Raw genomic sequence first — 40,562 nt, forward strand, 5'->3', positions numbered from 1 at the left:
TCGAAACTTTGCCGAATGCAATGTTTAAAGTCGAACTAGAAAATGGACACCAAGTTCTTGCTACTGTTTCAGGTAAAATCCGTATGCACTACATCCGTATCTTACCTGGTGACAAAGTAACAGTTGAATTATCACCGTATGATTTAACGCGTGGCCGTATTACTTATCGCTTTAAATAATTGTACTCCGTAAAACCACAGGAGGTATTATCATGAAAGTAAGACCATCAGTAAAACCAATGTGTGAACATTGTAAAGTAATTCGCCGTAAAGGACGTGTTATGGTTATTTGCCCAGCAAATCCAAAACATAAACAACGTCAAGGATAATTAGGAGGTGTAACGAATAATGGCTCGTATTGCAGGAGTAGACATCCCTCGTGACAAACGTGTAGTAGTTTCTCTTACTTACATTTATGGTATTGGTAACACTACAGCTAAAAAAGTTTTAGCAAACGTTGGCGTATCTGAAGATGTTCGTGTACGTGATTTAACAAACGAACAAACAGATGCGATTCGTGCGGAAATTGATAAGTTAAAAGTTGAAGGGGATCTTCGTCGTGAAGTGAACTTAAACATCAAACGCTTGATGGAAATCGGTTCATACCGTGGAATCCGTCACCGTCGTGGATTACCAACTCGTGGACAAAACACGAAAAATAATGCACGTACTCGTAAAGGCCCTACTAAAACAGTAGCAGGCAAGAAAAAATAATTCCTAAGTGAAGGAGGTTAGAACTTCATGGCAGCAAAAAAAGTTAGTCGTAAACGCCGTGTCAAAAAGAATATAGAATCAGGTGTAGCACATATCCATTCTACATTCAACAATACAATCGTAATGATTACTGATACACATGGTAATGCATTAGCATGGTCATCAGCAGGATCATTAGGCTTTAAAGGAAGCAAAAAATCAACTCCTTTTGCCGCTCAAATGGCTGCAGAAGCCGCAACTAAAGTGGCAATGGAACATGGACTTAAAACTGTAGACGTAACAGTTAAAGGACCTGGTTCTGGACGTGAAGCAGCAATTCGTTCATTACAAGCAACAGGTTTAGAAGTGACTGCAATTCGTGACGTGACTCCAGTTCCTCATAATGGATGCCGCCCTCCAAAACGCCGTCGTGTTTAATGAGCGCCACTCATTCTGAGTTTGAATTAGGAACGTCATTGAACAAGACACTTTTCGTTTTGAAAGGGGTATAGATAAGAATGATTGAATTTGAAAAACCAAGAATCGAAAAAATTGATGAAAATAGAGATTATGGTAAGTTCGTCGTTGAACCATTAGAACGCGGTTACGGAACTACTTTAGGTAACTCTCTACGTCGTATTTTATTGTCTTCTTTACCAGGAGCTGCAATTACGAATATTCAAATCGATGGTGTTTTACACGAATTCTCAACCATTCCAGGTGTACGAGAAGACGTAACACAAATTATTTTGAATATTAAAGGCTTAGCATTGAAATTATATGCTGAAGAAGAGAAAACCCTTGAGATCGATATTACAGGACCCGCTACCGTGACTGCCGGCGATATTATCGTGGACAGTGATGTTGAGATCCTAAATAAAGATTTAGTTATCTGTAGTGTTGCTGAAGGAGCTACTTTCCATGCTCGCTTAACAGTGAAACCTGGTCGTGGCTATGTTCAAGCAGACGAAAACAAAAAAGAAGATATGCCAATCGGTGTACTTCCAGTTGATTCCATCTACACACCCGTTCGTCGTGTTAACTACCAAGTAGAAAATACACGTGTTGGTCGTCGTGATGATTTCGACAAATTAACAATGGAAATATGGACAGATGGTTCAATCATTCCTCAAGAAGCACTAAGTTTAGCTGCGAAAATCATGACTGAGCATTTAGATATCTTTGTAAACCTTACTGACGAAGCGAAAAACGCTGAAATCATGGTGGAAAAAGAAGAAACTCAAAAAGAGAAAATGCTAGAAATGACGATTGAAGAACTTGATTTATCAGTTCGTTCATATAACTGTTTAAAACGTGCAGGCATTAATACTGTACAAGAACTTACAAACAAATCTGAACCAGAAATGATCAAAGTACGTAATTTAGGTCGTAAATCTCTTGAAGAAGTAAAACTTAAATTGCATGATCTAGGATTAGGATTACGTAAGGACGATTAAGACTTTTACGAAGTTTCCAGTCCTGCTTAACAGCAGTGGCTCGTGAGAACAGAAACGAAGGAGGGAACCCAACGTGAGTTACCGTAAATTAGGACGCACATCAAGCCAACGTAAAGCTATGCTACGTGATATTACAACTGATTTAATCATCAACGAACGCATCGTAACTACTGAAGCTCGTGCGAAAGAAGTACGTTCAACTGTAGAAAAAATGATTACTTTAGGTAAACGTGGAGATCTTCATGCACGTCGTCAAGCAGCTACTTTCGTTCGTAATGAAGTTGCTAGTGTTCGTGAAGAAGATGAGTCTATCGTTGTTGAATCAGCTTTACAAAAGCTATTTAACGATTTAGGACCTCGTTTCGCGGAACGCCAAGGTGGTTACACTCGTATCTTGAAGACAGAACCAAGACGCGGCGATGCAGCACCAATGGTAGTTATCGAATTTGTTAAATAATTAATAAACCGATCACTTTATAGATGTTTCTTTTAGAGTGTTATGATGTTGGAGGCGACTCCGAGTCTAGCTCTGCTTTCCCTGTTAAAGATGGCTTTAGCAGGGGAGCACTCATCATATAAAGGTGATTTTTTTTTGCTTTGGGAAAACGCTGTTTTCTCAAAGCTTTTTTGTTTCTTAAAAGCATTGCAGAAGCTTTTCCGGTTTGTTATACTGGTTATTAATTGGAATTTTCAGATAATTAAACATCTGAGTTAGTAGAAGGGGGAATTATATGTCGCAAATGTTTGCTTTTTCGTTGCTGATGGTTATTTTATACATTGGTGATGTAGTTTCTATCAAAACAAAAGCTTGGATTCCATCCGTTTTTGTTTGTGGTGTTTTATTTATTCTTGGTTATTGGACTATTTTTCCACAAAATATTGTGGAAGTGGCAGGGATTCCTACAGTGGTTGCCACTTTATTAATGTATCTGTTGATTACTAATATGGGTACTCTGCTCTCTGTTAAAGAATTGGTTAATCAATGGAAAACGATTGTGATTGCTTTGTCAGGTATTCTGGGCATTATTGCCTTGTTGTTAGCTGTAGGGACTTTTGTTTTTGACTTAAAAACAGTTTTAGTTGCAATCCCGCCGTTAGTAGGAGGTTTAGTTTCTTCATTAGTAATGTCAGAAGCGGCTCAATCAGCTGGTTTAGCCTCACTTTCGGTTTTGGCAATTTTAATTTATGTCATTCAAGGGTTTGCAGGTTATCCCTTAACTTCAATTGTTCTAAAAAAAGAAGGAAAGCGGAAGCTTCAAGAATATCGAGCAGGGACATGGCAGCCGGTTCATGAACAAGAGGGGCAAGAAACAGGAGCAGAACCAGATGTGCCTAAACTATTTGAAAAAGTACCCAAACGATATCATACAGATTATTCACGAATTTTACGTTTAGCCTTAGTTGCCACACTTGCTTATTATGTTTCTGTGTGGACGGCACCGTTTGTGACGATTAGTCCTTTTGTGCTGTGTTTATGTTTTGGCGTGATTGCAACGTCTTTAGGCTTTTTAGAAAAGCAACCATTACAGAAAGCAAATAGCTTTGGTTTTGCGATTTTAGGGTTAATGCTTTTTGTCTTTGATGGCTTAAAGCAAGCCACACCTGAAATGTTGATGGATTTATTTTTACCAATGATTGGGATTATTGTGATTGGTGTTATCGGGATGTACATCTTTTCAGCAATTGTTGGTCGTGTATTAGGTGTGAGTAAAGAGATGGCATTCGCTGTTTCGTTGACAGCTTTATATGGCTTTCCAGCCGATTATATTATTACTAATGAAGTGATTCAATCATTGACAGAAGATGAACAAGAACAGGCGGCTTTAACGAGCCATTTAATGCCACCGATGTTAGTGGCAGGTTTCGTAACAGTCACCATTGTTTCGGTTATTTTAGCGGGTATTTTTTCAAGTATTTTATTAAGTTTGTAGAAACGGGGCGTAAGTATGAAAAAAATCAAAGCACTAATCATGCAGCATGCACAAGAAATGATTGCTTTTCGACGGGATTTACACCAACATCCAGAATTACAATTTGAAGAATTTCGAACGACAGAAAAAGTCGCGGCAGTTCTTGATCAATTAGGAATTACTTATCGCAAAACAGAACCGACGGGTTTAATTGCTGAAATTGTGGGCGGCAAACCAGGCCGAGTGGTTGCGCTGCGGGCGGATATGGATGCCTTACCTGTACAGGAATTAAATGAAGATTTAGCTTATAAATCTTTAGAAGCTGGCAAGATGCATGCATGTGGGCATGATTCCCATACCGCGATGTTAGTAACAGCAGCTAAAGTATTAAAAGAAATCCAAGAAGAACTTCAGGGAACAGTAAGGTTAATTTTTCAACCATCTGAAGAAAATGCGCAAGGTGCTAAAGCAATGGTTGCGCAAGGCGCAATGACCGGTGTTGATGATGTATTTGGCTTACATATCTGGTCACAAATGCCTGTAGGAACCGCTTCGTGTCGAGTGGGCTCAAGTTTCGCATCCGCAGATATTTTTTCTGTTGATTTTAAAGGCCGTGGTGGCCATGGTGCCATGCCAAACGCTTGTATTGATGCGGCAGTCATAGCTTCTTCTTTCGTGATGAATCTGCAAACGATTGTTTCTCGGGAGACAGATCCTTTAGATCCAGTAGTTGTCACGATTGGACGGATGGATGTGGGGACCCGTTTTAATGTGATTGCTGAGAATGCACGTTTAGAAGGAACGGTTCGTTGCTTTAGTGTAGCAACGCGTAAGCGAGTAGAACAGGCGCTACAACGCTATGCGGAACAAACAGCCGCTATTTACGGTGGGACGGCTTCGTTAGATTATCAATATGGAACGTTGCCAGTGATTAATGATGAGCAAGATGCCTTGTTTGCTCAAACACTAATTAAGGAAAATTTTGGTGAAGCGGCCTTAAGACAAGAAGAGCCGACAACCGGTGGCGAAGACTTCAGTTATTATACTGAACATGCTTCTGGTTGTTTTGCCTTAGTGGGAAGTGGTAATCCGGAGAAAGATACGGAATGGGCACATCACCATGGTCGTTTCAATATTGATGAAGATGCGATGGCAATGGGTGCTGAGTTATATGCCCAATATGCGTTTGAATATTTGAAGACACATTTTTAAAAGAAAATCAGTAACTTCTTGTTTTATGAGAACAAGAAGTTATTTTTATGAAAAATAGACCTGTCAAGACAGATAAGAGCTCCCATAATGACCGTTCTTTTGGTATAATAAAAAATAGTGTGAAGAATCAGAACAGATGATTGAAAAAACGCTACTTTTTTGGTAGTGTTAGAAAGAATAAATAGATTGAGGGAGTACGCGATGCAACCAATCATTGAACTAAATAATATCCAATTTAATTATCAACCAGAAGATGCTTCTCCCGCTTTAAAAGATGTGTCTTTTTCCATTCAACAAGGCGAATGGGTCGCTATTATTGGCCATAATGGTTCTGGTAAATCAACGTTAGCCAAAACGATCAATGGTCTGTTACTGCCAGCTGCTGGGACTATCAAAGTTGGCGGCAAAGAATTAAATGAAGCAAACGTCTGGGATATCCGGCGTATGGTAGGAATGGTTTTTCAAAATCCAGATAACCAATTTGTCGGTTCAACAGTCGAAGACGATGTGGCTTTTGGTTTAGAAAATCAAGGTATTCCGCGTGATGAAATGGTCGAACGTGTTCACGATGCATTAGAACGGGTTCGTATGTTAGATTTTGCCAAGCGAGAACCTGCTCGGCTATCTGGCGGCCAAAAACAACGAGTAGCTATCGCTGGTGTGGTTGCTTTGCGACCAGATATTATTATTTTAGACGAAGCGACAAGTATGTTAGATCCAGAAGGTCGTGCAGAAGTAATTGCTACCATTCAAAAGATTAAAGAAGAAAGCAATTTAACAGTTATTTCTATTACCCACGATATTGATGAAGCGGCTAATGCGAATCGTATTTTAGTGATGCGCCAAGGACAATTGACAAACGAGGGAACACCAGAAAAGATTTTTTCTGCAGGAGAAGCGCTTGTTGAAATGGGCTTGGATTTACCGTTTCCTGAAAAATTAAAAGTAGCTTTGAAAGAGCGTGGCGTTGTTGTGCCAACGAATTATTTAACAGAAGAAGGGATGGTGGATTGGTTATGGACATCCGTTTTAAACAAGTAGATTTTACTTACCAACCCAATACTCCTTTTGAGCAACGGGCATTATTCGATATTAATTTAACGATTCAAGACGGCTCTTATACAGCGATTGTCGGTCATACTGGCAGTGGCAAATCAACGCTATTGCAACATTTAAATGCTTTGGTGAAACCAACTAAAGGCCAAGTGACAATTGGAGAGCGTGTAATTACGCCAGAAACTGATAATAAGAATTTAAAACCAATTCGTAAAAAAGTTGGGATCGTTTTTCAATTTCCAGAAGCACAATTGTTTGAAGAAACAGTGGAGCGAGACATCGCTTTCGGACCGAAAAACTTTGGTGTTTCAGACGAAGAAGCGAAAAAATTAGCTAAGAAAATGCTTGATTTAGTCGGCTTAGATGAAAAATACTTACAACATTCTCCGTTTGAGTTATCAGGTGGTCAAATGCGCCGTGTCGCAATTGCTGGTGTGCTAGCGATGGAACCAGAAGTCTTAGTATTAGATGAACCGACTGCTGGTTTGGATCCTAAGGGTCGTAAAGAAATGATGGAGATGTTTAGCCGTCTGCATAAGGAACATAATATGACCATCGTTTTAGTGACACATTTGATGGATGACGTGGCTAATTACGCAGATCATGTGATTGTTTTAGAAAAAGGACAAATCGTCCGAGCGGGAGCACCACAAGAAGTGTTTCAAGAGACACAATGGCTGAAAGAAAAACAATTAGGCGTGCCAACTGCAGCCGAATTTGCTGAAAAATTAGTGGCAAAAGGCTTTTCTTTTGAGCAATTACCATTAACGGCCGATCAATTAGCCGATCAGCTTCTGAAAAAAATGCAGGAAGCAGGTGAGGCAAAATGATGAATAAATTGATTTTTGGGCGTTATATTCCAGGCGATTCTTTTATCCATCGTTTAGATCCGCGTGCAAAATTATTAGCTAGTTTTTATTTTATTGGAATTATCTTTTTAGCAAATAATTGGCAGAGTTATGTTTTAATAGCAGCCTTTACTGCTTTTGCTATTTCATTATCAAAAATCAGCGCCCGCTTCTTTATCCGCGGTGTTCGGCCATTATTATGGCTAATTCTGTTTACTGTGGCTCTTCAAACCTTGTTTACACAAGGGGGGGAAGTGTACTTTCAGTGGGGAATTATTTCCATTACCCAGTTTGGTGTGACGAATGGGCTATTTATTTTCTGTCGTTTTGTTTTAATTATTTTCATGTCAACGTTATTAACTTTAACGACGGCACCATTAGAGTTATCAGATGCGATTGAATATTTGTTACGCCCACTTCGTGTGGTGAAATTTCCAGTTCATGAAGTTTCATTGATGTTATCAATTGCCTTACGTTTTGTCCCAACATTAATGGATGAAACGGAAAAGATTATGAATGCCCAACGTGCCCGTGGTGTTGATTTTGGTGAAGGAAACTTACTTCAAAAAATGAAAGCTATTGTTCCACTTTTGATTCCGCTTTTCGTAAGTAGTTTTAATCGTGCGGAAGACTTAGCGACTGCCATGGAAGCAAGAGGTTATCAAGGCGGTGAAGGACGGACGAAATACCGCATTCTTCATTGGCACCTACGAGATACAATAGTAATGTTTGGCTTTGTCTTGTTAACCATTGGCTTATTTGTATTAAGAACTTAGAAAAGGTGAAGAAAAATTATGCCCCGCTATAAAGCAATCATTGCCTATGATGGCACTCATTTTCATGGCTTTCAAAAGCAGCCTAATGAGCGTACCGTTCAAGAAGAAATAGAAAAAACGTTAGCACGCATGAATAACGGACGCTCCGTGACGGTTTTTGGTTCAGGACGAACAGATGCAGGTGTTCATGCAATGGGCCAAGTGATTCACTTTGATTATCCGCAGGAACGTCCGTTGGAAAAAATGCGCTTTGCGTTAGACACACAAACACCCGAAGACATTGCTGTGCGAAGCGTGGAACGTGTTTCAGAAGACTTTCATGCACGTTATCACGTGATCGAAAAAACCTATCAATTTAAAGTGGATATTGGCAAACCGCGAAGTCCATTTCGACGTTTTTATGCCAGTTATTTTCCGTATCCCATTGATCTCGAAAAAATCCAACAAGCTTTACCTGATTTATTAGGTACCCATGATTTTACCTCTTTCTGTGCCTCAGGAAGTTCAGTAGAAGATAAAGTCCGAACTATTCATGAAGCCAGTGTTCATGTCAATGAAACGGGGGATGAATTAACATTCACTTTTCGGGGCGATGGTTTCTTGTACAAAATGATTCGGATTTTAGTTGGTACGCTATTGAAAATCGGCAATGGGCGGCTGGAACCAACCGCGATTCCAGCAATTATCGCAGCCAAAGATCGAAATTTAGCAGGTCCGACTGCTCATCCAGAAGGATTGTATTTAGCAGAAGTGAAATATGAAAACTAAAAAGACGTAGACCTTACAAGAAAAGGTCTACGTCTTTTTAGTTGCAAAATTTAGATGTATTTAACAGCTGTTCCGTAAGCCACGACAGATTGCATGTCTGTGCCAATTGTGCCAGAATCAAAACGCATCATCACAACGGCATCTGCACCTAATTTAGAGGCTTCTGCTTTTAAACGTTCGATTGCTTGGTCGCGTGCTTCTCGTTGCATATCAGTGTAACCTTTGATTTCACCGCCAACTACGCTTTTTAGTCCAGCACCTAAATCTTTAAACATATTTTTAGAACGTGTGGTTAACCCGAAAACTTCTCCAATAATTTCATATTCTTGACCGCTAATTCTCTCGGTTGTTGTAACTAACATGGGCAATTTCCTCCAGTACTTGTTGGTAACTTCAATTTACCATAGTCAAGAGTTTGGTACAACGAATATACATAAAAACGACACTAGAAAAGATGCGCTTCCGCATTTTTTCTAGTGTCGTTTTGGTAAGAATTAATCAAGAATAGGATCTTTTTTAGAAATCATGACCCAAACCCAACTAATTAGAAAAGCAACCGTTGCTGGAACGACCCAGCCCATGCCAATAGTGAACAATGGTAAGTATTGGCCGGCTTTTTCTAAAAGCGTTGTTACAAACGCCGTATCTTTGATAAAGGCAGGCGCGCTATTTAATGCATCTAAAACAGCAGCAATCAATGTGATATAGGTCGTTGCTTGATAGACTTCCCGTCGATGTTTGAAAATAGGACTGATGATTACCAAAAGCATTAAAGTAATCGCCAATGGATAAAGGAACATCAAGACTGGAACGGCAAATTGAATGATGTTGGTTAAGCCGACATTTGCAAAAATAGCTGGTAAAATAACAACAATTGCCAAGAATTTTTGATAGGAAACTTTCGGAAACATTTCTTCAAAAGTCTCAGAAAAGGCTGTGCTTAAGCCGATACCGGTTTTTAAACAAGCAAGAACTACGATAAAAGCCAGTAAAATACTCCCTGGTAGGCCTAAATAGTAATTGGCAATTTGGGCTAAGGCAATCCCGCCGTTTTCACTGATTGGAAAAGCCCCGATACTCATTGTTCCCATATAAGCAAGTAAGGTATAGATAACCCCCATCAATACAACACTGAAAGCACCTGATTTAATCATTCCTTTAGCGATATCTCCTGGTTTTTCGACGCCCATATTTCGTAAAGTGGAAACGACAACAATCCCAAAAGCTAATGAAGCTAAAGCATCCAGCGTATTATAACCTTCTGTAAATCCTTTAAAGAAAGGACTTGAAATATAATTTTCACCAACAGCGGCACTGGCCACATGACCTAATGGTTTTACAAAGGCTAAAACAATCAAAATTCCTAGCAATGCTAAAAATAACGGATTTAAAAATTTACCCACATAATCTAAGATTTTACTTGGCTTTCTAGAGAAGAGCCAAACAGCTAAGAAAAATAATGCGGAAAAACCAGCAAGAACCAGCCATTGCAAGTCTTTAGGAACAAATGGTGCAAGACCAATCTCAAAAGAAGTAGTTGCTAACCTTGGTAAAGCAAAGAAAGGACCAATCGTTAAATATAATAGTAAGGTAAAAATAAGAGCATAACGACGATTAATCCGAGAAGCTAAGTCAAAAACACCTGAACTTTTAGAAACACCCATAGCAATGACACCAAGAAAAGGTAAGCCAATTCCAGTGGCTAAGAAGCCCAAGTTTGCTAAAAAGACGGAAGCCCCCGCTTCTTGTCCCATATGTACAGGGAAAATTAAATTTCCAGCACCGAAAAACAAACCGAATAACATTGAACCAACGTATAGATAATCACGCCAAACTAACTTTTTTTGCATAGATTCACACTCCTTAATATTGTCTTATTATTTAAAATAACAGAAGAAGAAACAGAGAGCAACCAGTTTTTATAGAAAACATTGGTTTTCTTATTTTTCTATGAAATAAGCATACTGATAATCATCACAATAGTGTCCATTTATATAAAATTCTTCTTTAAAATGTGCTTCCTGCACAAAACCATGTCTTTCATAGAATCGAATGGCTTCTTGATTGGTAGCCATTACTCGCAAACTCAGCTTATGAATCCCGCTTATCTGGGCCATATCTTTGACATACGACAACAAAGTACCACCAATCCCTTGGCCTTGGAAATCTGGCGAAACGCCAATACTTAGTAGCCATTGCTTTTGATGAGCTGCTAACGAAGTGGGCGGATGGACTTCAATAAATCCAGCGAGTTGTTGTTCGCTGATGGCAACAAAAATCGTTTCATCTTTCATTTTTTCTTGATATGCCGCAAGCGAGAGTGGTTGTATCTCGGCAGGGGTATTCTTTTTTGTCCAAATGATTTGGTCCAAGGCATGTAATGCGGGCCAATCTACTTCGGCAACTAAGCGAATAGTGAGTGAGGTAGACAAGATAATAGGGCTCCTTTTTCTGAAATTTTAAAATATAAAAAGACTATAGCATTTATTGTCTGAAAATTCAAATACTTTTAAAACGAAAAAAAAGTGGCTGCACCTTTTCGAGAAAATCAAAATATGCTACCATAGCTACCAGAGGATAGATGGTAAAAAAGAATCTATCTAAATGGAGGGTATGTTTGTGAAAAAAATGGCAGTATATTGTGGCGCCAGTCTGGGAAATGAGCCAATCTATCAGCAAGCTGCAGTAGCGTTAGCCGCTTGGATGAAAGAAAATCACTATGATCTAGTTTATGGCGGTGGCAATGTTGGTCTAATGGGTACGGTGGCTGACACGCTTTTAGCAGAAGGTGGAGAGGTAATTGGTGTCATGCCCACTTTTTTAATGGAGCGGGAGATTGCACATAATGGCATTACAAAGATGCATACAGTCAGTGATATGCATGCGCGTAAGAAAAAAATGATTGAATTGGCAGATGTGTATTTAGCTTTACCCGGTGGTCCCGGCACACTCGAAGAAATTAGCGAGGTGATCTCTTGGGGCCGAGTCGGTGAACATATGAATCCGTGTATTTTATACAATGTGAATGGTTACTATGACTTATTAGCTGCCTTTTTTGATAAAATGGTAGAAACTAGTTTCTTAACAGAAGCGGATCGAGCTAAAATTTTCATTTCAGATTCCTTAGAAGAAATTGGTGCATTTATTGATTCTTATGAACCGCCAATGATTCGTCAATACAAAAAATAAAAAAAGAGGCAGTCACTCTAACCAGAATGACTGCCTCTTTTTTACTAGTTTTTCGTTAGAATCCGATGTAAGAACTCTTTTGTCCGAGCTTCTTTTGGATGGACAAAAATATCTTCAGCGGTCCCTTCTTCGGCAATGACACCTTTATCCATGAAAATAACACGATCGGATACGTCCCGCGCAAATTCCATTTCATGTGTTACAATCACCATTGTTAGCCCTGTATGGGCAAGATTTTTCATCGTTTTTAGCACTTCGCCAACCATTTCAGGATCCAATGCAGAAGTTGGTTCATCGAAAAGTAAAACATCTGGATCCATTGATAATGCTCGAGCAATGGCTACCCGTTGCTTTTGTCCACCAGATAATTGAGCAGGTTTGGCATCAATAAAACGAGCCATGCCAACTTTTTCTAAATTTTCTAAGGCAATTTTTTTGGCTTCTTCTTTGTTTCTTTTTAGGACAGTCATCTGACCAGAAGTACAGTTTTCTAAGACATTCATGTTATTAAATAAATTGAATGATTGGAAAACCATACCTAAATGGGTCCGATATTTGGGCAAACTATAACCACGTTCTAAAACATTTTTACCATTATAGATGATTTTGCCATCTGTTGGTTTTTCTAACAAATTAATACAACGTAGTAACGTTGATTTACCAGAACCAGAAGAACCGATAATGGTGACAACTTCTCCTTTGTTGACGTTCATATTGATATCTTTTAATACTTCGTTTTCGCCAAAGCTTTTTCGTAAATGTTCAATTTCAATAATTGCACTCATTTGTTTGCCTCCTAGCTTTCTTTTCCTTCTTCAGTTAATTCTTCTACTTTAACGTAAGCAGAAGGGCCATCCATTTTACGTTCCACAACACGTAAGATTCGTGTAATCACAAAAGTCATTACCAAGTACATGATGCCGACAATTGTAAAGGTTTGGAAGAACTGGAAGTTTGCGCCAGAAGCAGCATTCCCTTGGAAGAATAAATCTGCGACACCGATAACACTTAACACGGCCGTATCTTTGATATTAATGACAAATTCATTCCCTGTTGCAGGTAAAATATTACGTAATACTTGGGGAATAACGACTTTACGCATTGTTTGTCCATGGGTCATCCCAATCGCTTGTGCTGCCTCGAATTGTCCTTTATCCACTGCGAAAATACCTCCGCGAACAATTTCAGACATATAAGCACCAGTATTCACAGAAACGATAAATAGTGCGGCCACTGTTCGGTCTAAAGAGATGCCAAAAGCTAGAGCTAAACCATAAAAAATAACCATTGCTTGAACCATCATTGGTGTACCACGGAAAACTTCAATATAAATAGAAAGAATTAAATTTCCTAATTTTTGGAAGAAACGAGCGACTGGGTTTTCAGAATCTGGAATTGTACGGAAGACACCAATTAGTAAACCAAGGGTTGTTCCGACGACCGTCCCGATTAACGCGATAAATAGCGTTAAACCAGCACCACGTAAAAACATGTCGCCATATTGATTCCAAATATTTTTGAAATCGTTAATAAGTCCTGTTTTTTGTTCATCACTATCTGTTGCTGCAGGTTGATCCTTGATTGCTTGGTCCATAATTTTTGTCCGTTCATCTTGAGAAATACCTGCTAAAATTTTGTTTACTTTTTCAATGTCAGGATCGCCTTTACGCATGCCGACTGCTACTTGTGAGTCTTCAGCGCTAGCATCAAAGCCATTTTCTTTTGGAAATTCTAACATTTTTAATTCTTTATTGACACTAGTTGCTGTTATGCCTTCAGGGCGTTCACTAACATACCCATCAATCATGCCAGAAGCAAGTGCTGTTCGCATAGCCGAAAAGTTATCCATTGCTTGCTGTTTATTGACATTTGGAATTTGATCAATTAATCCGTAGTGGAATGTATTTAGTTGAGCTGTAATTTTAGCATCAGCTAAATCTTTCAAGCTTTTTGCATTAGCGTATTTGCCATCTTTTTTTACAATTACGACAAATTGTGATTCATAATAAGGGTTTGTAAAAGCAATTTCTTTTTTTCGTTCAGCGGTTGGGCTCATTCCGGCGATAATGGCATCAATTTTTCCAGATTGTAAGGCGGGTGCCAAGCCATCCCATTTGGTTTGGACGATTACTAATTTACGACCTAAACCATCGGCAATTTTTTTAGAAATTTGAACATCATAGCCGCCTGCATAAGAGTTGCCTTGAATAGGCACTGCGCCATGTGCGTCATTTTTCTGTGACCAGTTAAAAGGGGCGTAGCCAGCTTCCATGCCGACACGAAATTCACCATTTTCCTCCGCCGAAGCGTTGGTTGTCATGCCAAGTAACGAAAATAGCGTGACAAGTAGTAGACTGAATGAAAAAACTTTTTTGTTCATCTTTTTCTCTCCTTTAAATTTCTTGTCTGATTGATCGTTTTGTCTTTTTTCAATCAACAAGCTTTGATAATCAGCTGAGCAAAAGCGATTCTGTCTTTTTAAAGGAGAATACTTCTGTCACAACCTATTTTTGAATACAAAAAAACAACCAAACAGATGTAAGGTTGCTAGGTAATGTCGAAAAAAATTCCTCAACGAAACATAGCACAACTTAGCATCACTACTAAGACAGTCCGCAAGCTCTTAACTTACGTCCCAACACACAACAGAAGAGGCTCCGTTATGCATTTCGGCGATTGATCCTAAACTTGCTTCCCAGTGTCCTCTCACTCCACAAGCGTAATAAAAATCGCGACCTCTACCTCTTTTTTGAGGCACTATTCAGTTATTAAATTCAGTTATTAATTTTAGGATAAATCCAGAAGAAAGTCAATATGTTCCAGCAAAGGAATTTATCAAGAGGACACAAACACCATGAAATTAGCGTAACATTTTCCCTACGAAATAGAAACTAATACGAAAAAAGCAACCATTCCTAAAGGAACAGTTGCTTTTTACTTAAGCTTTGACAGCTTTTGGTTCACGACCTAAAATAGCTTGAAGAACAGTCAATACACCTAAAGAAGCTAAAATTGTATAAATTAGACTTGAGTAAGTTAAGATACCGAAATCCCAAGTTTTGTAAACTAATAAAACAATTGCTAAGGCGATAATAGCGATAACGTTGAAGAACGCAAAAGCCCAAAGATTTCCGTTTTCTTTACGAGAAAGATAAAAAACAGAGAACCAAATGCTTAAAACGCCCCAAGCGATGCAGGCAATAATTGCAGCCCAATAAATAATAAATGCGACCATTGTTGTTTCACCTCACTTTTACTCATGCATATTTTACCACGAGTTGAGAAATTTGTCACAAACTCTTTCAAGATAAATCAATATATAGGTAAGAAGTTTTCAAAAAGTGGAAAAACTTTTGGTGCTAATGTTAAAATACGTTATAATATAGAAGATTAGGAGCTGAATCGATATGCAAGATATCACGCAAGCCGAGGCAATTCATTGGTTGGCAACCCAACAAAAAATCACATTTTTAACAGGTGCGGGTATCTCGACAGCCTCAGGTGTGCCAGATTATCGTTCCTTAAAAGGTGTCTATCAAGGAATCCAGCAACCGGAATACTTATTGAGCCGGACTTGCTTAAAAACAGAGCCAGAAAAGTTTTATCAATTCGTTAAAACGCTCTATCATCCAGACGCACAACCTAATATCATTCACCAGAAAATGGCACAATTAGAGCAAATGAAACGGGGAAAAATTGTTTCACAAAATATTGATGGGCTTCATCGAAAAGCAGGTAGCCAAGAAGTGGTGGACTTTCACGGTAATTTATATGAATGTTATTGCCAAACTTGTGGTACAACGGTTCCTTGGCAAGACTATTTACTTAGTGATCGGCACGCAGACTGTCATGGACAAATCCGTCCAGCTATTACTTTGTATGAAGAAGGATTATCCGAAGAGGCAATCGAAAAAGCCATTCAGGCCGTTGCTTCTGCCGACTTAATCGTGATTGTCGGCACGAGTTTTCAAGTGCATCCATTTTGCGATTTGATTCATTATAAACAACCAACGGCAGCTATTTTAGCCATTAATCAAACGCCGCTATTTTTACAACAACCTTATTATTTTTTAGAAGCGAAAGCCGAAACGATATTTGCAGAATTAACGATAAAGGAGTAACGGAATGGAAGAATTTAAATCAGAAAAAGAAAAAATGATCGCAGGTGCACTATATTTTGCCTCAGATCCTGAATTAGTGGCTGATCGCAAAAAAGCCCGTGAACAAATGGCGTTAATTAACCAACAACCAGACACTTATATTCGTCGTCAATTAATAGAAGAAACATTTGGAAAAGTGGGTGTCGGGACGTACATCGAACCGATGATTCAATTTGATTACGGCTACAACATTTCTGTGGGAAAAAATTTCTATGCCAATTTTAATAACGTTTTTTTAGATGTTTGTCCAATTGAAATTGGCGATAACTGTATGTTTGGCCCCAATGTGCAACTTTATACAGCCGAGCATCCATTACAAGCGGCTAAGCGTAATAGCGGAATGGAATCAGGGAAACGAATTATCATTGGCAACAATGTTTGGATTGGCGGTGGAGCGATTGTCCTTCCTGGCGTAACATTAGGCGATAATGTAGTGGTGGCAGCAGGTGCTGTTGTGACTAAATCGTTCCCAGAAAACTGTGTGATCGCAGGTAATCCAGCACGGATAATTAAAGAATTGACTGAAGATGACGCCCAAACAACTTCTTTAGAACAACAACGAGCAAAGATTAACCAAATCGATAAGGAACTGGTCCGTTTGTTAGAACAGCGGATGGACGTCGTCGCAGAGATTGCTGCAGTGAAAAAGAAAGCAGGTCATGCGGTTTTTGATTCTGAAAGAGAACAACAAGTATTAGAAACTATTCTGAATCATGTTGAAAATGCCGAGTATGAAGAAACATTATCTGAGACTTTCCAGGGAATTATGGACGCCTCTAAACGTTTCCAAGAAAAACATTTAGGAGAGTGAGGCGAAGGTCGTGGATGGAGAAATCAGAAGAAGAGAGATTGTTAAAAGATTAAGAGAGACCGAAAAGCCAATTAGTGCCACTCGTTTTGCAAAAGCTTTTGATGTCAGCAGACAAATTATTGTAGGAGATGTCGCTCTATTACGGGCGACAGGGGTCGAAATTGTCGCAACAGCTCGAGGGTATATGTTGGAACAACCTTTAGAAGGAATTGAACGGAAAATTGCTTGTCAACATACACCTGAACAAACGAGAGAAGAATTGTCAGTCATTGTTGCCAAAGGTGGAGAAGTGGTAGATGTGAGTATTGCACATCCGCTTTATGGGGAATTAATTGGCAGTTTGCGCATTCAATCAGAGAAAGATATTGATAAATTTATGGACAAGTATCAAAAAGAGCATGCTACATTACTATCAGTTTTAACAGGAGGCGTCCATCTGCATACTATTCGCTGTGCAGACGAAGAAACTTTCCAAGAAATCAAAGAGGCACTTCGAAAAAAAAGTATTTTGTTTGAAGGATAACGAGAAAAAGAGAGGACATTGATGTTTGTTCAAGCCCTTTCTTTTTTTTCTTAGAAAATTACCAAAAAAAGATAGAAGAATTTGTGAATTTTCTTCTATTTTTTTAACTTTTTGCTAGAAATTTTTTATGAAACAGTATACTATTAAAAAAGGAGCCATTTAAACAATAACTATGTCAATTATATATGTTGGTACATAAAAATAAATGGAGAAAAATAAAAAAGGAGAATGAGTATGAAAAAACAATTTGCCCTGTTCTCTACCTTATTACTTTTAGGTTCATCAATGCCAGTAGGTGCATTTGCAGAAGGTAATAACTTGGTAGCTGAAAATAGTTCTGTTGCAGAAACAACCGCAGAAGCAACAACTGCTGAAGCCACTGAAACGACAGCGACTAGTGAAACAACAGAAGCGACAGAAGAATCAACAACTGAAACAGAAAGTTCAACCGAATCAAGTGAATCTGCAACCACGGAGTCCACGGAAACGTCAGGAACCGAAACGTCAGGAACCGAAACGACAGGAACCGAAACGACAGATTCCACAACGGATTCAACATCCACAAGTACGACAGAATCGACTACTGACTCCACCTCAACGAGTGCAACAGAGTCAACCACAGATTCTACGTCAACAAGTACAACTGAATCAAGTACCACGCCGACGACTACACCAAGTTCTTCTAAAGAACAGCCAAAACCTGGCACGAGTACTTCTGAATCAAAACAGCCGGCGAAACCAGTGACACCAACAGCGCCAGCTGAAAAGCCAGTAGAACAACCAGCAGCGTCAACACCGCAGCCCGAAATAGTCCCACCGGTTACAAATGAAACGGTTGGGTTAGTGGAAGACGATGAGACGTTTACGGTCAGCAAAACGAAGAAGACAGAAGAGTTTATTCAAGAAATCGGTGAATCTGCTCGGAAAGTGGCCAAGGACAAAAACTTATATGCTAGTGTGATGATTGCTCAAGCAATTTTAGAAAGTGGCAGCGGCAATAGTAAATTAAGCCAGAAACCAAACTACAATTTGTTTGGTATTAAAGGCGATTACAAAGGTCAATCTGTTTCTTTTATTACCTATGAAGACAATGGTTTCGGTAACCTATACACAGTAGAAGCAAAATTCCGTCAATATCCAACGTATAAAGAATCAATGGAAGATTATGCGAAATTATTGAAAAATGGTTTAGATTCCAATAAAGATTTCTATCATGGTGTCTGGAAAACGGAAGCCAAATCATACAAAGAAGCGACACGTTTCCTAACAGGAAAATACGCAACGGACAAAGATTACCATAAGAAATTAAATGCGTTAATTAAAACATACGATTTAACTTATTATGATAAAGAAAAAGCAACCGTTGAACCAATGGAATCAAATTTCCCAGCCTATAATGGCAAAAACTATGACACCTTTAATAGTTATGCTTGGGGCAACTGTACACAATATGTCTACAACCGTATTACGCAATTAGGTAAACGTGTGGACTTAACAATGGGGAATGGTCAAGATTGGGGCGAAACAGGTCGTGCACGCGGGTACAAAGTAAGTCGTACACCAAAAGCAGGCGCAGCGGTTTCCTTCCCAGCTGGCGTTTTAGGCGCAGACAATACTTATGGTCATGTCGCATTTGTGGAAAAAGTCTTTAAAGATGGTAGCATCTTAATTTCTGAAATGAACGTGAAGGGATTAAACGTTGTTTCGACACGTACAATCTCAGCCGATGAAACACATTTAATGAACTATATCGTTCCAAAAGATAAATAAAAAAATCAGCTCTTTGTCAATAAGAACGAATGAGTTGGAAAAATCAAAGCTAGCACTGAAGAAGCAATTTTAATTCTTCAGTGCTAGCTTTTTTTTGTGGCAAAAGTTCTCTCCAATAAAGTTTAATACATTCAGTTATTGCCAGGAGGCTTCAGGTCGGGATGAGTTAGCAACAGTCGCTGAGAGCTATATTTTTTTTAGGTAGAATCATTTACTTTTAGGTGGAAGATGTCTTATAATTGTAAGCGGATACAAAAATAAAAAAAGAGGTGGGTAAATGAGTAAAAAAGAAATAAATCAAGTAGTTGCCAGTAGCTATCAATTGTATATTAATGGAGAGTGGACAACAGGTAGTGGTAACAAAATGATTGCTAGTTACAATCCTAGTAATGGTGAAAAATTAGCAGAATTTGTAGATGCCACAAATGCAGATGTGGATCGAGCTGTAGAAGCAGCCCAAGAAGCGTTTCAGACATGGAAAGATGTTGATGTTGTAACAAGAAGCAATCTTTTATTGAAAATTGCTGATTTGATTGAAGAAAATCAAGAACATTTGGCTATGGTGGAGACTTTAGATAATGGAAAACCGCTTCGGGAAACGCAATCAATTGATGTCCCTGCCAGTGCAGACCATTTTCGGTATTTTGCTAGTGTGATTCGTGGAGAAGAAGGGTCTGTCAAAGAATTTGATAAGGATACGTTATCCATTGTTGTGAAAGAACCCATTGGTGTTGTGGGTCAAATTATTCCGTGGAATTTCCCCTTATTAATGGGCGCTTGGAAATTAGCGCCAGCGTTGGCAGCAGGTAATACGGTTGTGATTCATCCATCCTCGAGCACATCATTAAGTCTGTTGGAATTGTTTAAGATTTTTGATCAAGTCTTGCCGAAAGGAGTAGTGAATTTAATCACCGGTCGTGGTTCTGATTCAGGAAATTATATGTTGGCACATCCAGGTTTTGATAAGCTAGCTTTTACAGGCTCAACAGAGGTGGGGTACACTGTCGCTAAAGCCGCGGCCGACCGCCTAATTCCAGCCACTTTAGAACTTGGTGGAAAATCAGCCAACATTATTTTTGAAGATGCCAATTGGGAACGAGCATTAGAAGGTGTGCAGTTAGGAATTTTATTCAACCAAGGGCAAGTTTGTTGTGCTGGGTCTCGTGTGTTCGTTCAGTCAGGTATTTATGATCAATTTGTAGAAGCTTTAAAGGAAAAATTTGAACAAGTGAACGTTGGTTTCCCGTGGGAAAAAGATGTTGAAATGGGCGCTCAGATCAATGAGCATCAATTGGAAGAAATTTTAAAATATGTCGAAATTGGTGTGAAGGAAGGAGCTACACTGATTACTGGTGGGCAACGTTTAACAGAAAATGGGCTAGACAAGGGGGCATTTTTAGCACCTACGTTATTAGCGAATGGCACGAATACAATGTGCGTGGCCCAAGAAGAAATCTTTGGTCCTGTTGCAACAGTGATTAAATTTGAAACGGAAGAAGAAGTCATTCGTTTAGCTAATGATTCTGAATATGGTCTAGGTGGTGCCGTCTTTTCTCAAGATATCAATGTGGCATTACGGGTTGCTCGTGGTGTACGGACAGGTCGGATGTGGGTCAACACATACAATCAATTGCCTGCGGGCGCGCCATTTGGCGGTTATAAAAAATCAGGAATTGGTCGAGAAACGCATAAATCAATGCTAGATGCTTATACGCAAATGAAAAATATTTACATTGTGACAAAAGAAGAAGCAGATGGGCTGTATTAAGTAGTGTAGTGAATTTTAGATAACAAACTTATTTTTGGTTATTGTTATTTTTCGAGCTAAACAAAACAATAATTTTTTTAAAAAGTTGAGTGATGAGTAAAGTAAAACAGATTAAAAGTAAAGCCTGGTGCAAAAATCACTTTGGATTTTTGTACCAGGCTTTAAAGCGGAGTAACAATAGTGGTCACTCTTGGTTATTTTCAATTTTCGACTATTATAGAAGGAGTTATTTTGCTTCTTCTGCTTCAAATTTAGCAAAAGCTGTTTCAATAACTTCTTTTAATGCAGAAGCAGAAGCTTCCATTTTTTCTTGTTCAGCATCTGTTAATGGAATTTCAATGACTTGTTTAACTCCTTGGCGGTTGATGATCGCTGGTGCACCGATATAAATATCGTTTTGACCATATTCACCTTCTAAATAAACAGATAATGGTAACACAGAGTTTTCATCGTTTAGGATAGCTTTAGTGATACGCGCTAGTGCCACCGCGATTCCATAGAAAGTAGCTCCTTTTTTCTCGATGATTGTGTAAGCAGCGTCGCGTACGTTGAAGAATAAATTAACCATTGCTTCTTCATCGACGTCAGGATTATTTTTCACCCATTCGTAAATTTGTAAGCCAGCGACATTTGCATGTGACCAAACTGGGAATTCTGTATCTCCGTGTTCACCTAAGATGTAGGCATGGACATTTCGTGCATCAACGTCAACTAATTCGGCAATTGCTTGACGGAAACGAGCAGAATCTAGTGAAGTTCCTGAACCGATTACTCGTTCTTTCGGGAAGCCAGAGAATTTCCAAGTTGAATAAGTCAAAATATCAACTGGGTTTGCGGCAACTAAGAAGATACCGTTGAAACCAGAATCAACAATTGTTGTAACGATTTCTTTATTAATTTTCAAGTTTTTATGAACTAAGTCTAAACGAGTTTCGCCTGGTTTTTGAGGCGCACCAGCTGTTAAGACAACTAAGTCTGCATCATGGCAATCGTCATAAGTAGCAGCATAGATTTTTTTAGGAGAAGTAAATGCTAATGCGTGAGATAAGTCCAACGCGTCTCCTTCAGTTTTTGGTACATTAATATCAATAATCCCAACTTCTTGAGCAATATTCTGAGTTACTAAAGCAAAGGCATAGCTAGAACCTACGGCACCGTCCCCGACTAAAATTACTTTTTGGTGATCTTTATTCCCTGCGGCTGCAGTCATGTGTACCATTCCTTCCTCTACATTCTTTTTCGTGAGCAACGAGTTTTTATTTCCTGTTGCTAAAGTGATAGTAACATGGTTTGTAAAAAATGTCACGAACTTTGATTGTAAAAATGATACAGTTTTCAGACCTGTTTCAAAATGGTAGCTCTTACATGTGCGTAATTTCACTATCTTATGCATATTTAAATTTCTAAAAAATTTTTTTTACATCTTTCTTAATCTTCAAAGACTGCGAGTTTTTTTATTTCTATGGTATAATGAATAAAACTGGGTAGCGCATACGCTTCCCAGCCATTTTGTGTTGGCAAGCTTATAATCCAAGGAGAATGAAAGATGAAAGTAATCGTAGGACTGGGAAATCCCGGTAGTAAATACAAAGAAACAAAACACAACATTGGTTTTATTACGCTAGATGAAATTGCGTATCGGCAAAATGTTTCGTTTAATAATAGTAATTTTGAAGCAGATATTGCAGAGTTTTTTATAGGGACTGAGAAAGTATTGTTAGTGAAACCATTAACATTTATGAATGAATCAGGTCGCTCTGTTGGTCCGTTGTTGACCTACTTTGGGGTAGATGAGGAAGACTTGATTGTTATTTATGATGACTTAGACTTAGAGGTCGGTAAAATTCGTTTACGGCAAAAAGGTAGTGCTGGCGGCCACAATGGGATAAAAAGTCTGATTGCCCATTTAGGCACAAATGTCTTTCCTAGAATTAAAATTGGCATTGGTCGGCCCTCAAAAAATGATACAGTTATCCACCATGTACTAAGTACTTTTCCCAAAGAAACACACGAAGAGATGTTACTTGCTGTAAAAAAAGCAGCCGATGCCGCTTTATATGCATGCGAAGGACATACGTTTGTTGAAACAATGAATCAATTTAATGGAAAATAGCAGAAAGGAGGGCCCTTGTTTGAATATTATCGAACGAATTAGCCAAACAGAAATTGCTAAATCATGGCGCAGTCAACTAATGACAACAGGAACGCGCCAACTAATTACTGGGTTATCAGGCTCTGCTAAAACATTACTGATGGCAGGCGCTTTACAAAAGACGCATCAAAAAATTGTTATTGCGGTCCCAAACCTATACTATGCCAATCAATTAGTAGATGATTTTTTAAATATTTTACCTTCAGAACAAGTTCATCTATTTCCAGTAGATGAAGTGTTATCCGCCGAAATGGCCTTTTCTTCACCAGAAGCGCGCGCAGATCGAGTGAGTGCGTTAAATTTCCTGATGACAGCGAATGCAGGAATCGTGGTCGTGCCAGTAGCTGGACTACGAAAATATTTGCCAACGAAAGAAACGTGGCAAAATGCGCAACTTCATTGGGAAATCGGGACAGAAGTAGAACCTGAAATCCTCGCGCAACGCTTAGTGTTAATGGGCTATGAACGCCAATCGATGGTCGGAAAGCCCGGCGAATTTAGTATTCGCGGAAGCATTGTTGATGTCTATCCGCTAAATGCCGAATACCCTGTTCGGGTGGAACTGTTTGATGTTGAAATTGACTCAATCCGTTATTTTGAAGCAGATACCCAACGTTCATTAGAAAATCTTGAAGAAGTAACGATTTCACCAATGACTGATTTAGTATTCTCAAAGGCAGATATGAATCATGGCATGACGAGGTTACAAGATGCTCTAGAAAAACGTTTAGCGACAGCTAAAGATCAAACGGAGACCGATTTTTTAGAAGAATATTTTGGTCAGTTGCTGTCTTCTTGGGAACAAGGGATTCCTACAGAAAATGCTCACTATTATACAGATTTTCTGTACCAACAAAAAACTACGCTGTTAGATTATTTACCAGAAAATAGTTTGCTTTTTGTGGATGATTATTCTCGTATGATGGAAACGGAGCGAGAAATCGCTAGAGAGGAAGCGGAATGGCAAACCCTGAAAATTGAAGAAATGCGCGTGTTTTCTGAACAAACTTTTGGTGTAGACTTTCATGATCAATTGCGAAAAACTGCACGAAATACGACCTTCTTTTCACTTTTTCAAAAAGGGATGGGGAATCTTCGTTTCCAAGAAGTCCATAATTTCCAATATCGTTCAATGCAACAATTCTTCGGTCAAATGCCGTTGCTAAAAGCGGAAGTGGACCGTTGGCAAAAGCAAAACCAAACGGTCGTTGTTTTTGTTCCTACGAAAGAACGGATTCAAAAAGTCGAAGAGCTATTTCAGGACTTTGACATACCTAGCGTAGTAAGCAATTGGGATCAGTTGTTAGATGGGCATGTCCAAATTGTCCAAGGGGCATTACAAACAGGGTTTGAATTACCTAAAAACAAGCTCGTGGCGATTACGGAAAAAGAAATTTTTCATACAACGACCAAAAAACGGGCACGTCGTCAAACAATTTCTAATGCGGAACGTTTGAAAAGTTATAGCGACTTAAAAACGGGCGATTATGTCGTTCATGCGAATCACGGGATTGGTAAATATATTGGTATGGAAACCTTAGAAGTTGATGGGGTCCATCAAGATTACATGACTATCTTGTACCAAAATGATGACAAGTTATTTATTCCAGTAACACAATTGAACTTGATTCAAAAGTTCGTTGCTTCCGAGTCTAAAACGCCGAAAATTAACAAGCTAGGCGGCAGTGAATGGACGAAAACTAAACGAAAAGTTGCTTCAAAAATTGAAGATATCGCGGATGATTTAATCTTACTTTATGCGACAAGAGAATCGGAAAAAGGCTATGCTTTTCCGCCAGATGATGCGTATCAAAAAGAATTTGAAGAGGCTTTTCCGTATTCTGAAACAGATGATCAATTACGTAGTGCTGCCGAAATTAAACACGACATGGAAAAATCTCGACCAATGGATCGTTTGTTAGTTGGCGATGTAGGGTTTGGTAAAACAGAAGTGGCTTTACGAGCGGCTTTCAAAGCTGTTAGCAACAATAAACAGGTTGCCTTTTTAGTGCCAACAACTATTTTAGCGCAACAACATTACGAAACGATTCAAGAGCGGTTTGAGGGCTTTCCTGTAGAAATTGGTTTATTAAGTCGTTTCCGCACGAAAAAACAGCAAAATGAAACAATTGAAAAAATTAAACATGGCCAAGTAGATATTGTGATTGGTACCCATCGTTTATTGTCGCAAGATATTAATTTTAGTGATTTAGGCTTGTTGATTATTGATGAGGAACAACGGTTTGGAGTGAAACATAAAGAACGACTAAAACAATTGCGTTCACAAGTGGATGTCTTGACGTTAACAGCAACGCCAATCCCAAGGACCCTTCATATGTCGATGTTAGGTGTCCGTGATTTATCTGTCATCGAAACCCCACCAGAGAATCGTTATCCGATCCAAACGTATGTCATGGAAAATAATCCTGGGGCGATTCGGGAAGCGATTGAGCGAGAAATGGCTCGAGATGGTCAAGTCTTTTATTTATACAATCGAGTAGATACGATTGAACGAAAAGTTGAAGAGTTACAAGCGCTAGTTCCAGATGCAAGAATTGCGTATGCACATGGTCAAATGACAGAAGTACAACTGGAGAATACTTTGTTTGATTTTATTGAAGGACAATATGATATATTAGTCACTACAACAATTATTGAAACAGGAGTAGATATTCCTAATGCTAATACCTTGTTTGTAGAAAATGCGGACTATATGGGCTTATCTACGTTGTATCAATTACGTGGTCGTGTGGGGCGTAGCAATCGAGTGGCCTATGCTTATTTTATGTACGAACAGCAAAAAATCCTAAACGAAGTTAGTGAGAAACGTTTAGAAGCAATTAAAGACTTTACGGAATTAGGTTCTGGGTTCAAAATTGCGATGCGTGACCTTTCCATTCGAGGGGCCGGAAACCTTCTTGGTGCCCAACAACATGGCTTCATTGATTCGGTTGGGTTTGATATGTACTCACAGATGTTGTCTGAGGCAGTTGCTCGTAAACAAGGAAAAAATATCCAAGACCAAAAAACGTCTGTTGAAATTGATTTGGGCATTGATGCTTATATTCCAGGAACGTACATTACAGACGAACGACAAAAAATTGAAATTTATAAACGGATTCGTCAATTAGAAAATATGGATATGTACGAAGAATTAGAAGCGGACTTGTTAGACCGCTTTGGAGAGTATCCTGACGAAGTGGCGCATTTATTAACCACTGGCCGTATCAAAATGGATGGCGACCGTGCCTTGTTAGAAAGTATTCGTAAACGCGACCAAAAAGTCAAGTTTGTGTTAAGTAAAATTGGCACAAAAACATACTCTGTGGAGCAGTTGTTTGAAGCGTTATCGGCAACCAGCTTAAAAGCGGATCTAGCAGTTGAGAAAGAACAAATGACTATTTCCTTGAAGTTGCCGAAAGATTGTAAAGAAGCTGTTTGGATTCAAGAAATTGCTACTTTTACAACCGCATTGCGACAAGAAAAATACAAACATTCGCAAGAAACGGATTCCCTTTAAAAGGAGGCCTAGAAGATGGCACAAAAAGAAATGCAGCGAATGATGCAAGGTGCCGTTGTGTTAACCATTGCTTCCTTCATTGCAAAAGTGTTGAGTGCGTTTTATCGCGTTCCTTTTCAGAACTTTGTAGGGGATGAAGGATTTTACGTGTATCAGCAAGTTTATCCAATCTATGGGATTGCGATGACATTAGCATTGTCAGGTTTACCGCAATTTATTTCCAAAATTGTTGCTGAACAACCAGATATTCGGAGTCAAAAACAAGTGTTGCGCCAACTATATCCCTATGTGTTATGGTTAGCGATTGCTTGTTGGGCCTTCTTTTTCTTTGGTAGTCAAGAAATTGCTATTAGTATGGGGGATGCTGCACTCCAACCATTAATGGAAGTTGTTTCCTTTACCTTTTTACTCGTTCCAATTCTTTCTTTCTATCGTGGGAATTTTCAAGGTCATTTGTTGATGGTGCCTAGTGGTATTTCACAGGTGATGGAACAGTTTGTGCGTGTCGGGGTTATTCTAGTAGCTGCGTTGTCCTATCATTACTTTGGTGGCTCCATTTACCAAACGGGGACGGTGGCCATGAGTGGTGCGTTGGCTGGCGGTATCTTAGCGGTACTTGTCTTATGGTACTACAATCGAAAAATTCTTAGTGGAAGTACGGAATACTTGCATCAATGGAAGATTATGCCTCAAACCACAGGACTATTTAAACGTTTAATGATTGAGGGTGGTTTGGTCTCTTTATATAGTGCTTTTCTGATTCTATTTCAATTAATTGATTCCTTTAAAGTAAAAAATGCCCTCATGCTTTTCGGGCTCTCTGATTTAGCTGCAAAAGTGGACAAAGGGGTCTATGATAGAGGACAACCACTAGTTCAATTAGGATTGGTAATTGCTTTAGCTTTAAGCTCAACCTTTTTACCAGGTTTGACAAAATATTTTATGAAAAAAGACCGTCAACAATTTTTACAAGTTGCAAAAATCTTTTTGCGTCTTACCACAACCTTGGCATCGGCGGCTTCGATTGGTCTGATGATGTTATTGCCGTACATGAACTTTACGCTTTTTAAAGATTATAAAGGCAACGATGTTTTAGGGGTGTATGTTTTATCCATCGCTTTTATGGCCATTATTCAGGCCTACCAAAGTATTGAACAAAGTCGCAATCGTTTTAAAGGTCCTTTAGTGGCAGCTGGTGTGGGCTTATTAGTGAAGTTACTGACAACGGGCTTTTTCACCATTCGTTGGGGAACATTAGGTGCTAGTTGGTCTACCATCCTTGGGTTACTAGCGACGTTATTCGTTTTAGTCCGACAATCGGATGCAGCGATTAATTGTTTTGTTCGAGAACGAAGCTTTTTGAAAAAACTGTTGCTTAGTTTAGCAATCATGATGCTGTCATTACTGGTCTATCAAGGAATTATCTCCATCTTGTTCCAAGGTGTGCATCACCGAAGTCAAGCGTTTTTCGTTACAGTTTTAGGTGTTGCAGTGGGTGGTACAGTTTTTATTAGCACCATCATTAAGTTAGAATTATTTACGATACGTGAATGGTTAAGTTTACCGTATGGCGCAAAAATTTTACGGATGAGACAAAAAAAATAAAAGAGGTGAATGTGATGCGGTTAGATAAATTTTTAAAAGTTTCTCGCATTATTAAAAGAAGAACAGTTGCCAAAGAAGTCGCTGATAAAGGTCGGATTCAAATCAACGGAGTCTTAGCCAAATCTTCTAGTACTGTGAAGATTGGTGACCTTGTCAAAATTCAATTTGGGAACAGAATTTTAGAAGTAGAAGTCCTGCAACTAAATGACTCTACGAAAAAAGAAGATGCCACAAAAATGTATGAGATAAAATCAGAAACACGTGTCTCTGAAGAATAAACAGGTGAGGATGGAGCGCTTGGCAAGTTCATTGAAAAGATGAATATTCCAAGTGCTTCATCCTTTCAGCGTTTTAATGAAACAGACGCGCCGCTTTTGAAAAAAATTAATAAATCAACCGCTGTTATTTCAAAAGCAAAGAATATTTTAGAAAAGAGCTTGATTTTCTTTAACTTCTCTGAAATTAACATTAGACAAGGTTCTTAGATGTTGGTATAATAAAACGGACAATCCAAAGCGAGTGGAGCGAGACGATGGGAAAGAATGAAAAAAACTCGAAGAAAGTTGCGGCATTGGAAAATGACTACACGAAAGAACAGTATGTCGAATTCCAAAAACAACAGAAACAATTGATTTTTAGACGCAGACGCTTGGCAGCGATTTTTCTCGTGGCCTTCATTATTTTTGCCTTTTCTGGCATCCAATTGATGAAAGATTATCATCGCTTAGGTGCTTTCAAACAAGAACGAGCAGATGCAATTGCTGAATCCGTAGCAGTTGATAAGAAGGTCAAGGATTTAAAAAAAGACGTTGCTTTGTTAAAAGATGATGATTATGTGGCAAAATTAGCACGTAGCCGTTTCCTTCTCTCAAAAGAAGGCGAACAGATTTATCCCACACCAGAACAAATGAAAAAAACACAGACTTCTGGAGCGGAAGAAAGCAAGAGCAGTTCAGAAAAAAATAGTCAATCACAGTCTTCAACTGAAACAACTAAGTCTTCAGCTGAATAAACTGCAATTATAATTAGGGAAAAAATAGGAGGAACAATTTTTTTATGTCAATCGAAGTAGGAGCTAAATTGCCAGGAAAAGTGTCAGGGATTACTAACTTTGGTGCATTTATTGATTTAGGAGAAGGAAAAACTGGGTTAGTACACATCAGTGAAGTGTCTAATGGATTCGTTAAAGATATTCATGATGTATTAACAGTAGGTGACGAAGTAACAGTGAAAGTAACCTCAGTTGGTGACGACGGCAAAATTGGCTTATCGATCCGTAAAGCGCAAGAGCCAGCAGAAGGGCAACAACCAAAACGTGAATTTCAACGTCGTGAAAACAATTATGAGAATCGTGACCGTAATCCACGCGCAGGGGGCAAAAAGCCTTTCAATAAACCACAAGCAAATAACAATAACAATAAACAAGATTTTGACTCATTGATGAGCTCTTTCTTGAAAGATAGTGATGACCGTTTATCTTCATTAAAACGTAATACTGAAGGCAAACGTGGCGGACGTGGCGGACGTCGCGGCTAAGCACAAACAAATAGGGGGACTGGGGATAACGAATGGGTTATTTCTCGGTTCCTCTTTTATTCTAAGGAAGAAAGAAGGGCGAACAATGTTTTGGCAGTTTTATAAACGAGGAAAAGAACAAGGATTTTGGCAACCGCATCAAACAATCGTGGTCGCCGTTTCTGGTGGTGTAGACTCCATGGCCCTTTTGACGTTAATGGAACAGGTGGCAGAAAAAGAACAATTACAATTGGTTGTTGCACACGTCAATCATCAATTGCGAGAAGCGTCGGCACAGGAAGCGCAATATCTCGCTACCTATTGTCAGCAGCGAGAGCTGACGTATTATGAAACGCGTTGGGAAGACCCTGAAAAGCAACGGAATTTAGAAGCAAAAGCGCGCACATTTCGTTATGAATTTTTTAAAGAAGTCATGGAAATTGAAGGTGCGGCGGTCTTAATGACGGCACATCATCTAGACGATCAAGCGGAAACGATTTTAATGAAGCTGATTCGAGGAACTAATTTTTCCCATTCCGCGGGCATCAAAGAGAGACGTCCTTTTGCGACAGGGGAATTGATTCGTCCGTTACTTATTTATCCAAAAGAAGAATTGTATCAATTTGCACAGCGCCAAGCATTCGTTTATTTTGAGGACGAAACGAACCAAACCAATGAATATTTAAGAAATCGGCTCCGAAATCAGGTTTTGCCGCTATTAAAGCAGGAAAATCCGCAATTCTTAGATCAGATTGCTTCTTTTAGTAATGAACAACGTTTTGCCCAAGAATTTATTCAAGAACAAATTGAGCCTCAATTATCTGAAGCCGTAGAACCAACCAAACAAGGCTGGCGCATTCCTTTGAAGAGATTATTAAAAGAAACGCCTGCGTACCAGCACTTCTTTTTAACCGCGTTTTTCCAAAAAACATTAGTGCCATTAGGGGTTTCGTTAAACCAACGCCAGATGACACAAATTTTAAAAGTTTTGAATGATGAACGGCAACCGCAAGGCTCGGTTATGTTAGAACACCAATGGCAACTAGCTAAAAGTTATGATTGGCTATGCTTAGAACAAAAACAGGCTGCACTGCGAGAAGAAGTTACACATTTATTAGTACCTGGTGCGGGGATTTATTTATCGGAAACCGAGTGGCTAGGATTAATTGCGACAGACAAACCGTTTCCTCTTCCTGAAGAGATTAATCAATGGACGGGTCAGTTGTTAGCAATCCCGTTGACAACAGCCACACCTTTGACCGTTCGTCATCGCCAAAGTGGTGATCGGATTACATTAAAACCAGGGTTTACGAAAAAATTAAGCAGAGTTTTTATTGATCAAAAAGTGCCAAATGAAGCGAGAGAGAGTGCTTGGGTCATTACGGATGAGCAAGAGGAAATCATTTGGGTACCAAAATTTGCAAATTCCTATTTGAGTATTCCTTTAGAAACTGATAAAATACACTACAGACTCCTTTTTAAGACAAAGGAGTAATGCTGAAAGGAGCGCACTATGATAGAAAAAGATATTGAGAAAGTCCTAATCTCCAAAGAAGAAATTCTTGCGAAGTCTGCAGAGCTTGGCAAGCAACTGACAGAAGAATATCAAGGGAAAAATCCTTTAGTGGTCGGTATTTTAAAAGGTGCAGTACCATTTATGGCTGATTTGACTCGTGAAATCAATACTTATTTAGAATTGGACTTTATGGATGTATCTAGCTACGGCAACGCGACAGTTTCTTCAGGCGAAGTAAAAATTGTCAAAGACTTGGACACAAATGTCGAAGGTAGACATATTTTAATCGTAGAAGATATCATCGATAGTGGTCGTACATTAGCGTATTTAGTAGATTTGTTTAGATACCGTAAAGCTGCATCTGTGAAAATTGTTACCTTATTAGATAAACCAGAAGGCCGTGTAGTAGACATTAAAGCTGACTACGTAGGGTTTGATGTGCCCAATGAGTTTGTGGTCGGTTACGGATTAGACTATGCAGAAACGTACCGCAACTTGCCTTATATTGGCGTTTTAAAACCTGAAGTTTACGAATCAAATTAATATCTATCAAGGAATTAATTGTGTTACAATGTAAAGGTCAGGATTGATAAAAGAATAACATGAATTGTAATGATGAGCATAAGGAGGACAGGCATGAACAAAAAGAATAATGGCATGAAAAATGGTTTATACTACGTCTTAGTAGTACTTGCCATGGTCATGGTTGTCTATTTCATTTTTGGAAATAACAACCAACAATCGCCAGACATCGATTACTCAACCTTCCAACAACAATTGGAAGACGGAAAAGTCAAAGACATGACCATTCAACCAACCAATGGGGTTTACCGGATTGAAGGTCAGTATAAAGAAAAACAAGAAGTGAAAGACACAGGTGGTCTGTCATTGTGGGGCTCAACGCAAGCGTCGTCAAAAGGCTTCACAACAACCGTTTTACCTAGTGATACAACCTTAGCTGGCATTCAAGATGCGGCACAAAATAACAAGGTGAAGCTAGTTGTCAAAGAACAATCAACAAGTGGTGCTTGGTTGTCACTGTTGTTTAGTTTCTTACCATTAGTGATTATTTTCTTCTTCTTCTACATGATGATGAGCCAACAAGGCGGTGGCGGTGGCGGCGGTGGCCGTGTGATGAACTTCGGTAAATCCAAAGCCAAAGAAGCCGATAAAAAAGCTAACCGTGTCCGCTTCTCAGATGTAGCTGGTGCGGAAGAAGAAAAACAAGAATTAGTTGAAGTAGTGGAATTCTTAAAAGATCCACGTCGTTTCGCTGAATTAGGCGCACGGATTCCTGCGGGCGTACTATTAGAAGGACCTCCAGGGACTGGTAAAACGTTACTTGCTAAAGCCGTAGCAGGTGAAGCAGGTGTGCCATTTTACTCAATCTCAGGTTCAGATTTCGTTGAAATGTTTGTCGGGGTCGGTGCTAGCCGTGTCCGGGATTTATTTGAAACAGCGAAGAAAAACGCGCCTGCGATTATCTTTATCGATGAAATCGATGCAGTTGGTCGTCAACGTGGTGCTGGTATGGGTGGCGGACACGACGAACGTGAACAAACCCTTAACCAATTATTAGTTGAGATGGATGGTTTTGATGGCAATGAAGGAGTTATCGTAATTGCTGCAACGAACCGTTCAGACGTGTTAGACCCAGCGTTGTTACGTCCAGGTCGTTTTGACCGCCAAATCTTGGTAGGACGTCCAGATGTCAAAGGTCGTGAAGCGATTTTACGTGTTCATGCGAAAAACAAACCGTTAGCTGATGACGTTGATTTGAAAGTTGTTGCACAACAAACACCAGGTTTTGCTGGTGCTGATTTAGAAAATGTCTTAAACGAAGCAGCCTTAGTTGCCGCTCGTCGTAACAAGAAAAAAATTGATGCTTCTGATGTGGATGAAGCCGAAGACCGCGTAATTGCTGGTCCAGCTAAAAAAGATCGCGTGATTAATAAGAAAGAACGCGAAATGGTGGCTTACCATGAAGCAGGACACACAATTGTTGGTTTAGTCTTAAGCCGTGCTCGTGTTGTCCACAAAGTAACGATTATCCCTCGTGGTCGCGCAGGCGGTTATATGATTGCTTTACCAAAAGAAGATCAATTCTTAATGACTAAAGAAGATATGTTTGAACAAATCGTTGGCTTACTTGGTGGACGTACAGCAGAAGAAATTATCTTTGGCGTTCAATCAACAGGGGCTTCAAATGACTTTGAACAAGCAACAGGGATTGCCCGTAGCATGGTAACGGAATATGGAATGAGCGACAAATTAGGACCTGTTCAATATGAAGGAAACCATCAAGTCTTTGTCGGTCGTGATTATGGTCAAACAAAAGCTTACTCAGAACAAGTGGCGTTTGAAATCGATCAGGAAGTTCGTCGTATCTTAATGGATGCTCATACAAAAGCGCATGAAATTATCGAAGCGCACCGTGAACAACATAAACTAATCGCTGAAAAACTATTAGAATATGAAACATTAGATGCAAAAGCAATCAAATCATTATTTGAAACAGGTAAAATGCCTGAAGGTGCTGACAGCGACTATCCTAGTGAAAAAGAAGCGCAAACATTCGAAGAAGCAAAACGTGCTTTAGAAGAAAAAGAAGCGCAAAAACAAGTTGAAGAAAAACAAGACTTTGAAGAAGCGAAAAAAGAATTACATGATGAAGCAGAAGAAGTCAAAGTAGAAAGCGAACAAACAGAAAAAGAAGTCCAATCTGAAGAGAAAAAAGATTCAGATTCCAATTCTGAATATGATCGCAATAACTACGAAGATCGTTATAAATAACCAATTAGTAGAAGGTGCAGTATTTGTCGAGATGACGAATACTGCACCTTCTATAATATTAAGATATTCTATAGAAGGAAGATTATTTGGTTGAAAAAACACCTGATTCCTAGTATTATCTGACTAATGGACAAAAAAGCACCAAGAGAAGAGGAAAAAGAATGGAAGATTATTTAGTAAAAGCCCTTTGTTATAAAGGTTCAATTCGAGCATATGCCATCAGTGCCACTGAAACTGTTAGCGAAGCGCAAAGAAGACATGATACATGGAGTTCTTCTACCGCAGCGTTAGGGCGCACATTGATTGGAGCCCTTTTACTAGGAGCGACTTTAAAAGGTGACGATAAATTAACTGTAAAAGTACAAGGAAATGGCCCAGCTGGCGCTATTATTGTCGATAGTAATGGCCGTGGAGAAACAAAAGGCTACATTAAAAATCCACATGTCAGCTTAAAGTTGAATGCAACAGGTAAAATTGATGTACGTGGCGCTGTCGGTAACGAAGGAATTTTCACAGTCATTAAAGATTTAGGATTAAAAGAAACCTTTTCTGGACAAACACCTATTGTTTCTGGTGAAATCGGTGAAGACTTTACATATTTTATGGCGGTCTCTGAACAAGTTCCTTCAGCTATCGGTTTAGGTGTATTGGTGGACACGGATGAATCTGTGAAAGCAGCCGGTGGTTTTATGATTCAAGTAATGCCAGGTGCCGATGAAAGTACCATTGATTTTATTGAACAGCGTCTAGCGGAAGTGCCACCAATTTCACAATTACTAGAAAATGGAGAAACACCTGAACAAGTCTTGTATCGCTTATTGGGAGAAGACGAAGTAGAAATTTTAGAAAAAATGCCTGTACAATTTAAATGTGACTGTTCCAAAGAAAAATTTGCGACCGCTTTGATTGCTGTTGGGATCGATGAATTAAATGCGATGATTGATGAAGATCATGGAGCAGAAGCAGTTTGTCAATTCTGTAACAATAAATATCACTATAGTGAAGAAGAATTAATTGAACTTCGCGATGAAGCGATTCGCAATACGAAACAAAAGTAGGAGGAAAGACTATGTGGAAAATTGGAGACGTTGAAATCCCCAACCGTGTTGTCGTAGCTCCGATGGCGGGTATTAGTAACGCCGCTTTTCGTGTGACTGTAAAAGAATTTGGCGCAGGATTAGTCGTTTGTGAAATGATTAGTGACAAAGGAATTAAATTAAGAAACAAAAAAACCTTAGAAATGCTATATATTGATGAGCGAGAATATCCTTTAAGTGTACAAATTTTTGGTGGAGATAAAGAAACATTAGTGGAAGCTGCTAAGTTTGTTGAAGAAAATACGCAAGCGGCGATTATTGATATTAACATGGGTTGCCCTGTCAATAAAATAATTAAAGCTGAAGCTGGTGCGAAATGGTTGCTGGATCCGAATAAAGTGCATGAGATGGTTCACGCAGTCTCTTCGGCAGTTTCTTTGCCTGTCACTGTAAAAATGCGAACAGGCTGGGATGAAGATCATCTATATGCTGTAGACAACGCTTTGGCTGCCGAACAAGCAGGCGCTTCGGCAATTGCTATGCATGGTCGGACACGTGTCCAAATGTACGAAGGGACAGCCAACTGGGACGTTTTAAAGGAAGTGAAAAAGCATTTAACCATTCCTTTTATGGGAAATGGCGATGTCAAAACGCCTGAAGATGCTAAACGCATGTTAGAATATGTTGGAGCGGATGGTGTGATGATTGGTCGAGCTGCTTTGGGCAATCCTTGGATGATTCAACGGACGAAAGAATACTTGGAAACGGGCGAATTGATGCCTGAGCCTTCACCAGCTGAAAAAATTAACATTGCAAAAGTTCATTTACAACGATTAGTGGATTTAAAAGGTGAAAAAATTGCGGTCCGTGAGTTTCGCCAACATGCTTCTTACTATCTAAAAGGAATCTCGCGAGCGGCCAAAGTAAAAGTTGCGATTAACCAAGTTGAAACACAACAAGCAGTTGTCGATTTACTTGATGCCTTTGTAGAGAAGATTTCCAAAGTTGTTGTAACTACTATAGAAGAATAAAAAATTCAAGCCGAAAGTAAAATTCGGCTTGCTTTTTTTCGAATTACTGTGGCATTATTAGGATAGGTTAAAATCAAGAATGGAGGAACAACAGTGGCAGAAGAACAACAAGCGCATTTAGAGGATTTAAATGATCAAATGCTCGTGCGCCGCGAAAAAATGGAAGCTTTACGTGAAGAAGGGATTGATCCTTTCGGTAAACGTTTCGATCGCACTCATAATTCAGCAGAACTTCATGAACAATATGATAATCATACAAAAGAAGAACTTAGTGAAATGAATACAGAAGTCAGCGTTGCTGGACGTATGATGACAAAACGTGGTAAAGGAAAAGCTGGTTTCGCCCATTTGCAAGACCGTGAAGGCCAAATTCAAATTTATGTTCGGAAGGACCAAGTTGGAGACGAAGCCTATGAACTATTTAAACATGCTGACTTAGGCGACTTCTTTGGTGTGACAGGTCAAGTAATGAAAACCAATACGGGGGAAGTTACTGTTAAAGCTCAAACAATTACGTTATTAACTAAAGCTTTGCGTCCGTTGCCAGATAAATACCATGGATTAACGAATGTGGAACAACGCTATCGTCAACGCTATTTGGATTTAATCAGTAACAAAGAAAGCTTTGATCGTTTCATGAAACGCAGTCAAATTATTAGCGAAATCCGTCGTTATCTAGATGGCAATGGCTATGTCGAAGTAGAAACGCCTGTCTTGCATAACGAAGCAGGAGGAGCTGCTGCTCGTCCATTTATCACACACCATAATGCATTAGATATGGACTTATACTTACGCATTGCACTAGAGTTACATTTAAAACGTTTAATTGTCGGTGGCATGGAAAAAGTATATGAAATTGGTCGTGTCTTCCGTAATGAAGGAATCGATACCACTCATAACCCAGAATTTACAATGCTAGAAGCTTATACCGCTTATACTGATTATCAAGATGTGATGGATTTAACAGAGGGAATTATCCGTAATGCTGCGGAAAAAGTCTTAGGAACTACTGATATCACGTACGATGGTCAAGCGGTTGATTTAGGCAGTCCTTTCAAACGTCTACACATGGTAGATGCGGTCAAAGAACAAACGGGCGTAGATTTTTGGCAAGAGATGACGATAGAAGAAGCCCGTACGTTGGCTAAAGAACATAATGTTGAAATTACAGATGCTATGACAGTCGGTCATATCATTAATGAATTTTTCGAAACATTTGTAGAAGATACATTGCAACAACCAACATTTATTTATGGTCACCCAGTCGCTGTTTCACCATTAGCGAAGAAAAATCCAGAAGATGGTCGTTTCACTGACCGCTTTGAACTATTTATTATCGGAAAAGAGTTTGCTAATGCATTTACAGAATTAAATGATCCGATTGACCAACGTGAACGTTTTGAAGAACAAGAAAAAGAACGGGAACAAGGAAATGATGAAGCACACGGAGTAGATGAAGATTTCATCGAAGCCTTAGAATATGGCTTGCCACCAACCGGAGGATTAGGTATTGGGATTGATCGACTAGTTATGTTATTAACCGATGCTCAATCAATTCGTGATGTATTATTATTCCCAACAATGAGATAAAAAAAGATGCCTTAAGGGCATCTTTTTTTTGTATTCGCAAAAAATTAAATAAAAAACAATTGAAACCAATTCTTTTTTTCTAAAAAAATCGAAGATGAGTAATAAAAAGAATGGGTAATCTGATAAAAAAACGAACTTTATCTATCGAATAAGAAAGAACAATCGGTATTGAAAAAAAGTTTAAAAAAAGTGAAAATAATGATTGACCAATGCTTGAAATCTTGGTATATTATTACATGTCGCAAGGCGAGTCACACAGCTGAGCGATTCAGAAATCAATAATTAAATAACAATTCTTGATTTCAAATCTCTCGAAAAAAGTTTGAAAAAACAACAAAAAAGTTGTTGACAAATAACAAGCGAGATGATAAGATATAGAAGTTGTCACAACAGACAACAACAACCGAGCAAAACAACTTAAAAAAACTTTTTTAAAAAAAGTTCTTGACATTCAAACGAAAGTTTGTTATGATATAAAAGTTGCTGCGAGGTAACGTAGACCTTTGAAAACTGAACAAAGAATAGACGAACCAAATGTGTAGGGCGTCTTGATTCAATTCAAGACAACAAACATTTTTAACAAGCAAGCAATATGCTAGCAAACAAATTGAGCTTAACAATCGCAAGATTGTTCTAACTTTTATTATGAGAGTTTGATCCTGGCTCAGGACGAACGCTGGCGGCGTGCCTAATACATGCAAGTCGAACGCTTCTTTCCTCCCGAGTGCTTGCACTCAATTGGAAAGAGGAGTGGCGGACGGGTGAGTAACACGTGGGTAACCTACCCATCAGAGGGGGATAACACTTGGAAACAGGTGCTAATACCGCATAACAGTTTATGCCGCATGGCATAAGAGTGAAAGGCGCTTTCGGGTGTCGCTGATGGATGGACCCGCGGTGCATTAGCTAGTTGGTGAGGTAACGGCTCACCAAGGCCACGATGCATAGCCGACCTGAGAGGGTGATCGGCCACACTGGGACTGAGACACGGCCCAGACTCCTACGGGAGGCAGCAGTAGGGAATCTTCGGCAATGGACGAAAGTCTGACCGAGCAACGCCGCGTGAGTGAAGAAGGTTTTCGGATCGTAAAACTCTGTTGTTAGAGAAGAACAAGGACGTTAGTAACTGAACGTCCCCTGACGGTATCTAACCAGAAAGCCACGGCTAACTACGTGCCAGCAGCCGCGGTAATACGTAGGTGGCAAGCGTTGTCCGGATTTATTGGGCGTAAAGCGAGCGCAGGCGGTTTCTTAAGTCTGATGTGAAAGCCCCCGGCTCAACCGGGGAGGGTCATTGGAAACTGGGAGACTTGAGTGCAGAAGAGGAGAGTGGAATTCCATGTGTAGCGGTGAAATGCGTAGATATATGGAGGAACACCAGTGGCGAAGGCGGCTCTCTGGTCTGTAACTGACGCTGAGGCTCGAAAGCGTGGGGAGCAAACAGGATTAGATACCCTGGTAGTCCACGCCGTAAACGATGAGTGCTAAGTGTTGGAGGGTTTCCGCCCTTCAGTGCTGCAGCAAACGCATTAAGCACTCCGCCTGGGGAGTACGACCGCAAGGTTGAAACTCAAAGGAATTGACGGGGGCCCGCACAAGCGGTGGAGCATGTGGTTTAATTCGAAGCAACGCGAAGAACCTTACCAGGTCTTGACATCCTTTGACCACTCTAGAGATAGAGCTTTCCCTTCGGGGACAAAGTGACAGGTGGTGCATGGTTGTCGTCAGCTCGTGTCGTGAGATGTTGGGTTAAGTCCCGCAACGAGCGCAACCCTTATTGTTAGTTGCCATCATTTAGTTGGGCACTCTAGCGAGACTGCCGGTGACAAACCGGAGGAAGGTGGGGATGACGTCAAATCATCATGCCCCTTATGACCTGGGCTACACACGTGCTACAATGGGAAGTACAACGAGTCGCTAGACCGCGAGGTCATGCAAATCTCTTAAAGCTTCTCTCAGTTCGGATTGCAGGCTGCAACTCGCCTGCATGAAGCCGGAATCGCTAGTAATCGCGGATCAGCACGCCGCGGTGAATACGTTCCCGGGCCTTGTACACACCGCCCGTCACACCACGAGAGTTTGTAACACCCGAAGTCGGTGAGGTAACCTTTTTGGAGCCAGCCGCCTAAGGTGGGATAGATGATTGGGGTGAAGTCGTAACAAGGTAGCCGTATCGGAAGGTGCGGCTGGATCACCTCCTTTCTAAGGAATATTACGGAATTACACATTTCGTCTTTACTTTGTTCAGTTTTGAGAGGTCTACTCTCAATCAAATAACTTCGGGGCCTTAGCTCAGCTGGGAGAGCGCCTGCTTTGCACGCAGGAGGTCAGCGGTTCGATCCCGCTAGGCTCCATTGATAGCTTTTGCTATCAGATTCGTTCATTGAAAACTGGATATTGAAGTAAAAAGAATCAAAACAAACCGAGAACACCGCGTTGAATGAGTTTTTTAATAAGTTCAATTGCTTATTTATTGATTAACCTTCTATCGCTAGAAGAAGTGATCAAGACCCAACCGTAAGGTTGATAAGGTTAAGTGAATAAGGGCGCACGGTGGATGCCTTGGCACTAGGAGCCGATGAAGGACGGGACTAACACCGATATGCTTTGGGGAGCTGTAAGTAAGCTATGATCCAGAGATTTCCGAATGGGGGAACCCAATATCTTTTATAGGATATTACTTTTCAGTGAATACATAGCTGATTAGAGGTAGACGCAGAGAACTGAAACATCTTAGTACCTGCAGGAAGAGAAAGAAAATTCGATTCCCTGAGTAGCGGCGAGCGAAACGGGAAGAGCCCAAACCAACAAGCTTGCTTGTTGGGGTTGTAGGACTCCAATATGGTAGTCTGTTAGTATAGTT

Annotated in this window: 38 protein-coding genes, 1 tRNA gene, 2 rRNA genes and 1 riboswitch (2 of these 42 cut by a window edge); of the genes, 34 read left to right on the forward strand and 7 right to left on the reverse strand. The window is 39.6% G+C overall.

Going from position 1 to position 40,562, the window contains the following annotated elements; genetic code table 11:
• From infA to truA, 13 genes are all read left to right on the forward strand, one after another.
• Window positions 1-179, forward strand: partial view of a translation initiation factor IF-1 gene (gene infA, locus IGK03_RS00820; RefSeq protein ID WP_002356224.1) — the 3' portion only. It extends 40 nt beyond the left edge of the window; the window shows 179 of its 219 coding nt (coding positions 41-219); its start codon lies off the left edge, out of view; its stop codon occupies window positions 177-179.
• A 32-nt stretch (window positions 180-211) separates the two neighbouring features.
• On the forward strand, window positions 212-328 hold the full coding sequence (rpmJ, locus tag IGK03_RS00825; protein WP_002288710.1) for a 50S ribosomal protein L36: 117 nt from the start codon (window positions 212-214) through the stop codon (window positions 326-328).
• Window positions 329-347: 19 nt separating this feature from the next.
• Window positions 348-713: a 30S ribosomal protein S13 gene (gene rpsM, locus IGK03_RS00830; protein WP_002356225.1), complete on the forward strand. Its 366-nt coding sequence runs from the start codon at window positions 348-350 to the stop codon at window positions 711-713.
• A 27-nt stretch (window positions 714-740) separates the two neighbouring features.
• Window positions 741-1,130 (forward strand): 30S ribosomal protein S11, encoded by a 390-nt coding sequence (rpsK, locus tag IGK03_RS00835; RefSeq protein WP_002356226.1) that lies wholly within the window; start codon window positions 741-743, stop codon window positions 1,128-1,130.
• A gap of 80 nt (window positions 1,131-1,210) precedes the next feature.
• Window positions 1,211-2,149: a DNA-directed RNA polymerase subunit alpha gene (locus tag IGK03_RS00840; protein WP_002356227.1), complete on the forward strand. Its 939-nt coding sequence runs from the start codon at window positions 1,211-1,213 to the stop codon at window positions 2,147-2,149.
• A 73-nt stretch (window positions 2,150-2,222) separates the two neighbouring features.
• Window positions 2,223-2,606 (forward strand): 50S ribosomal protein L17, encoded by a 384-nt coding sequence (gene rplQ / locus IGK03_RS00845; RefSeq protein ID WP_002356228.1) that lies wholly within the window; start codon window positions 2,223-2,225, stop codon window positions 2,604-2,606.
• Between the two features lie 45 nt (window positions 2,607-2,651).
• Window positions 2,652-2,864: a hypothetical protein gene (locus IGK03_RS00850; RefSeq protein WP_002411018.1), complete on the forward strand. Its 213-nt coding sequence runs from the start codon at window positions 2,652-2,654 to the stop codon at window positions 2,862-2,864.
• Window positions 2,865-2,880: 16 nt separating this feature from the next.
• On the forward strand, window positions 2,881-4,080 hold the full coding sequence (locus tag IGK03_RS00855) for a DUF819 family protein (protein ID WP_002356229.1): 1,200 nt from the start codon (window positions 2,881-2,883) through the stop codon (window positions 4,078-4,080).
• A 15-nt stretch (window positions 4,081-4,095) separates the two neighbouring features.
• Entirely contained in the window at window positions 4,096-5,271 is a 1,176-nt protein-coding gene (locus tag IGK03_RS00860) for a M20 family metallopeptidase (RefSeq protein WP_010713618.1), read from the forward strand.
• Window positions 5,272-5,472: 201 nt separating this feature from the next.
• Window positions 5,473-6,312, forward strand: a complete 840-nt coding sequence (locus IGK03_RS00865) for an energy-coupling factor ABC transporter ATP-binding protein (RefSeq protein WP_002359354.1) — start codon at window positions 5,473-5,475, stop codon at window positions 6,310-6,312.
• A complete protein-coding gene (locus tag IGK03_RS00870) occupies window positions 6,288-7,157 on the forward strand; it encodes an energy-coupling factor ABC transporter ATP-binding protein (RefSeq protein ID WP_002381364.1) in 870 nt (289 codons plus the stop codon). The genes IGK03_RS00865 and IGK03_RS00870 overlap by 25 nt, the downstream gene beginning before the upstream one ends.
• A complete protein-coding gene (locus tag IGK03_RS00875) occupies window positions 7,154-7,951 on the forward strand; it encodes an energy-coupling factor transporter transmembrane component T family protein (RefSeq protein WP_002373841.1) in 798 nt (265 codons plus the stop codon). Before IGK03_RS00870 ends, IGK03_RS00875 begins: the two co-directional genes overlap by 4 nt.
• A gap of 18 nt (window positions 7,952-7,969) precedes the next feature.
• Entirely contained in the window at window positions 7,970-8,719 is a 750-nt protein-coding gene (gene truA, locus IGK03_RS00880) for a tRNA pseudouridine(38-40) synthase TruA (RefSeq protein WP_002370657.1), read from the forward strand.
• 50 nt (window positions 8,720-8,769) lie between these two features.
• On the opposite strand, the gene IGK03_RS00885 is transcribed toward truA, so the two are convergent.
• The 3 genes from IGK03_RS00885 to IGK03_RS00895 form a co-directional block, all read right to left on the reverse strand.
• Window positions 8,770-9,081, reverse strand: a complete 312-nt coding sequence (locus tag IGK03_RS00885) for a heavy metal-binding domain-containing protein (RefSeq protein WP_002381365.1) — start codon at window positions 9,079-9,081, stop codon at window positions 8,770-8,772.
• Between the two features lie 132 nt (window positions 9,082-9,213).
• Window positions 9,214-10,569 carry a branched-chain amino acid transport system II carrier protein gene (gene brnQ / locus IGK03_RS00890; RefSeq protein WP_002373848.1) on the reverse strand — a complete coding sequence of 452 codons (1,356 nt, stop codon included), beginning with the start codon at window positions 10,567-10,569 and terminating at the stop codon, window positions 9,214-9,216.
• 90 nt (window positions 10,570-10,659) lie between these two features.
• Window positions 10,660-11,151 (reverse strand): N-acetyltransferase family protein, encoded by a 492-nt coding sequence (locus tag IGK03_RS00895; RefSeq protein ID WP_430602411.1) that lies wholly within the window; start codon window positions 11,149-11,151, stop codon window positions 10,660-10,662.
• A 172-nt stretch (window positions 11,152-11,323) separates the two neighbouring features.
• On the opposite strand from IGK03_RS00895, the gene IGK03_RS00900 reads away from it, so the two are divergent.
• Window positions 11,324-11,908 carry a TIGR00730 family Rossman fold protein gene (locus IGK03_RS00900; protein ID WP_002383869.1) on the forward strand — a complete coding sequence of 195 codons (585 nt, stop codon included), beginning with the start codon at window positions 11,324-11,326 and terminating at the stop codon, window positions 11,906-11,908.
• A gap of 44 nt (window positions 11,909-11,952) precedes the next feature.
• Here IGK03_RS00900 and IGK03_RS00905 read toward each other — a convergent pair whose 3' ends face one another.
• The 3 genes from IGK03_RS00905 to IGK03_RS00915 all read right to left on the reverse strand — a co-directional run bounded on the left by IGK03_RS00905 (window position 11,953) and on the right by IGK03_RS00915 (window position 15,143).
• Window positions 11,953-12,693: an amino acid ABC transporter ATP-binding protein gene (locus IGK03_RS00905; protein WP_002356242.1), complete on the reverse strand. Its 741-nt coding sequence runs from the start codon at window positions 12,691-12,693 to the stop codon at window positions 11,953-11,955.
• Between the two features lie 11 nt (window positions 12,694-12,704).
• Window positions 12,705-14,288, reverse strand: coding sequence for an ABC transporter substrate-binding protein/permease (locus IGK03_RS00910; protein WP_002381368.1), 1,584 nt, complete (start codon window positions 14,286-14,288; stop codon window positions 12,705-12,707).
• 194 nt (window positions 14,289-14,482) lie between these two features.
• Window positions 14,483-14,657: riboswitch (Lysine riboswitch) on the reverse strand.
• A gap of 189 nt (window positions 14,658-14,846) precedes the next feature.
• Window positions 14,847-15,143: a hypothetical protein gene (locus IGK03_RS00915; protein WP_002356244.1), complete on the reverse strand. Its 297-nt coding sequence runs from the start codon at window positions 15,141-15,143 to the stop codon at window positions 14,847-14,849.
• 172 nt (window positions 15,144-15,315) lie between these two features.
• Between IGK03_RS00915 and IGK03_RS00920 the strand changes: the two genes are divergently transcribed.
• From IGK03_RS00920 to IGK03_RS00940, 5 genes are all read left to right on the forward strand, one after another.
• Window positions 15,316-16,029 carry an NAD-dependent protein deacylase gene (locus IGK03_RS00920; protein WP_002408256.1) on the forward strand — a complete coding sequence of 238 codons (714 nt, stop codon included), beginning with the start codon at window positions 15,316-15,318 and terminating at the stop codon, window positions 16,027-16,029.
• Between the two features lie 4 nt (window positions 16,030-16,033).
• Window positions 16,034-16,879: a chorismate mutase gene (locus IGK03_RS00925; protein ID WP_202334732.1), complete on the forward strand. Its 846-nt coding sequence runs from the start codon at window positions 16,034-16,036 to the stop codon at window positions 16,877-16,879.
• A gap of 10 nt (window positions 16,880-16,889) precedes the next feature.
• The gene (locus IGK03_RS00930) at window positions 16,890-17,402 is read left to right on the forward strand and encodes a transcription repressor NadR (protein WP_002356248.1); all 513 of its coding nucleotides are present in this window, start codon (window positions 16,890-16,892) and stop codon (window positions 17,400-17,402) included.
• Window positions 17,403-17,630: 228 nt separating this feature from the next.
• On the forward strand, window positions 17,631-19,172 hold the full coding sequence (locus IGK03_RS00935) for a glucosaminidase domain-containing protein (RefSeq protein ID WP_202334733.1): 1,542 nt from the start codon (window positions 17,631-17,633) through the stop codon (window positions 19,170-19,172).
• Between the two features lie 277 nt (window positions 19,173-19,449).
• On the forward strand, window positions 19,450-20,940 hold the full coding sequence (locus IGK03_RS00940) for an aldehyde dehydrogenase family protein (protein ID WP_002361555.1): 1,491 nt from the start codon (window positions 19,450-19,452) through the stop codon (window positions 20,938-20,940).
• 226 nt (window positions 20,941-21,166) lie between these two features.
• Here IGK03_RS00940 and IGK03_RS00945 read toward each other — a convergent pair whose 3' ends face one another.
• The gene (locus IGK03_RS00945) at window positions 21,167-22,150 is read right to left on the reverse strand and encodes an L-lactate dehydrogenase (protein WP_002356251.1); all 984 of its coding nucleotides are present in this window, start codon (window positions 22,148-22,150) and stop codon (window positions 21,167-21,169) included.
• A 336-nt stretch (window positions 22,151-22,486) separates the two neighbouring features.
• On the opposite strand from IGK03_RS00945, the gene pth reads away from it, so the two are divergent.
• The 15 genes from pth to IGK03_RS01020 all read left to right on the forward strand — a co-directional run.
• A complete protein-coding gene (pth, locus tag IGK03_RS00950) occupies window positions 22,487-23,053 on the forward strand; it encodes an aminoacyl-tRNA hydrolase (RefSeq protein ID WP_002361556.1) in 567 nt (188 codons plus the stop codon).
• Between the two features lie 19 nt (window positions 23,054-23,072).
• On the forward strand, window positions 23,073-26,612 hold the full coding sequence (mfd, locus tag IGK03_RS00955; RefSeq protein WP_002388750.1) for a transcription-repair coupling factor: 3,540 nt from the start codon (window positions 23,073-23,075) through the stop codon (window positions 26,610-26,612).
• A 15-nt stretch (window positions 26,613-26,627) separates the two neighbouring features.
• Window positions 26,628-28,217 carry a putative polysaccharide biosynthesis protein gene (locus IGK03_RS00960; RefSeq protein WP_002383878.1) on the forward strand — a complete coding sequence of 530 codons (1,590 nt, stop codon included), beginning with the start codon at window positions 26,628-26,630 and terminating at the stop codon, window positions 28,215-28,217.
• Between the two features lie 14 nt (window positions 28,218-28,231).
• On the forward strand, window positions 28,232-28,495 hold the full coding sequence (locus IGK03_RS00965; protein WP_002356255.1) for an RNA-binding S4 domain-containing protein: 264 nt from the start codon (window positions 28,232-28,234) through the stop codon (window positions 28,493-28,495).
• Window positions 28,496-28,749: 254 nt separating this feature from the next.
• Entirely contained in the window at window positions 28,750-29,229 is a 480-nt protein-coding gene (locus IGK03_RS00970; RefSeq protein WP_002356257.1) for an FtsB family cell division protein, read from the forward strand.
• Window positions 29,230-29,273: 44 nt separating this feature from the next.
• Window positions 29,274-29,753 (forward strand): S1 domain-containing RNA-binding protein, encoded by a 480-nt coding sequence (locus IGK03_RS00975; RefSeq protein ID WP_002356258.1) that lies wholly within the window; start codon window positions 29,274-29,276, stop codon window positions 29,751-29,753.
• An 85-nt stretch (window positions 29,754-29,838) separates the two neighbouring features.
• A complete protein-coding gene (gene tilS, locus IGK03_RS00980) occupies window positions 29,839-31,227 on the forward strand; it encodes a tRNA lysidine(34) synthetase TilS (RefSeq protein ID WP_202334735.1) in 1,389 nt (462 codons plus the stop codon).
• Between the two features lie 18 nt (window positions 31,228-31,245).
• Window positions 31,246-31,791, forward strand: a complete 546-nt coding sequence (gene hpt, locus IGK03_RS00985) for a hypoxanthine phosphoribosyltransferase (protein WP_002356260.1) — start codon at window positions 31,246-31,248, stop codon at window positions 31,789-31,791.
• A 93-nt stretch (window positions 31,792-31,884) separates the two neighbouring features.
• The gene (gene ftsH, locus IGK03_RS00990; protein WP_002363441.1) at window positions 31,885-34,041 is read left to right on the forward strand and encodes an ATP-dependent zinc metalloprotease FtsH; all 2,157 of its coding nucleotides are present in this window, start codon (window positions 31,885-31,887) and stop codon (window positions 34,039-34,041) included.
• Between the two features lie 161 nt (window positions 34,042-34,202).
• Window positions 34,203-35,099, forward strand: coding sequence for an Hsp33 family molecular chaperone HslO (gene hslO, locus IGK03_RS00995; protein ID WP_002359370.1), 897 nt, complete (start codon window positions 34,203-34,205; stop codon window positions 35,097-35,099).
• An 11-nt stretch (window positions 35,100-35,110) separates the two neighbouring features.
• Complete coding sequence (gene dusB, locus IGK03_RS01000) at window positions 35,111-36,109, forward strand: tRNA dihydrouridine synthase DusB (RefSeq protein WP_010707989.1); 999 nt, start codon at window positions 35,111-35,113, stop codon at window positions 36,107-36,109.
• 93 nt (window positions 36,110-36,202) lie between these two features.
• Window positions 36,203-37,699, forward strand: a complete 1,497-nt coding sequence (gene lysS, locus IGK03_RS01005; RefSeq protein WP_010707990.1) for a lysine--tRNA ligase — start codon at window positions 36,203-36,205, stop codon at window positions 37,697-37,699.
• 641 nt (window positions 37,700-38,340) lie between these two features.
• A 16S ribosomal RNA gene (locus IGK03_RS01010) occupies window positions 38,341-39,901 on the forward strand.
• Window positions 39,902-39,980: 79 nt separating this feature from the next.
• Window positions 39,981-40,053, forward strand: a tRNA-Ala gene (locus IGK03_RS01015).
• Between the two features lie 176 nt (window positions 40,054-40,229).
• Window positions 40,230-40,562 (forward strand): 23S ribosomal RNA (locus IGK03_RS01020); it runs 2,580 nt beyond the window's last position.
• Together the 16S and 23S rRNA genes with 1 tRNA gene alongside form the textbook arrangement of a ribosomal RNA operon.

This window comes from Enterococcus sp. DIV2453a (assembly GCF_050533535.1).
In the GTDB taxonomy this organism is placed as follows: domain Bacteria; phylum Bacillota; class Bacilli; order Lactobacillales; family Enterococcaceae; genus Enterococcus; species Enterococcus faecalis.

Coding starts and splice junctions, on each gene's coding strand:
- rpmJ (WP_002288710.1), top strand. CDS start 212: ATGAAAGTAAGACCATCAGTAAAACCAATGTGTGAACATTGTAAAGTA.
- rpsM (WP_002356225.1), top strand. CDS start 348: ATGGCTCGTATTGCAGGAGTAGACATCCCTCGTGACAAACGTGTAGTA.
- rpsK (WP_002356226.1), top strand. CDS start 741: ATGGCAGCAAAAAAAGTTAGTCGTAAACGCCGTGTCAAAAAGAATATA.
- IGK03_RS00840 (WP_002356227.1), top strand. CDS start 1,211: ATGATTGAATTTGAAAAACCAAGAATCGAAAAAATTGATGAAAATAGA.
- IGK03_RS00850 (WP_002411018.1), top strand. CDS start 2,652: ATGTTGGAGGCGACTCCGAGTCTAGCTCTGCTTTCCCTGTTAAAGATG.
- IGK03_RS00855 (WP_002356229.1), top strand. CDS start 2,881: ATGTCGCAAATGTTTGCTTTTTCGTTGCTGATGGTTATTTTATACATT.
- IGK03_RS00860 (WP_010713618.1), top strand. CDS start 4,096: ATGAAAAAAATCAAAGCACTAATCATGCAGCATGCACAAGAAATGATT.
- IGK03_RS00865 (WP_002359354.1), top strand. CDS start 5,473: ATGCAACCAATCATTGAACTAAATAATATCCAATTTAATTATCAACCA.
- IGK03_RS00870 (WP_002381364.1), top strand. CDS start 6,288: ATGGACATCCGTTTTAAACAAGTAGATTTTACTTACCAACCCAATACT.
- IGK03_RS00875 (WP_002373841.1), top strand. CDS start 7,154: ATGATGAATAAATTGATTTTTGGGCGTTATATTCCAGGCGATTCTTTT.
- truA (WP_002370657.1), top strand. CDS start 7,970: ATGCCCCGCTATAAAGCAATCATTGCCTATGATGGCACTCATTTTCAT.
- IGK03_RS00885 (WP_002381365.1), bottom strand. CDS start 9,081: ATGTTAGTTACAACAACCGAGAGAATTAGCGGTCAAGAATATGAAATT.
- brnQ (WP_002373848.1), bottom strand. CDS start 10,569: ATGCAAAAAAAGTTAGTTTGGCGTGATTATCTATACGTTGGTTCAATG.
- IGK03_RS00900 (WP_002383869.1), top strand. CDS start 11,324: ATGGAGGGTATGTTTGTGAAAAAAATGGCAGTATATTGTGGCGCCAGT.
- IGK03_RS00905 (WP_002356242.1), bottom strand. CDS start 12,693: ATGAGTGCAATTATTGAAATTGAACATTTACGAAAAAGCTTTGGCGAA.
- IGK03_RS00910 (WP_002381368.1), bottom strand. CDS start 14,288: ATGAACAAAAAAGTTTTTTCATTCAGTCTACTACTTGTCACGCTATTT.
- IGK03_RS00915 (WP_002356244.1), bottom strand. CDS start 15,143: ATGGTCGCATTTATTATTTATTGGGCTGCAATTATTGCCTGCATCGCT.
- IGK03_RS00920 (WP_002408256.1), top strand. CDS start 15,316: ATGCAAGATATCACGCAAGCCGAGGCAATTCATTGGTTGGCAACCCAA.
- IGK03_RS00925 (WP_202334732.1), top strand. CDS start 16,034: ATGGAAGAATTTAAATCAGAAAAAGAAAAAATGATCGCAGGTGCACTA.
- IGK03_RS00935 (WP_202334733.1), top strand. CDS start 17,631: ATGAGTATGAAAAAACAATTTGCCCTGTTCTCTACCTTATTACTTTTA.
- IGK03_RS00940 (WP_002361555.1), top strand. CDS start 19,450: ATGAGTAAAAAAGAAATAAATCAAGTAGTTGCCAGTAGCTATCAATTG.
- IGK03_RS00945 (WP_002356251.1), bottom strand. CDS start 22,150: ATGACTGCAGCCGCAGGGAATAAAGATCACCAAAAAGTAATTTTAGTC.
- pth (WP_002361556.1), top strand. CDS start 22,487: ATGAAAGTAATCGTAGGACTGGGAAATCCCGGTAGTAAATACAAAGAA.
- IGK03_RS00960 (WP_002383878.1), top strand. CDS start 26,628: ATGGCACAAAAAGAAATGCAGCGAATGATGCAAGGTGCCGTTGTGTTA.
- IGK03_RS00965 (WP_002356255.1), top strand. CDS start 28,232: ATGCGGTTAGATAAATTTTTAAAAGTTTCTCGCATTATTAAAAGAAGA.
- IGK03_RS00970 (WP_002356257.1), top strand. CDS start 28,750: ATGGGAAAGAATGAAAAAAACTCGAAGAAAGTTGCGGCATTGGAAAAT.
- IGK03_RS00975 (WP_002356258.1), top strand. CDS start 29,274: ATGTCAATCGAAGTAGGAGCTAAATTGCCAGGAAAAGTGTCAGGGATT.
- tilS (WP_202334735.1), top strand. CDS start 29,839: ATGTTTTGGCAGTTTTATAAACGAGGAAAAGAACAAGGATTTTGGCAA.
- hpt (WP_002356260.1), top strand. CDS start 31,246: ATGATAGAAAAAGATATTGAGAAAGTCCTAATCTCCAAAGAAGAAATT.
- ftsH (WP_002363441.1), top strand. CDS start 31,885: ATGAACAAAAAGAATAATGGCATGAAAAATGGTTTATACTACGTCTTA.
- hslO (WP_002359370.1), top strand. CDS start 34,203: ATGGAAGATTATTTAGTAAAAGCCCTTTGTTATAAAGGTTCAATTCGA.
- dusB (WP_010707989.1), top strand. CDS start 35,111: ATGTGGAAAATTGGAGACGTTGAAATCCCCAACCGTGTTGTCGTAGCT.